Here is a 40,961-nt window from a genome sequence, read left to right as displayed (position 1 = left end):
AAACTAATTTTTGGGCACATCAGGAATTAGAAAATCCATTTGAAGTTGTTGATGCCTTTTTAGGATGTGAAAGTCTGGCTTTCTTCAAACAAACCTTAAGCGAAATAGTTTTTTACAGAAGCAAAGATGAAGTCTATCAAAAAGAATGTCCCGGCGATGTGTTCTTTACCTATACCGCTTTTCGCTCTTTTCTGAGGGCTTGTTCAGCTCTGCAACACAAAAGCAAAAAATGGAAGACTACCGAAATAGCTGCTGAAAAAAGGTCAATTCTCTCGCTGGCTTCTTTAACCGCAGAAGAATACGAAAATCCATTTATTGTATTTCAAAATGCTTTTACAGAACATTCCTTAGCCGACTTCGAATTTTTCCTTTGTGAAGTAATTCATCTAGCGTTACGTCCTACTATTGTAGAATTTGATTCTGATTTACTTACACCTTATATTCACGTAATCAAAATGCTCGATGCTAGTCAGCTTTTACTTGAAAGTCAAGTTGAAAAAATTAACGACTAATTATATTATTTTACAAGTGATACATTTTATACCTAACAGGTTTTGAAAACCTGTTAGGAAACGAAAACTATAATAACGTTATTCTTATCGTTAATTTTCCTGCAAGGTTTTCAAAACCTTGTAGGTATAGAATTAACCTCTTATATAACCATCAATAAATTTCTACGTAAACCTACAAGGTTGCGAAAGCCTTGCAGCGTTTTCTCTGCTAGCGCTAGCGGAGGATATATTCTATACCTAACAGGTCTTGGAGACCTGGAAGGAAATGTAATTGAGACGCGTTATCCTAACAGGTTTTCAAAACCTGTTAGGTATTAAAATTCACCCCAAGCATGAAAACGCTCATTATTTCCCTTTCCTTTCTTTCAGTTCCGGCTGTTTAAAATAGTTTGCTAATTCTAATGAATAAATCACGCTTGTAATTTTCCATTCGCCATTTTTCTTGATAAGATTTAAATACTTACAACCCCAGTTTGTCATTTTACCATCTGCCCAAAAACTATAATCCATTGTTACCGAAGCTACTGTACCATCGTTGGTAATTGTAACGTTGTCAAACTTATCTTCTGTTGTTTTATGACTAAACAAACCTCGCATGAATCTTTTATAGGATCCTGAAAAATAATTGCTTCCTGCTTTTTCCACTCCTTTTATCTCCTTTTCTTTTGCCTGCGTTCTATCTTTATAGGCCGCAGACCAAACGACATGATCTTCATTGAACAAAGCATAAAACGAAATGGAATCTTTTTCTATTACACTTCTCGAATATGTTGTAATAATGTCTTGAATCTGTTTGGTATTGTCTTTTTTCTGTTGTCCGTAAAACGGTAGGATTGCCAAAAATAAAATTGACATTATTGCTGTTTTTCTCATTACTGCTTATTTAAATAGATTACTGTTTTTTCTTCTCTTAGCCAAAATGCTACGCTTTTAGAATCTTATTCTGTATGATTTTATACTCAATCGTAAGTCCGTCATAACCATAAGCATCGGCTTTCATTTCCTCTATAGCGGTATAACTAACTGGATGAAGATTATCCAGTTTTGCTGCAAGTGTGGTATGCAAAGCTTCTATAAACCTTGCTTTGTCTTCTTTAAGATTGGTAGAATCTGAAATTTTAATAGTAAGATTGAAACTGTTCTTTCCTAACTCCGCCAAAGATTGCGAATTAATAAACCAGAGATAATCTGGAATAAAGGAAACTGTTACGACTGTAACTTCGGGCTTTTTGTTTAAAATGTCTTTGGTAAGATTACTAATGGTTTGGACTAGTTCTTTTGCTAAAGCAGGATTTTCTTTCCCGCTTATTTTTAAATGAATTGCTGGCATACTTCAATTTTTTATGGATTATTGAAGTACAAAATTCAATTTAAATAAAGACTTATTTATTGATGTATGTTAAGAGTTTTATGCGGCTTAATGATTCTGGTTTTATTCCTAAATAAGAAGCAATATGATATTGAGAAATCTGTTGTTCTATTCCCGGATATGTTTTGTAAAGCAGTTCAAGTCTTTCCGCAGCTGAATTTTTCAGAAAGGAAGTTTCTCTTCTGCATTTTCTAATAAAGAAAATATCAGATATGTACTTTGCCAATTTCAAAAAAGCAAAATCGTCTTCTATCAATTTATTAAATTGTTTTAACGTGATATACTGTATTTCGCTGTCAGCCAAAGCTTCGATATTGCAATTGGTTGGATTTTGCGTTAAGTAACTTGTGTAGGCAGTAACAAAATTATTTTCAAGATAAAAATCATTATTAAATTCAACTCCGTCATTTTGAACAAAAGATCTGAGTTTGCCTGAAGTTACTATTGCTATAAAATCACAAACAGCACCTTCCTGAATTAAAAACTGCTTTTTCTTTATTTCTTTAAAACGAATTTCCTTAGCAAACTTTTCGTAGTGGTGTTGCTCTAATCCTAATTTATCGATAAAAATAGCTTTAAGTGCTTCCATCTTAGTTTTGATTTTGATTTTCGTTGCTATTATTTCATTCAAATGTAAAAAGAATTCACCAAGATCAATTTCTTTTTTCAGGCTTTGTACAAAAGACTGATTTTATGGCATAAAAAAAGCCTTCCGATTGGAAGGCTTTTGTATAATTTAAAACGAATACTATTTTTTAGTATGTTTTGCATATTTAGTTTTGAATTTATCAATACGTCCTGCAGTATCGATAAGTTTAGATTTACCAGTATAAAAAGGGTGAGATGTTCTAGAAATCTCCATTTTTACAACTGGATACTCAACTCCGTCAACTTCAATTGTTTCTTTTGTATCTGCAGTAGATTTAGTGATAAAAACGTCATCATTTGACATGTCTTTAAATGCAACTAATCTGTAATTTTCTGGGTGGATTCCTTTTTTCATCTTTTCTTTTATTTATTGTTTAGAGCATTTTTTATTTTGAAGCTTTTTCATGGTTAGAAAAAGGTGTAAACAAACACTACTCTTTTTTGTTTAAAAATTTTAATTATTTTCAGGTTGCAAATTTACAATTCTTTTTTAATATACAAATGTTTGGGTCACTTTTTTTTTAGTTAAATTCAAAAAGCTTTTTTTCTGTCTGAATATATTGGGAATTGCTATATTTGTGGATTAATTTTAAAACATATAGAAAATATGATTAATGAAGTTATAAAAAAGAACGGAATTACATTTGGTGTAATGATTGGAGTTGCATCAGCTTTAATTACTGCCACAATATATGCAATTGATCTGAATCTGTTTACAGCATGGTGGATGGGACTTATCGGTTTGGTTATAAGTCTGACCTTAAGTATTATCCTGCTCGCTAAAACAAAGAAAGATTTAAACGGAATTTTTCCTTTTAAAGAAGCTTTTACTACTTATTTTATTGCAGCTGTAATTGGGATTCTGATCTCTACCCTTTTCAACATCTTTTTATTTAACGTTATTGATCCTGGTGCAAAAGACACTTTAAACGAATTAATCATAAAATATACAGCAACGATGATGCAAAAATTTGGATCTCCGGCTTCTGTTATTAATGAAACGATTGCAAAAATGAAACTAACGAATCCCTACTCTACTGTAGAATTACTTAAAGGATCTGTTTTTGCTATTGTTGTCAGCTCTATTTTCGGATTAATTTTCGCAGCATTTTTTAAAAGCAAAACTACACAAGAATAAAAAATAAATGAACCTATCTATACTTATACCACTTCTAAACGAAGAGGCATCATTAAAAGAACTCTACGACTGGATTATTAAGGTAATGCAATCGAACAATTACAGTTATGAAATCATTTTTGTAGATGATGGTAGTACAGATAATTCATGGGACATTATAGAAAGTTTTTCTAACGAAAACCCAAATGTAAAGGGGATTCGTTTCATGAAGAACTTTGGGAAATCACAAGCACTGCATGCTGGCTTCGCTAAAGCTAAAGGAGATGTGATCATTACGATGGATGCCGATTTACAAGACAGCCCTGACGAAATTCCGGGATTGTTTGAGATGATTACGGCTCAAAAGTTTGATCTGGTTTCGGGCTGGAAAAAGAAGCGTTACGATTCTGTCGTGGCAAAAAACCTTCCGTCGAAATTGTTTAACTGGGCGGCAAGAAAAACTTCAGGAGTAGAATTGAATGATTTTAACTGCGGACTTAAAGCTTATAAAAATACAGTTGTAAAAAACATTGAAGTATCGGGCGAAATGCACCGTTATATTCCGGTTTTGGCAAAAAATGCCGGTTTTAATAAAATAGGTGAAAAAGTAGTTATACACCAGGCACGTAAATATGGTGAGACAAAATTTGGAATGGAGCGTTTTATAAACGGTTTTCTGGATTTGATCACGATTTGGTTTTTATCCCGTTTTGGAAAAAGACCTATGCACTTATTTGGTGCGATTGGTTCTCTAATGTTTATTATCGGATTTTTATTGGCAGGTTATATCGGAATTTCTAAATTGTACCACATGTACAACGGAATGCGATACAGCTTAATAACGAGTAATCCGTGGTTTTTTATTGCTTTAACAAATATGATTTTAGGTACTCAATTGTTTCTTGCCGGTTTTCTGGGTGAGATTATTTTGAGAACTAAGAGCAATGAAGCGCGTTATAAGGTTGCCCGAGAGGTGAATTTTTAACTTGAAGTCCTAGCCCTGATGGGAATGGCATCCTTTTATGGCGGGGTTCGCCATAAAAGATATAATGGACAGCAGGAATAGCTCCTGAACAATCTGATCCTTTAATTTAAATACAAAACCAACAAATGATGAATATAGCACCTAATATTTTAACTGCTGTAAATGAATGGCTGACACCTACATTTGATAACGAAACGCAAGCTTTGGTTAAGGAACTAATGACGACTTCGCCAAAAGAACTGGAAGAAAGTTTTTATAAAAATCTGGAATTTGGAACGGGCGGAATGCGCGGTGTTATGGGCGTTGGAAGCAATAGAATCAACAAATATACGCTTGGAAAAAATACTCAGGGTCTTTCTGATTACCTGCACGAAGTTTTTCCGAATGAACCTTTGAAAGTTGTAATTGCTTACGATTGCAGGCACAACAGTGATACTTTAGCTAAAGTGGTTGCGGATGTTTTTTCTGCAAACGGAATTCACGTTTACTTATTTTCTGACTTACGACCTACTCCGGAATTATCATTTGCGCTTAAATATTTAGGTTGCCAATGCGGAATTGTACTTACTGCTTCGCACAATCCACCGGAATACAACGGTTACAAAGTATACTGGCAAGATGGTGGACAAATTGTTCCACCGGAAGATAAAGCAATCATCAATGTAATCGAAAATCTGGATTACGACAAAATAAAATTTAATGCTAACGAAAGCCTGATCGAATATATTGATACGGCTATCGATAAAGCTTTTATACAATCGTCTATAGAAAACGCAAGTTTTAATACGCCGGCTGAAGCTAAAGATGATTTACATATTGTTTTTACTTCATTACATGGTACTTCGATAAAATCAATTCCTGACACTTTATCTCAGGCCGGATATAAAAATGTACATATTGTTCCGGAACAGGCTGAACCAAACGGAGATTTTCCGACTGTAAAATCGCCAAATCCGGAAGAACCGGAAGCATTGACAATGGCATTGGCATTGGCAGACAAAACCAACTCTGATATTGTTGTGGGAACGGATCCTGATTGTGATCGTTTGGGTGTTGCTGTGAGAAACAATGATGGCAAAATGATTTTACTTAACGGAAATCAGACGATGGTTTTGATGACTGCTTTCTTATTGAAACAATGGAAAAAGGCGGGCAAAATTAATGGTAAACAGTTTGTAGGTTCTACGATTGTATCTACTCCAATGATGATGGAATTGGCCAGCAATTATGGTGTGGAGTGTAAAGTTGGTTTGACCGGTTTTAAATGGATTGCCAAAATGATTAAAGATTTTCCTGAGCTTGAGTTTATTGGCGGGGGAGAAGAAAGTTTTGGTTTTATGGTGGGTGACGCCGTGAGAGATAAAGATGCTGTTGCAGCTACTTTATTAATTTGTGAAGTGGCAGCTCAGGCTAAAGCAGCCGGAAGCAGCGTTTACAAAGAACTGTTACAATTGTATGTTGAAAATGGTTTTTATAAAGAATACTTAGTTTCATTAACCAAAAAAGGAATCGAAGGTTTAGAGGAAATTAATCAGATGATGATTGATTTACGTCAGAATCCTTTGAAAGAAATCAGCGGACAAAGGGTGATTATGGTTGAAGATTACCAATCATCGATAGCGCTGAATTTATTGACGGGAGAAGAATCGGCTATGGATATTCCGAAATCGAATGTGTTGATTTATTACACAGAAGACGGTTCTAAAATTTGCGCAAGACCAAGCGGAACTGAACCTAAGATTAAATTCTACATTAGTGTTAATGCAGCAATAGAATCGGTTTTAGATTTTGATGCAGCAGAAAGCTACTTAGACGAAAAAATACAGAACATTATTGCAGGAATGCAATTGAAATAATAAAAATGAGTAACGAGCTTGACATTATCATGTTTTAAGAAACTCATTACAAAAATTACAAGACTTTACAATTGTGCAGACGATGTCTGCACAATTGAGTTAGTCAAAAAACTCGAAAGAGCCATTGCTATAGCAGAAAATAACATCTATCACTAAATGAGTAATTTTAAAAAAATAATTCCTTTTATTTATCCATATAAGAAATATGCTTTCTTAAATGTCTTTTTTAATATTTTGTATGCGCTTTTCAGCACACTTTCTTTTGTTGCATTAATACCAATGCTTCAGGTCTTATTTGACAAGGCACAAGAGAGGAAAACAAAACCTGTATATGATGGTATTCTAAATCTTCAGAAATATGGGGAGGATTATTTAAGTTACTACATCACTACGACAAAAGGCGATCACGATCCGGGCTATATTTTAGCTATAATGGTGGCGATTATCATTTCGATCTTTTTACTAAAAAACTTAGCTGATTATTTAGCAATGTTTTTCATCACGTATTTAAGAAATGGTGTTTTAAAAGATATGCGAAATGCGTTGTACAAAAAAACATTAGAACTTCCTTTAGCCTTTTATTCTGAGAAAAGAAAAGGAGATGTTATTTCGAGAATTTCTGCTGATGTAAACGAGGTTCAAAACTCTTTTTTAGCCATATTGGAACTTATTGTAAAAGAACCGTTAACGATTATTTTTACGATAGCAACAATGTTAATGATCAGCACGAAACTAACTTTATTTGTTTTTATTTTTATTCCGATTTCGGGTTACATTATCTCTTTAATTGGAAAACAACTTAAAAAGCAATCCACAAAAGCACAGGAAGAACAAGGTACTTTTTTATCTACTATTGAAGAAACTATTGGTGGACTGAAAGTGGTAAAAGGATATAATTCTGAGAGTTATTTTAATACTGTTTTTCAAAATTCAACGGAACGTTTTTTCAGTTTATCAAATAAGATTGGGCATCGCCAAAACTTAGCTTCACCTGCAAGTGAATTTATGGGAATTACGGTTATTGCTATTTTATTGTGGTATGGAGGTCAAATGGTTTTGATTGACAAAACACTTAGCGGTCCTTCGTTTATTGCTTACATGGGATTAGCTTACAATATACTAACACCTGCAAAAGCTATTTCTAAGGCTTCTTACGGTGTTAAAAGAGGAAATGCAGCAGCAGAACGTGTTCTTGAAATTTTAGAGCAGGAAAATCCAATTGTATCTAAAACTGATGCCATTCATAAAACTGATTTTGATAATCATATCACTGTTCAAAATATTAATTTTAAGTATGAAGACGAAACGGTTTTAAAAGACTTTTCTCTTGAAATCAAAAAAGGTCAGACTGTTGCTCTTGTGGGACAATCCGGAAGTGGAAAAAGTACTATTGCCAATTTATTAACGCGTTTTTATGATGTTAATGACGGTACAATTTCTATTGATGGTGTTAACATCAAAGACATGAACCTGCAATCACTTCGCAACCTGATGGGATTGGTAACACAAGACAGTATTTTATTTAATGACACTATTAAGGCTAATATTTCTTTAGGAAAGCTAGATGCTACTGATGATGAAATCATCGAGGCTTTGAAAATTGCCAATGCTTATGAGTTCGTAAAAGAACTTCCTTTGGGAATCTATACTAATATTGGAGACAGCGGAAATAAATTATCGGGAGGACAAAAACAACGTTTGTCGATTGCGCGTGCTGTGCTTAAAAACCCTCCTATTATGATTCTGGACGAAGCTACGTCTGCATTGGATACGGAAAGCGAAAAATTTGTTCAGGTTGCTTTAGAGAACATGATGCAAAACAGAACTTCGATTGTAATCGCTCACCGCTTATCAACTATTCAGAAAGCAGATGTTATTGTCGTGATGCAAAAAGGAAGGATTGTAGAACAAGGAACTCACGATCAACTGATTGCTCACAATGGAACGTATAACAAATTGGTAACGATGCAATCTTTTGAATCGTAAATAAAAAAACATAGCTTAGCCACAGCTAGCAAGATTAACAGATTATTTTTTCTTTAACGGAATTAAAATCATAAATTTAATCTTGCTTGCTGTGGCTTTTTTATTTAGAAAAAATTCAAATCGATAACCAATGTATCTCAACAATCCGAACATTAAATTGCCTGATGACCCCGATACAATTGTTTGGAAATATTTAGATTTATCTAAATTCCTGGATTTATTATTGTCCAGAAAACTATTCATGTCCCGCTCTGATAAGTTCGAAGATCAGTACGAAGGCACTTTTAGCGAACCTACTTTTGAAGAGATTAAAAAACTTGCGGCAGACAATCCTGACTTTTTAAACTATTACAAGACGCATCGTGAAAAAGTTGCCGTAAGCAGTTGGCACATAAATGAATACGAATCTTTTGCTATGTGGCAGATATTCACGCAAAACAGCGAAGGATTGGCTATACAATCGACGATTGGCAGATTGCAGAAAGCATTAAACCCGGAAAATAACTTTGACCAGTATATTGGCGAGGTAAATTATATTGACTACAAGAAAGAATATATTCCGTTTGATGATTTTTTCTTTCCGTTTTTGTTTAAGAGAAAAAGCTTTCAATACGAACGCGAAGTACGCATTCTCACAGATACTTCTAAGAGCAACATCAAACTAAATGACGGTTTAAAAATTAATGTAGATCTGAATCAGTTAATCGAGAAAATATACATTCACCCAAAATCTGAAAACTGGTACAAAAAACTCGTAATAGAACTGGTCGAACGTCTCGATTTTGGTTTTGAAATTGAAAAGTCTGATTTGGAAAGTGATATTTTGATATAAGGTACTAAGGTTCTTAGATGCTAAGGTGCTGAGTTTTTTTTTCATAGATAAAAGAATTAAAATGATTTTTTATCATTTATAAAATAAATAAAGGCGTGTAAAAATTTAAAATTTCTACACGCCTTTAAATTCGTAGCAAAACCTTAGAGCCTTAGCACCTTAGTATCTTAAAACCTCTAAATAGGCTTATAACTTTTCACTTCCCATTTTTTAGACAAAAGGTCAATGTAATTATAATGTAAAACGTCATTTTTATCAAATTGTCCGTTTTGATTGGTGTCTTCTATTGTTCTGAAATACAAGCGGCTTTTAGATTCAATTAAACTCCAGTCTACTAATTCCTGAAAGTCTTCGGAGATTTTTGTAAAATTTTCTCCGCTAACATCGCTTAAATATAACGTCTTAATATCTCCGGTATCAATTTTACCATCTTTATTGGTATCAGAATCTGCCAAAGTATACACTATTATTTTATTGTGTGTTTTATCAGCAACTGGTTTTAAATAGGTCGCTGTTAAAATTAAAACAGGCTTCTCTGATAAAGGACGAATAGAATCTGAATCTGTTTTTTGGAATTTTAAATTCTGAAGGTAACCTGTAAGTTCGAATTCACTTAAATTTGAAATGGTAAAGCTTACGTCGTTTACACTTGAAGATCCGTAACGCCCTTTTGTTCCTTTTTCATAAACTCTCAAATCTCCCACCGGATGAATTAGATATCCTGTTCCTTCCATTTCGATCGGTAAATCAGCAACTTCAATTTGTGCAGAATCTGTTTTAGTAACGGTAGTTGCTCTACTTGAAGCATCATATATCACTTTTGGTTGTTTAACTTCATCTTTACAGCTCACTAATGTTCCGATGAAAGCTAAGGCTATATATTTTAACGACTTTTTCATGTATGCAAATTATATTAGAATATCAAATATACTATATTTGATTGTATTATCCATTTTTATTGAGTTTTACTAGAAAACATAAAAGAATAACCTTTAACTATATCTTATTCTAACTTTCCTTTAATCAGAGCGTTTTTTAAATCATATATTGTTAAATCTTTTTTCTTTTCTTTACCAAACAAGCTAGACAACCAAAGACTAATCTTATCTACTTCGGAATTAAAATGTTCATCAAAATTAAAAGAAGTTATATCCACATTAAACTCTTTTGAAAACTTCATTAAAAAATCTTCAGCTTCATCACCATAAATATCTAAGTCTTTTTCAATATAACAGTTAGGAGATACATCATTAAAAAAAACTCCAGTTTCTTCTTTCAAAAACTCATAAAATTTAGATTTATCCATCATATTTAATTTTAACTACCATTTACCTTCACTACCCCCTCCGCTAAATGAACCACCACCAAAACCGCCATAAAAGACACTTTTATCTTTCTCATTACATTCAGAATACTCAATTATTATTTCAATAATATCAATAGCTACCAATGTCCAACCAACATAAGGCACAACTCTACCTATTGCTCGACCTAAAACATTAGTTCCCAATATCCTTACAGGCATTTTTTGAGGAAAAGCTCTAGATAAATACTTAGATGCAATTGACGTTCCTGCAGCTGAACCTTTCATTACAAATCGCTTTTTTAAAATTGGTTGTCCTAACAATATTAAAGACGAACCTCCTACAGATTTATCAAAATTATGATCCTTAGAATTAATTTCCTTTTTTTCTATTACAATCTTATCTACATAAGTAATTGTGGATTTATCATACAAACCAATTTGAAAATCATTGATCTTTCTAAATTCTGAATTTAATATCCCTTTAAAAACATCATAAAAATTTTTATGAGTGGATAACTTCAACTTACTCTCTGCTCTCTTTCTTGATTTTTCAACTGAATCAATTATTTTTTTCTCTAAGAAATAGTCAATCATGGCTTATACTTTTATAATTATCAAATATAAGTCAATCATTATTTATAAAAAAAATACTACCTAAAAAACTGTAGTAAAATAATAAAGAAGTATTTCAATTTAATCATAACCTAGCATTCAACTTTACGTTAAAAACTCTTGATGTCATGTAATTAGGAATGGCGTATTGATTTTTAGAATACACATCACGTACCCAGGTATTGGTAATTGCATTTTGATTATTGAACAAATTAAAAATCTCTACCCCTAATGACAATTCTTTAAAATTCTTCAGCCAATTTGCTTTAGAGATTTTAGTATTACTGTCGATAAAAACTTTTGCAAACCCTATGTCTACCCTTCTGTAATCATTCAATCTGTTTTGATATAAATACGGGTCTGAATATGAAGGAGACCCTCCTGGTAAACCAGTATTATAAACTAAATTCAGATACAATTTAATACTTGGAATATTGGGCATGTAGTCCTGAAACAACATGGCGAATTTTAGGCGCTGATCTGTTGGTCTGGCGACAAATCCTTTATTCTCGTAGTTTTCTTCGGTTTTTAAATACCCAAAACTAACCCATGATTCTGCTCCGGGGACAAATTCTCCGTTTAATCTAAAATCAAAACCCTGAGCATAAGCTTTTGCATTATTATTGGCAGTATAACGAATTCGCACATTGTCTATGGAATAGGTATTTACATCTGTAAGGGACTTATAATACACTTCGGTAACCCATTTAAAAGGTCGGTTCCAGATTTTGAAATTATAGTCGTTACTCAAAACAATATGAACTGATTCTTGTGCTTTTACATCCGGATTTACAACGCCATTCAAATCTCTGAGTTCCCTATAGAAAGGCGGCTGATGATACAATCCTCCTGAAAGTCTGAAAATCATATCGGTATCCCAATCCGGTTTAAGAGCAAATTGCGCTCTCGGACTAAATACGGTTTGATTTTTACCTTCAACAGTTGCTCCGGAAACGCTCCAATTCTGAAAACGAACTCCTGCATTAAACCAAACCTGACTTGAACCTATTTCTGTTTTTTGATTCCATTGTGTATATCCTGAGAATCTATTTATGACATTAGAATTAGTCGCCCTAATGTTTTGATAAGGCAAAAGTACTCCTGTGTAAGGTACGTAAGGCTGATCATCGGCTGGCAAATTAATAATTGGCGGTCTTACAGAAAATCCTGCTGAATCGATCATTTCCCATTCTACTACACGATCCCGAATAGATTCTCTGGTATATTTTAACCCAAACTCTAGTTGACTATCGCTCCATTCTTTAAAACCTTTTACTTCTGCATTTGCAATTAAGGCATCGAGGTCGTTTCGGGCATTCGTAAGCTGAGATCCTATTCCGCGTGTAAAATCGATGTTTTCTGTATTATCTTCATCGTTTGTGCTGCTTAATCGATATTGTGCCAGAATATTAAAATGTTCTTGCTCTTGAGTATGAAATAATGAACCTATAAATTTTAAAGTAAAATCAGGTGCAATTTTATAAGTAGTTTTAAAAGCTCCAAAATAGGTATTGTATTCATCTATTTCATGTCCTTCATAATACACATTCAGCGTTAAAGGGTTATCTACTGTTCCAAATTTGGTTTCACGGGTTAAAGGCTGATACAAATATTTGTTTTGTGAAATATTCCCTAGAAAACTCATTTGCCACTTTTCTGAAATATCATAATTAATGTTGGTCTGAAAATCGACAAAAGTTGGGGTGTAATTGGTTTGCGTATCCTGACTGTTTACGAGTAAACTATTGTTTCGGTACCGAACGCCGCTTACTGCTGACCATTTTTTATTTTTAGAAACGGCATCAACAGAAACACTTCCTCCCAGCAAACTTGCTTCAAGAGATGCACCAAATTCGGTTGGCTTTCTGTACGTGATATCTAAAACAGATGATAATTTATCTCCAAATTTTGATTGGAATCCACCAGCTGAAAAATCAACATTTTGTACCAAATCGGTATTGGTAAAACTTAATCCTTCTTGTTGCCCTGAACGAATTAAAAACGGACGATATACTTCGATTTCATTTACGTAAACTAAATTTTCATCAAAATTACCGCCACGAACAGCATACTGAGAGCTTAATTCATTGTTTGAATTTACTCCCGGTAATGTTTTTAGAATATTTTCGATTCCTGCATTTGCGCCCGGAATTTTTTTGATTGTTGCAGCGTCAATAACTGTAATTCCCTGAACACGTTTTTTGCTACCTGATGAAACAAAAACTTCTCCCATTTGCTCCTCCGAATTGTTCATAACCGGATTAAATATAAAAACCTCATTGGGTTTTAAACTCACGGCAAGACTCATCATTTTTAAAGAAACATGCGTAAAAATTAAAGAGACTTTTCTATTTGATGGAATTTCAATTTCAAAAAAACCATCAGCATTTGATTGCGAAAAATTTCCTGAAGAAGTAATACTTACGTTAGAGACCGGTCGTTTTTCATCATCTAAAATTATCCCTTTGACATAAGCCTTTTGAGCAAATGAAATATAGCCAATACATAAAAAGAGAAAACTAAAAAATACCTTACTATGCTTCAAAAGATTTGATTTTATTTTTGTTGACTTCTAAAAAAGTGCGTTTCAAAGATAGCAGAATTACCCACATTATCTATCACTTCAATTCTTAAATCGTTTGCTCCTTCTGAAACAATTCCGTCGTCAAATTTATGCGTAATTTTCCTAGTTTTATTATCATATTCAAATAAAATCCAATTTCCGTTTAAATATCCGTTGTAGGACTTGATTCCTGACAATCCATCACCAATCGTAAATTGTATCGTTTTCATATCACTAATCCATTTATCCTGAATAGGTTTTGCTATTTTTATAGTTGGGGCAACAGTATCTAATGCCAAACCATATTGTCCCAAAACTCTGGATTTAGCGGTATAAACATCATTTTTTCTAACGGTTCCGTTATAACTTCTGTTATTTCCGCTGATTTTTGCAATGAAAACTTTATCACGAAGTGCTTCTGGATAACTCTCGTCTTTAATTGTAATGGTAAAATTGGAATGAACAGGAACGACATCATTATGAATGTAGATTCTATTATTTTTTACATCAAAATTCATATCAAAATCATCATAAAAAGTCCCGGCAGGAAAAAATACCGACATATTATCTTTTTCGAAGTTCGCATCTTTAGTTGCTTTGATGAAATATTTCGATGTAACCGGTTCTGCATTTACAATTGGCGTAGCGGTATCGAACTCTATTGGAACGGTAACAGAATTTAAATTCCCGAAATAATCTGAAACTTCAATTTTGTAAGTAGACGCTAAATTTTGTTCAACCGTTATAATTCCGTTTGCCGAATCTGTTTTTATAATACTTAACGGAAATGGCGTTTTCATAAAAAGCTGCTGTACACGCTGACCAGTTTTTTTATATTTTGGATAATCAATAAAAGCATTGATATATCTCATCTCATCAAACGAATAGGTATTGAACTGATAGTTATAATTTTGATTTCCGTTTAGAAAAGTAGATACATTAAAAACACCGTTTTTGTTATGCGAAATATCATCCAAATCAACCGCATTGATTCCGAAACCAATTTTTCCGTTTGCTTTGACTTTACTTGCTAAATAAGTTCCATCTTTTTGAAGCGCCAGATTAAGCAGCAAAGGTTGCTTTGACTGATTTACTGTTGTATTATTAAGCGGATAAACAAACACACTTGAAATCGTTGGCTTTTTGGTATCCTTTAAATTTTGGTCAAAGCCAAAAAATATAGGATTGATGACAAACTCTGTTTTAGAATCGCGAAACTCAAAATGCAAGTGAGGTCCTTGAGAAGATCCGGTGTTTCCTGAAAGGGCGATTATCTGACCTTTTGTAACGGGAAGTTCATTTGGTTTTAGAAATATTTCGATTTCAAACGAACGCTCTGAATAATGTGTTTTTTGAACAAGATCATTTATAGGTCCAACAACCTTTTGCAAATGCCCATAAACAGAAGTATACCCATTTGGATGCGTAATGTAAATGCATTTACCATTTCCGTAAGTTGAAATTTTGATTCTCGAAACATAACCATCTGCAACGGCATAAACGTTCAATCCTTCTCTCTGATTGGTTTTTAAATCAAATCCGGCATGAAAATGATTCGGTCTCAACTCACCAAAATTCCCGGAAAGCTGCATAGGAATATCCAGCGGCGGACGAAAATAATCTTTAGGATATTGAGTTTGAGCAACAATAAAATTACAGAAAAACAGGGTAAGTAATGACCATCTCATAAGCAACATTTTTGCTAAGGTAAAAAAATCTGATGCTAAAACCGAGTAAAAAGCCAAAAAATACAATTGACTGAATTTCATTTAATTGGTTATTTTTAATGTAAAAAAATCGATAAAAAATTGCATTAATAAAAAGGAATACTAACTTTGTAGGATTAAGTAATGAATAGGATTTATAATGAGTGTAATTGCCGAAATAATTGATACTCTTGAATATAAAGTAGAAAAGCTTTTTGAAAAATCAAAAGGCCTGGAACAAAATAATCAGGATTTAAGATTACAACTAGCCAAAGCTGCGCAAATTATCCAGAAGCAATCTGAAGAAATTGAGGCTTTGAAAAAGCAGTATGATACACTTAAAATAGCCAATTCGTTACTTGGCAGCGACAATAACAAGAGAGAGACAAAGCTTAAAATAAATTCATTAATTCGCGAAATAGATTACTGTATAGCACAACTATCAGACTAGAAACATGGACGGAAAGCTTAGAATTAAAATATCAATCGCAGATCGTGTTTACCCATTAACGGTTGAACCTGCGCAGGAAGAAGGACTTAGAAGTGCTTCTAAAAAAATTGATGCTATGATTAAGCAATTCGAAGAAAGTTACGCGGTACGCGATAAGCAAGATGTATTGGCCATGTGTGCCCTGCAATTTGCATCACAGGTTGAACAAAAACAAATTGATAACGCAATCGATGGAGAAGAAACCATTGAACGAATTAAAAGATTAAATTTGCTTTTAGATCAATATCTCGAAAATTAAACGTTCTTTACACGAAACTAAGATACTGCCTACATTAGTTCACAATTGGTAAACTCAACACTAACAATTTAGAATGAGCAAATCGTCGCTACTATAGTATGCCCTGCTTCGGCAAGGAAACTTGAACAGTGAGTTAGCTCAAAACTTGTCCTTACGAGTTTATTCAAGCAATTAATGTAGGCTTTTTTTTATATATAAATTTTAACAAACATGGACATCATAACGATCATCATTTCAGGTATAATAGGTATTGCCGCAGGTTTTGGAATAGCTAAAATTATCGAAAAAAGCAATATTTCTAATTTAATAAAAAACGCAAAAAAAGAAGCAGCTTCAATCTTGAAAGATGCAAATTTAGAGGCTGAGAACATTAAAAAAGATAAAATTCTTCAGGCTAAAGAGCGATTTATTGAATTAAAATCTGAACACGAGCAAGTTATTTTAGCCCGAGATAAAAAAGTAGCTGAAGTAGAAAAAAGAGTAAGAGACAAAGAATCACAAGTATCTAACGAACTTTCTAAAGCTAAAAAAGTAAATGACGACTTTGAATCTAAAACACAGGAATACAACAATAAAATTGAAGTTTTAGATAAAAAACAATCGGAAGTTGACAGATTACACAAAAGTCAGTTACAACAATTGGAAGTCATCTCAGGACTTTCTGCTGATGAAGCAAAGGAACAATTAGTAGAAGGCTTAAAAGCAGAAGCTAAAAGTAAAGCTATGTCTCATATTCAGGAAACTATTGAAGAGGCTAAACTTACTGCACAACAAGAAGCTAAAAAAATCATCATCAATACAATTCAAAGAGTTGGAACTGAAGAAGCAGTTGAGAATTGCGTTTCTGTTTTCAATATTGAATCCGATGATGTAAAAGGTAGAATTATTGGTCGTGAAGGTCGTAACATTAGAGCACTTGAAGCTGCAACCGGAGTAGAAATCATTGTTGATGATACACCGGAAGCTATTATCCTTTCTTGTTTTGATCCTGTTCGTAGAGAAATAGCGCGTTTGTCATTGCACAAATTGGTTACTGACGGACGTATTCACCCTGCAAGAATTGAAGAAGTTGTTGCTAAAACAGCGAAACAAATTGACGACGAAATTATCGAAGTTGGTAAACGTACGGTTATCGATTTAGGAATTCACGGATTACACCCTGAATTAATAAAAGTTGTTGGTAGAATGAAATACCGTTCTTCTTACGGACAAAACTTATTACAACACTCAAGAGAAGTTTCTAAACTTTGTGGTATCATGGCTGCCGAATTAGGCTTAAATGTAAAATTAGCTAAAAGAGCTGGTTTATTACACGATATTGGTAAAGTGCCGGATACTGAAAGTGACCTTCCTCACGCATTATTAGGTATGCAATGGGCGGAGAAATATGGTGAAAAAGAAGAAGTTTGCAACGCTATTGGAGCTCACCACGACGAGATCGAAATGAAATCATTATTATCTCCAATCGTTCAGGTTTGTGATGCTATCTCAGGAGCAAGACCAGGCGCAAGACGTCAGGTTCTGGATTCTTACATTCAACGTCTGAAAGATCTTGAAGAAGTGGCGTACAGCTTTAGCGGTGTGAAAAATGCTTACGCGATTCAGGCAGGTAGAGAATTACGTGTAATTGTAGAAAGCGAAAAAGTTTCTGATGATAATGCAGCAAACTTATCTTTCGAGATTTCTCAAAAAATTCAAACAGAAATGACTTATCCTGGTCAGGTTAAAATAACTGTAATTAGAGAAACAAGAGCAGTAAACATTGCGAAGTAATTTAATTTACGATATATAAATAATAAAGGCTGTCCTAAAAAGACAGCCTTTATTATTTTATACTAGTTTCAAGCTCTTTAAACATCGTTAAAAACAATTTTAAAACTTGTTCCTACTCCTACCTCACTTTCAACAGAAATCGAGCCTTTCATTGCCTCAATTTGATTTCGCGTAATATAAAGTCCAATTCCACGGGCTTCCTGATGTTTATGAAATGTTTTGTACATACCAAACAATAAATCTCCGTAAACAGCCAAATCAATTCCTAATCCATTATCTGTAATTTTCAACGCTTTAAATCCTTCCGGCTCAATTAAAAAATCAAAAACAATAATAGGATCTCTGTCAGGGTGTGCATATTTAATGGCATTTGTTGTAAAATTCAGCAAAACACTTTCTAAATAAGCAGGATTAAAATTGATCGTTAAATATTGCGGAACATTATTGACAATGGTAACTTTAGTTTGTTTATCGTACCCTTTGATGGTTGAAATGGTTTTTTCTATATATTCTCCTAATCGCAAAGGAACAACCGCGATATTGATGTTACTTTGTGTTGTGACAATCTGGGTTAAATTCGAAATGGTTTCATTAAGGTCATTAGAAACTGTTCGTAAATGCTCTAACATTTCATTAATGGTATGCTTGTCGACATCAGCATCTATAAAGTCCAAAATAGATTTTATATTTCCTGCCTGCGTGTTTAGGTTATGGGAAACAATATGTGAAAAATTCAGTAGTCGACTGTTTTGATCGCTGTACAGTTTCATTGTTTTTAAAAGCTCGAGTTCTTTTTCTTTTTGGAGCGAAACATCAGTATGTGTACCAATAACCCGCAAAGGTTTGCCGTTTTCATCCCGTTCAATTACTTTTCCACGATCTAAAATCCATTTGTAATTTCCGCTTGACGTCATGACACGGTGGTAATTTTCGTAGTATGGAATTCTATTCTCAAAATGCTCCTGTATATCTTCATAATACTTTGGCAAATCATCCGGATGTACAAGTTTATCCCAACGCTCGGGATCGTCAAAAATATCAGTCGATTCCAGTTCTAAAATTCGCAATGATAATGAGGAATAAAAAACACGATTGGTTACGATATCCCAATCCCAAATGCCGGCAGTAGAAGCTTCGAGCGCAAACTGAAATCGTTCTTCTGATAAGCGAAGTTTTTCTTCTTTGTCTTTTAAATCGGTAATATCTGTAATGTGCCCGAAGAAGCTCACACTTCCGTTGTTATCTATTTCGGTTTTAGAAGAAACCTTAAACCAGCGAAGTCCTTTTTTGGGCAAGATTCCTCTAAATTCAACTTCCCAAGGCTGAACTTCTTTTCTAGCCTTGACTAATGAATTAAAAAAAACGCTTTTATCTGAAGGAAAGACTCTATCGTAAACTATTAATTTATTCTTCTCATTGGCGAAATCTTCTTTTGAAAATTCAAAAATTTCAAATACAGAATCACTAACAAAAGGAAAATAGTAATTATTGTTTTTATCGATAACAAACTGAAAAATAAAATCCGGTATTTCTGCAAACAACTTTCTATAAAAATTATTTAGCTCTAAACAATCATCATTTTCATATAAATCAAAAACCATATTTTTTATTATTTATGTAAAAATGAATTACTACACGACATTCAATACAACGATAATTGCTTTTCATTATTACAAAATAGGGCGTAATATATTAAAAAATTAAATTGAACTAACTGATTTTCAATTTTTTACCTATTTCACTTTTTCCCTTCCTATTTTCTGGGATGAAAAGAATGCATAACTTCTTTGAGAAAGCTTCTGTCAAGATGCACATAAATCTCGGTAGTAGTAATTGACTCATGTCCCAACATTAATTGAATAGACCTTAGGTCGGCTCCATTTTCCAGTAAATGTGTTGCAAAAGAATGACGAAGGGTATGCGGGCTAATATTTTTATGCAATCCTATTTTTACTGCGAGATCTTTTATAATCGTAAAAATCATTGCTCGGGTAAGCTGATTTCCTCTTCTGTTTAAAAATAAGGTATCCTCGCAGCCCTTTTCAATATTCAGCGAAGTACGTATATTATTTTGGTAGATCAGAATGTACTTTTTTGTTAGATTTCCAATCGGAACGAAACGTTCTTTGTTTCCTTTTCCGGTAACTTTGACAAAACCTTCTTCAAAAAACAAATCAGAAATCTTTAACGAAACCAATTCGGATACTCGAAGACCACAACCGTATAATGTTTCCAGCATGGCACGATTTCGTTCTCCCTCGTTGGAACTTAAATCTATGGCCGCAATTAGCGAATCTATTTCGTCGATCGAAAGCGTATCTGGCAATTTTCTACCTGTCTTTGGTGATTCGATTAACTCTAACGGATTATCTACTCTGTAATCTTCAAATACCAAATAAGAAAAAAAACTTTTTAAACCGGATATAATTCTGGCCTGAGATCGCGGATTGACTTCTTTTGAAACGTGATAAATAAATTGCTGAATGGTTTCATCAGAAATTTTAACTGGGGAAACTTCTATCTGATTACTGTCTAAAAAAAGGCACAAGCGCTCGATATCAAAACTATAATTTTCGATCGTATTTTTAGACAAACCCCGTTCGATTCGCAAATACGATTGATAATCTTTTATATATCGGTTCCATTTCATAACTACAAAGTAAAACATTTTTATGTATAAAAAAACCTTCCGGATTAGGGAAGGTTCTTAAAATTAAATCTAATAAAAATTAGAATTTATATCCTAAAGATAATGCTAATACACCACTTCTTGTATCATCGTATCCACGACCATAAAAACCGTAATCACGATCTTTCTCGATACCTGTTAAACCAATAGTGTAACGAAGACCTAATGATAAATTATCAGTAAAATTATATCCAGCTCCTAAATTGAAACCAGCATCGATAGTTTTGTAATCACCGTTAACATTATCTCCATCATTTGTAGCAGATACCAAAAATCCTAATTGTGGACCAGCTTCTACAGTAAATTCTTTTGTAATGTAATATTTAGCTAATACAGGAATGTTAAAGTAGTTTAATCTGATATTATAATCTCTACGATCAAAACTATATTTAGCACCTTGAGCAGAGAACAAAAGTTCTGGCTGAATAACTAATTTGTCGATAACTTTGATTTCTGCAAAACCACCTAATTGAAAACCTACTAATGCATCTGTATTGTAATCTGCAGAAAAGTTAGAAATATTAAGACCACCTTTTACTCCAAATCTTGTTTTTTGAGCATTGGTAAATCCAAATGCCATAACTGCAATTGCAGCGAAAATAATTTTTTTCATTTTTTTTTAATTTGTATTTGGGTTGAAATTAAGGGTCAAATATAAGATGATAGTTTATAAAAAATAACTTGTATTTAAACAATTTTTGCACTAATTATCAGCTAAACTCATGTTAAACAAAACGTAAAACACTGTGTATTTGACACATAAAAGCAGAAAGTCTTAAAAATAAGCTAAAAATTAACGCCCAAAAAGCATACAATTACCTGAATACAGGTAGAAGAGTCTAATAACAATGTTTAAATTAACATTATTTAAGATATTACTTACTAAAAAGACAATTCTTTTTCAGTTGTATATTTTCTGAAATAAGTAAAAAGCAACCTTATTAATTCCTTGTCATCCAAGAAATTGAAAGCTCTGATTGACTATAGAGAGGGTGTTAACATAAATAATATGCGAATTTTATTAATTATTTTATAAAAAACATAAAACAATAAAATCTTAATTCTGTAGTTTTGAATTAAAATAAAATTAATCTAAAAAATAACATTTATGAAAAAGATACTTTTAGCAGCTGTTCTGTTCCTGGCAACATCAGCATCAATTCAGGCTCAATTATTAAAATTCGGGGTTAAAGCAGGGGTTAACTTTGCTAACCAAACAGGAGATGCAAGTTTTGGCGGAATTTCTGTAGACAAAGAAGGAATTACTAGTTACCATGTAGGTGCTCTTGCAGAAATCAAATTATTAGAAAAATTTGCTATTCAACCAGAGCTTTTGTACTCTACTCAGGGAGCTAGCTATAAAACTGCAGGTCAGGAATTTAAAAACGAATTAGGCTATTTATCTATTCCAGTAATGGCAAAAATCTATTTAACAAAATCATTTAGTGTAGAAGCAGGACCACAAGCTTCATTTTTGTTAAGTGAAAAAAATGACTTCGATGTTAAAAATGCTGAAACTTTCGACTTTGGTCTGAACTTTGGATTAGGGCTAAAAATTACTGAAAGCATCTTTGTACAGGGACGTTACGGAATTGGACTTACTGAAGCATCAAAAAATGCTGACGTTAAAAACTCTGTTTTCCAATTATCAGCTGGTTTCTTGTTCTAAAAAGAATATCACATAGTTTTACTAAAACCGTTCTATTATTTAGAACGGTTTTTTTATTTTTACCAATATTCTAAAATGCAGTGGTGGGCTATCCATATAGCGCAACACATTTAATAACTCAATTTATATTATGAAAATTTGCATCATCAACGGACCTAATTTGAATCTTTTAGGAAAAAGAGAACCGGAAGTATACGGCAGTCAGACTTTTGAAGATTATTTTGAAATCCTAAAAAACAAATTTTCAGATATAGAACTTTCGTACTACCAAAGTAACATCGAAGGTGAATTGATTGGAAAAATTCAGGAATGTGGTTTTACGTATGATGGAATTATCTTAAATGCAGGTGCTTACACGCATACTTCAATTGGTTTAGGTGATGCTATGAAAGCGGTTACAACTCCTGTGATCGAAGTGCATATTTCTAACACTTATGCACGCGAAAGTTTTAGACATCAGTCATATTTATCAGGAAATGCAAAAGGTGTTATTTTGGGCTTTGGCTTAAAAAGTTACGACTTAGCAATTCAATCTTTCTTGTAAGTCTATTTTTAACAAATTTTTAATAAGCTCGTTTTTAACTTGTTCTATTTTTGTGAGAGAAAAACTTTCATGAAAAACTATACGCTGCTTGCCTTTTTATTTTTTTCGATTTCAAATTTTGCCCAGATTAAGGGCACTATAACTGACCATAAAGGAAATCCGTTGCCTTTTGTTTCGGTATTTGAAGAGAACACGTATACCGGAACTACATCTAACGAACAAGGACATTATCAGCTCAATGTAAAAGAAGTTGGTAAGAACAAAATAACCTTTCAGTACCTTGGATTTAAAACTCAAAAAATAACAGTTTCAGCAGATTCAAAACTTATTACACTGGATGTAAAAATGCCGGAAGAGAGTTTTGATTTAAATGAAGTTGTTATTAATCCTAAGAACAATCCGGCGAACGCTATTATTAGAAGTGCTATCGCCAATAAAAAAGAAAATACAGAGAAGACTTCTCGATTTACAGCTGATTTCTACTCAAAAGGAATGTTTAAAGTTCGAGATTTACCTAAAAAATTCCTTGGACAAAAAGTAGACATAGGCGAAGACATGGCTTCTAACCTTGACTCTACCGGAACAGGTATTTTGTATTTATCTGAAACGGTTTCAAAAATTACTTTTGAGAAGCCTAATAAATTAAAAGAAAGAATTATTGCTTCTAAAATTTCCGGAAACAATAAAGGTTTTAGCTATAACACAGCCACTTTATCTACTTATGATTTTTATGACAATACGCTGGAATTTGGCGTAAACCTCATCTCTCCTATTGCTGATAATGCCTTCAGCTATTACAAATACAAATTAGAAGGCACTTTTTATGATGCTAACAATCACGAGATAAACAAAATTAAAGTGATTCCAAGGCGTGACAAAGAACCTGTTTTTGAAGGTTACATTTATATTGTCGATGATAGTTTTGCTATTTATGCGATCGATTTAGATATAAAAGGGTACCGCATCAAAAATGAATTTACAGAGATAATGAAGTTAAAACAAAGTTTTAATTACAATGCTGCAAATAAAATCTGGTCTAAAAACGCCCAAACATTGTCCTTCAATGCTGGTGCTTTTGGCGTAAAATTTTCCGGACAGTTTAATTATGTTTATTCTAATTATGAATTTAAAGACGCTTTCGAAAAGAAAACTTTTGGTAATGAAATTGTCTCTTTTGAAGCCGAATCCAATAAAAAAGATGATGCCTTTTGGAATGAAATAAGACCAATTCCGCTTACACTCGAAGAAAGTACCGATTATACTAAAAAAGACAGTTTACTCACTATTAGACAATCTCGAAAATATACGGATTCTATTGATGCTAAAAACAATGAGTTTAAAATTTCGTCTGTATTGGCCGGTTATGATTATAAAAATACTTTTAAAAAATACTCATTCAGTTATGAAGGTTTATTAAACGTACCTTCTTTTAGTTATAATACAGTTCAGGGATTTAATTTAGATACGGGTTTTTCTTTTAAAAAATGGAATGACGAAAAAGGAAAAAGCACTACCATAAGCACCACTTTTAATTATGGTTTCTCAGACCAGCGATTTCGTGCTGTTGGAGAGTTTAGTCATAAATTTAATAATATCAACTTCGCTACAATTGGTATTTCTGGGGGAACAAAAGTGGCGCAATTTAGTAGTGCGGAACCTATCAGCAAATTTGTAAATTCGATAAGTACTTTATTCTTTCGGGATAATTATATGAAATTGTACAACTTGGAATTTGCTCAAATTAATTATTCGCAAGACATCTTAAATGGCGTTAACTTGAACGGAAAAATCGCTTATGAACAACGAAAACCGCTTTCTAACACTACAAATTATTCTTTCTTCAAAAGAGAAGACAGCTTTTCATCTAACAATCCAATTGCTCCCGATGATTTTGAAACTCCAGCTTTCGATCCTCATCATTTGTTTAAAGCAGCTATAAATGCCCGAATTAATTTTGGAAATAAATACATTTCGAGACCGGACGGAAGATATAATTTTAAAGATGACAAATACCCAACCTTATTTCTGGCTTTTGAAAAAGGATTTGCTGCCAATGAGAAAAAATATGAATTTGAAAGAATTGGTGCGTCCTTACAATATGATTTAGCTTTGGGCAACAAAGGTGTTTTAGGAACCAACTTTAGAGCCGGTAAATTTTTTAATGCCGAAAATATTGCATTTATCGATTACAAACATTTTAACGGAAATCAAACGCACATCGGGCAAACCGATCGCTACCTGAATGTTTTTAACTTAATGCCATACTACGCAAACAGCACAAACGACAGTTACTTTGAAATGCACTTAGAACACAATGATATGGGATTTGTAATGAATAAAATTCCGTTACTAAACTTATTAAAATCAACGATGAATATTGGTTTTCATTCGCTGGCAATTCCGGACAGAAAACCGTACACTGAACTTACTATTGGTTTAGATAATCTCGGATTTGGAAAGTTCAAATTATTCCGATTAGATTATGTTCATTCTTATCAAGGCGGAGTACAACAAAATGGTGTAGTTCTGGGGTTGAAGATTTTGAATATATTAGATTAATTAGGAAGGTTCAAAGGGACAAAGGTTCAAAGGGACTGAGGCTCTGAGCCATGTCGTTAAGTCTCTTATAACTTAGCTGCTAAATCTTTAAAGCAGTTAAATATATCCTAGCATCTTTATCTCTTTTAACATCAAGAGAAAAAACCTTAGCACCTTTGAACCTTTGTCCCTTTGAACCTCAAAAAAAATCAATGATAATCATCTGGTTCTATATGAATTAGGACGTTACCTAATTGCGGAATCTTTTCTTTTAAAGTGTCTTGTAGTTTATGTGATAAATCATGTCCTTCTTTTACAGAAATTTTAGCCGAAACGATCGCATGCAGATCTACATGATAGCGCATTCCTGCTTTTCGGATGAAGCATTTTTCGGTACCAAGAATTCCGCTTACGGTTAATGATTTAACCCGAATTTCTTCGACAAGATCATCATTTAAATGTTCGTCCATGATTTCTCCTAAAGCGGGTCTGAAAATTTTGTAGCTGTTGTATAAGATAAAAAAAGCAGCAAAAAGTGCCGCCCAATCGTCTGCTGATTCATAACCGTCTCCCATAAAAAGGGCAATCGAAATTCCGATAAACGCTGCAACCGATGTAATAGCATCACTACGATGGTGCCAGGCATCTGCGGCTAAAACAGAACTATTGGTTTGTTTGCTGCGTTTCATTACCACACGAAAAGAATATTCTTTCCAGATAATTATGGCGCCTAAAACAATCAATGTCCAGGGTTTTGGTCCTTCATGTGGCGATTGAATGTTGGCAATACTTTCGTAACCAATAATGGTTGCTGACGTAATTAAAAAACCTACAACCAAAAAAGTAATAAGTGGTTCTGCACGACCATGTCCGTAAGGGTGATTTTCATCTGCAGGTTTATTAGAATATTTGATCCCGAATAGCACCAAACAAGACGAAAATATGTCTGTAGTTGATTCTATCGCATCTGCAATTAAGGCATATGAATTGCCAAAAAAACCTGCTAACCCTTTTAAAATGGCTAAGCAGGTGTTTCCGGCTATACTGAAATAGGTAGCTTTTATAGCTTGTTGTTCGTTTGTCATTTAGACTATTTTTTTTGCTACTCCTAAATATTCATCAGGAGCGGCAAATACTTTTTATGCTCTAACGATTTTTGCTCCAATTGCTCTTAAACGTTCGTCGATACGCTCGTATCCACGATCAATTTGTTCGATATTTTGTATTGTACTTGTTCCTTTTGCAGAAAGCGCTGCAATCAATAACGAAATACCTGCACGAATATCAGGAGACGACATTGTTGTTGCTTTTAACTGAGATTCGAAATTATGTCCCATAACCACAGCTCTGTGCGGATCACATAACATGATTTTTGCTCCCATATCGATTAATTTGTCTACGAAGAACAAACGGCTTTCGAACATTTTTTGGTGAATCAAAACATCTCCTTTTGCTTGTGTTGCTACAACCAAAACGATACTCAATAAATCAGGTGTAAATCCTGGCCAAGGTGCATCGGCAATTGTTAAAATAGAACCGTCGATATCTGTTTTTACTTCATATCCGTCTTTGTGAGCAGGAATGTAAATATCATCGTTGCGTTTTTCGATTGTAATACCAAGTTTTCTAAAGGTATTTGGAATCAATCCCAGGTTTTCCCAGCTTACGTTTTTGATTGTGATTTCGCTTTTTGTCATTGCAGCAAGACCAATCCAAGAACCAATTTCGATCATATCCGGAAGAATTCTGTGCTCACAACCTCCAAGGCTTTCAACACCTTCGATGGTTAATAAATTAGAACCAACTCCTGTAATCTTAGCTCCCATAGAGTTCAACATTTTACACAATTGTTGCAAGTAAGGCTCGCAAGCTGCGTTGTAAACTGTTGTTTGTCCTTTTGCTAAAACAGCTGCCATTACAATGTTTGCTGTTCCGGTAACAGACGCTTCGTCAAGTAACATATCTGTTCCTTTTAATCCTTCTTCAGGAGATTCTACTCCGTAAAAATGGTCTTCTCTGTTGTATCTGAATTTTGCTCCAAGGTTGATAAAACCTTCGAAATGTGTATCTAATCTACGACGTCCGATTTTGTCTCCTCCTGGTTTTGGAATATATCCTTTTCCGAAACGAGCCAAAAGCGGTCCAACAATCATAATAGAACCACGAAGCGCTCCACCTTCTTTTTTGAAAGCTTCGGTTTCTAAGTATCCAACATTTACTTCATCTGCCTGAAACGTAATCGAACCCGGTTCATTGCGTTGAATTTTTACCCCTAAATTACCCAACAATGTGATTAATTTATTGATATCAATAATATCGGGAATATTATTAATTCTTACTTTATCTCCCGTTAAAAGCACGGCACATAAAATTTGTAATGCCTCATTTTTTGCTCCTTGCGGAGTGATTTCTCCTTTTAAAGGAATGCCTCCTTCGATTTTAAAAATTCCCATATTTTTTTTGTAGGTTCTAAGGTTCTAAGTTACAAAGGTTCTAAGTTTTTTTTAAAAGGCTCTGATTTACTCAGACTCTAAGTTTCTTCGTATTCCTTTAAAGACTTAGAAACTTAGCACCTTAGTTGCTTAGCAACTTTTTATTTATAATTGTTTTTTTGAGATTTTGAATTTGCTTAAGTTACTAAAATTAAGAGCTAAAAAAAACTTAGCAACTTAGCATCTTAGGCACTTAGCAACTTTCGCTACTTCTGATTGTTATTTTTTTGAAAAGTCTTTGGTTTCCCTTGTCCTTTATTGTTTTTGTTGCTTTGAATTTTTGGCTGTCCGGCTGGTGCGATTTTATTTGACATACGTTTGTTTGTACGCAATAAATCAGTTGTGTTTAAAAGCTCTTCTGAACTTTGTAACAAATTGATCTTTCCTCCTGACAGTTCATATAAATGTTCAAAAATCACATCGTCTTTTACGGTGTCTTTGTTCCAGCTTAAATACGACTTTTTCATGTGATTGGCTATAACCAAAACCAATGCATTTTTCATTTCGCCGTCTTCCCATTTATTGGCAACATCGATCATGTATTTGATATTGTTACCGTAAAATCTGTATTTAGGAAAGTTTTGCGGATAATGCAAAACATCTGGTTTTAACTGCAAAACATCACGTGATGGAATTGGATATGGCGATGTTACATCTAATTTAAAATCAGACATGATAAAAAGCTGATCCCATAATTTATGCTGAAAATCAGGCACATCACGCAAATGCGGATTCAGACTTCCCATAACCTGAATGATATATTTCGCGGCTTTGTTGCGCGTTTCAACATCTTCGATTACAGTTGCCTGATCGATCAATTTTTGTAAATGACGACCATATTCCGGAATAAGTAAGCGCTGTCTTTCAGAATTGTATTCTAAATTGAAAACAACGTCGTTTGCGGCTTCTTTTTTATATTTTTCGATCATAATAATCTATAATGAAACTATACCTTCGATTGTAGATACTTCTTTGTATTTGCTAATCACTTCGTCAGCACTATTCATCGTTACATCTACAGAAACACTGGTAAATTTTCCTGTTTTTGATTTTGTTGTTTTGATTACCGCTCCCATGCTGTCAAAAGCTTTTTGAACTCGCTCAACATTATCGTCTACTGACGGTACTATAAATTTATACAAATATTCTGCAGGCCAAGTATTTGAGTTATCTAACTCTACCTTTAATCTTTCGTAAAATTCGGCGGTGTTTTTTTCTTTATCGTTCTCCATTCGTACTTAAAAATAAACGCAAATATACGTTTTTGATTTCAGACTTTTTAGATTTTTTCTTTCGAAAAAAGGTTCAAAGTTACAAAGTCGCAAAGGTGCATAGAAAAAAGCAATAGAAGATTATTTCTTTGTAAAATTTCCTCTTATATTTGAGAAAGCATTACGACAAAATTTGCTCGAAAAGTCGGGAAGACGCAACGTTTTTTAAGCTCATTAACTTTCTTTTCGACTCTGCGACTTTACGAGATTAAAACACTTTACAATGAAAAAAATCCTTTTACTTCTTATCACACTTATAATCAACAATACCCAAGCGCAAGAAGTTAAAACTCTTACTTATTTCCAAAATGACACGCTTAAACTAGATCTGGATTTATATTTACCAAAGAAGAAATCTGGAGAAAAAATACCGTTGATACTTTTTGCTTTTGGAGGAGGATTTTCCGGCGGAGACAAAATGCAGGAAAAAAACTTTGGAAAATTTATGTCTGAAAACGGATATGCGGTGGCGAGCATTTCATACAGCTTGTACATGAAAGGAAAGGATTTTGGATGCAAAGGTATTTTGACTGAAAAAATAAAAGCCATTCAGATTGGGGTGAGTGATATGTGGCAGGCGACTTCGTTTTTGATTAAGAATGCTGATAAATACAATCTTGATACTTCTAATTTTTTTGTTTCAGGAATTAGTGCGGGTGCTGAGATTGCTTTTCAAGCTTCGTTCTGGGATTATAAATTAATGAATCTATACGAAAATAATTTACCCAAAGATTTTAAATACAAAGGTCTTATTGGTGGTTCCGGAGCAATTATGGATATTAACTTAATTACAAAAGAAAACGCAATTCCGATGTTATTGGCTCACGGAAACAATGACGATACGGTTCCGTATAACGCGGGTTCGCATCGCTCCTGCCCTACGAATGCTTCAGGTTGGCTGATTTTATTTGGATCGTATGCAGTTTACAATCACATGAATGATTTACATAAAGACGTTGAATTAATTACTTCTTGCGGAAGCGGACATGAATTTTGCGGTTACATTTTTCATGAAGGACAACAATATGTTTTAGATTTTGTGAATAATGTTTTAAAAGGCAAAAAATTTCAATCGCATTTGATTATTCCCTCGGAGAAAAAAAATGCAGGTTCTGAGAAATATTTATTTTGTGAGTGATATCTATAAAAAATGATTTTGCAACCCTAACATACCTAAAAGGTTTTGGAAACACCTATGTCTTGAAGACCTGTTAGGAAATAAAAACTATAAAGAAAGATCTTCTAGAAATTAATTCTCCTGCAAGGTTTTCAAAACCTTGTAGGTATAGAATTAACCTCTCACTATAACCATCAATAAATCTCCATGTAAACCTACAAGGTTTTGAAAACCTTGCAGGTTAGAAACGACAAACAAATCCGTAGAAATCCGCGTTTCCTCTGCTCGCGCTAGCGGTGAACAAAGAAAAAATGCTTAAATATCTTTTTCTTTAAATTTTTCAATATTTCGCTATCGGGCATTTTATTCAAAGTTCCGTAGGAACGATCCATTTTGTAGCAACGGATTTTAATCCGTTGATTAAATAACGAGCGTAGCTAAAGTTCCATAGGAACGATCCATTTTAACCAGCTTTATCTAAGAATATGCATAAAATATCGGCCGATCCTATGGATCTTTTTTCTATTCTGTACAATAAAACCGGATTAAAATCCGGCTCTACAATATCAGCCGAGCCTATGGCTCTTTACAATGTTTTGAAAACCTTGCAGGAAAACGTTACGATTTTAAATCATTCCAAAAACAAAACCATGCCTCCTAAATAGCCCTGATGGGAGTGGAAATCCTTTTGCTTTTTTCTTTAAAAAGCAAAAGATTTGGAGCGGACAGCAGGAACATTTTATCCTAAAATTGCGAAATCATTCGGTTCTGATAAAATAATCTTTTTAAATACCAATAAGTTTAGGTAAATTTGCGCTTTATTTTAAGAAAGTGCAAAAACAAATCATAGTTTTAATTGGTGGCCCGGGAACGGGAAAATCTACTCTTATCAACGAATTGGTCGCTCGTGGCTACTGTTGTTACCCTGAAATTTCAAGACAAGTTACACTCGAAGCGCAACAAAGGGGCATCGATCAATTGTTTTTAGAACAACCTTTATTGTTTAGCGAAATGTTGCTGCAAGGGCGCATTAGACAATTTGAAGATGCTATTGAAGAACCTGCCGATGTCGTTTTTATAGATCGCGGAATTCCTGATGTTGTTGCTTATATGGATTATATTGGCGATGAATATCCGGAACACTTTACAAAAGCTTGTGAGGATTTTAAATATTCTAAAACTTTTATTTTACCGCCTTGGGAGGAAATTTACGAAAGCGATTCTGAGCGCTACGAGAATTTTGAACAGGCCGAAAAAATTCAAAAACATCTTATTGATACTTATAAGAAATACGGCTACGACTTAATTGAAGTGCCTAAAGATACGGTTGAAAACAGAATTCTTTATATCTTAGACCGAATTTAGTCTGGTTTTAAAGTTGCAAAACTAGAAACTGCTTTCTAAATTTTTTAACTTTAAAATCCGGACCAATGCCAGAAGCACAGGAAATTCTTTTAAAATACTGGAAACACAGCAGTTTTAGACCGTTGCAAAAGGAAATTATCGATTCTGTTTTGAACGGTCAGGATACTTTTGCCTTGCTTCCTACGGGCGGTGGAAAATCGATTTGTTTTCAGGTTCCGGCAATGATGAAAGATGGTATTTGTCTTGTAATTTCGCCTTTGATTGCTTTAATGAAAGATCAGGTCGCGAATTTGCAAAAACTTGATATCAAAGCGATTGCTCTTACGGGTGGCATCCATACTGACGAAATTATTGATCTTCTTGATAATTGTCAGTACGGAAATTATAAGTTTCTGTACCTTTCTCCAGAGCGATTGCAATCTGACTGGATTTTAGAGCGTATAAAAAATCTTCCTATTAGTTTAATTGCTATTGATGAAGCGCATTGTGTTTCGCAATGGGGACATGATTTTCGTCCGGCTTATTTGAAGATTTCAGAGTTAAAGAAATATTTTCTTAAAGTTCCGTTTCTGGCCTTGACCGCATCTGCAACTCCAAAAGTTATTGAGGACATTAAAACAGAAGTAGGCATGAAAGATCCTGCTTTTTTTCAGCAGTCTTTTGAGCGCAAAAATATTGCGTACATGGTTTTTGAAGTCGAAGACAAACTATATCGTGTGGAGCAGATTTTAAAGAAAAACCCACAACCTTCTATTATATACGTTCGAAACAGGAAGTCTTGCCTCAATATGGCTGCCCAATTGCAATCTTTGGGCTTTACAGCTACCTATTATCATGGTGGACTTACGTCAAAAGAAAAAGACAAAAACATGAACTTGTGGATGTCTGAACAAGCGCAGGTAATTATCGCGACGAATGCATTTGGAATGGGAATTGACAAAGGCAATGTAAAAACCGTTATTCACACTCAATTACCAGAAAATCTCGAAAACTATTATCAGGAATCCGGAAGAGCGGGACGAAATGGCGATAAAGCTTTTTCGGTTGTTTTGACAAATTCTGCAGACAGCAATCAGTCTGAGCAGCAATTTTTAAATATTCTGCCGGATAAAAAGTTCTTGAATAAAATGTATGTCAAACTTTGCAACTATTTTCAGATTGCTTACGGTGAAGGTCTGGATGATTCGTTTTCGTTTAAACTCAATCATTTTTGCCAGAAGTATGACTTCCCTACTTTAAAGACATACAATGCGTTGCAGTTTTTGAATCAGCAAGGTATTATTACGATGTCTCAGGAATTTTCTGAAAAGATTACAATGCAGTTTTTAATCGAATCAAAAGAGGTTATTCGGTATATGAGCTTAAATCCTAATGATGAAGAAATTATTCTTGCTATTGTTAGAACATATCCGGGAATTTATGAAATGAAAACGCCTTTTAATATTTCGGTAATTGCTAAAAAATCAAATCATACTGAAGAACAGATTGCTGCTGTTCTGGAAAAATTGTTAGCCAAAGAAATAATTGATTATAAGGCAAAAAACAACGACGCAACTATTTTGTTTAATGAGGTTCGGGAAGACGACCTAACCATTAACAGGGTTTCGAAATACCTGGAAAAACAAAATCAGCTTAAAAAAGATCAGCTTTTATCTGTATTGCATTACATCAAAGACCAAAAGACTTGTAAAAACCGATTGATTTTGGATTATTTTGGAGAGGAAACAACAGCCAATTGTGGGGTTTGTTCGTATTGCATTACGCAAAGAGGCAAAATCACTGAAGCCGATTCGATTCCGGACAAGATTTTGCACTTATTAAAATCAGCTTCTTTGACTTCGAGAGAAATTGAAACTACAACAAAATTAAATACGGGTGATGTAATTAATGCGCTTCAGGAATTACTGGAAAACAATTACATTACTGTTCAATCAAATAATAAATACACTTTAAAACTATAATGGAAAAATTGAGAATTATATTTATGGGAACTCCGGAATTCGCCGTTGGTATTCTGGACACCATTATCAAAAACAATTATGATGTTGTGGGCGTTATTACTGCAGCTGATAAACCTGCGGGACGTGGACAAAAAATAAAATATTCGGCAGTAAAAGAATATGCATTAGAAAACAACCTAACGCTATTGCAGCCTACTAATCTTAAAGATGAAGCTTTTCTTGCCGAGTTAAAAGCACTAAACGCTAATTTGCAAATTGTGGTTGCTTTTAGAATGCTTCCAAAAGTTGTTTGGGAAATGCCTGCTTTAGGAACGTTTAATCTTCACGCTTCGTTATTGCCTAATTATCGTGGAGCTGCTCCTATTAATTGGGCGATTATTAATGGGGAAACCAAAACGGGTGTTACGACTTTCTTTATCGACGATAAAATCGATACCGGTGCTATGATCTTAAAATCAGAGATTGCTATTGAACCGCAAGAAAATGCCGGACAATTGCATGACCGATTAATGCATTTAGGAAGTTCAACTGTTATTGAAACGTTGCAGGTTATCGAAAAAGGAAATGTAACGACAACTATTCAAGAAGATGATGCTGAAATTAAAACAGCTTACAAATTAAATAAAGAAAATTGTAAGATCGACTGGACAAAATCCGGTGAAGAAATAAATAACTTAATTCGAGGTCTTAGTCCTTACCCTGCTGCGTGGTGTTTTCTAAAAGACAAGGACGAAGAATTAAGCATTAAAATTTATGAAGCTAAACTGGTTCCAGAGGCGCATTCATTCGAGGTTGGAAGCCTGATAAGCAGCAAGAAAGAGATCAAAATTGCTATCAATAATGGTTTTGTTCAGCTTTTGAGTTTGCAATTACCCGGAAAAAAGAGAATGCAGGTGGCAGAATTACTAAATGGGATCACTTTTTTAGAAACCGCAAAAGTCTATTAACACCAATAAAACAGGGGTTTATACCTGTTTTTGACGTTTTTTCGTATAGTGTTATGAACAAAAAAAGCAAGTTATCAACAATTACTGCTAAATTTAGAGAAAACACTTGCAAGGAACGGATTTCCTACTAAATTTGTGTATTAACAATTTTTTTTAACCAACAATTAATAACTAAATTATTATGAACAAGTCAGAATTAATCGATGCTATCGCTGCTGATGCAGGTATTACAAAAGCTGCGGCAAAATTAGCTTTAGAATCATTTTTAGGGAATGTAGGGACAACTTTGAAAAAAGGCGGAAGAATTTCATTAGTAGGATTTGGATCTTGGTCAGTTTCTGCTAGAGCTGCAAGAGACGGTAGAAATCCACAAACAGGAAAAACTATTAAGATTGCTGCAAAAAATGTAGTAAAATTTAAAGCTGGCGCTGAATTAGAAGGTGCAGTGAACTAATTAAAAAAGTTCTCTAAACTCTTATAATATAATCAAAACCCTCCCGATGGAGGGTTTTTTTGTACGGTTTGACGATTTTTTTTGGGATTTTAAAAATTTTATGATTAAATTTAATAAAAATTGTAGCCGTATGATTTCAGAAAAATTAAAAAAAGGACACCTGCTTATTGCCGAGCCTTCTATAATTGGAGATTTATCATTTAATAGATCGGTAATTTTATTAGCAGACCATAACAAAGAAGGATCAATAGGTTTTATCATTAATAAACCATTAAAATATACTATTAATGATTTAATACCGGAAATTGATGCCTCTTTCAAGATATATAATGGAGGACCTGTTGAACAGGACAACCTATATTTCATTCATAATATCCCGGAATTAATCCCGAATAGTGTCGAGATTTCTAACGGAATATATTGGGGAGGTGATTTTGAATCGACCAAAGACTTAATAAACGAAGGTGCTATTACTAAAAATAATATTCGCTTTTTCTTAGGTTATACGGGTTGGGACGAGAATCAGCTTGAAAATGAAATGCAGGGTAACTCCTGGATTATTGCCGATAACAATTACAAAAACAAAATTATTGGAAAGTCAACCACTCATTTTTGGAAAGAGCAAATTATTGAGCTGGGAGGTGATTATGTTATTTGGTCCAATGCGCCTGAAAATCCATATCTGAATTAATTTTCAGATATAGATTCATTCAGCTTTTCTACCAATAGACTAGCTAAAGTACTTGTAAAATCTTTTTTTCGATATTTGCTTATCGACTGTATCCCTGTGATAACATTTGTTAGAAATAATTCGTCAGCTTTTTGAAGATCAAATGGCGAAATTATTTCTTCTGTTACTTCTATACCTTCTATTTTCTTAGCCAAAGCTAAAATTTGCTTGCGCATTATTCCGTTTAAGCAACCTTCTGAAACTGGTGGCGTAATTAGTTTTTTACCCACAACCATAAATAAGTTTCCTTGTAATGCCTCAACTACATTTTTACTATCATTTAACAAAATGCAATTTTGCAGACCGTTTTCGTGTGCAAAAATACTTCCTGTAACATTTATCATTTTATTCGTCGTTTTAATAGACGATAATAACTGTTTGGTAACGTAGAAGTCTTTATACAAATCGACTTCGTATTCGCCCGTATTTTGCGCATAGGATTTATTCTCTAATGCAATTGCCTGAATCAAATACGATACTTCATTTGTTTTTGGCAAATACAAACCTCCGTCATTTCTAAAAACAGTAATTCGGGCTCTAGCCGAAGCTGAAATTCCGTTTTCACGTACAACTTTCAGAATCTCCTCTTCAAAGAATTCCATTGTAAAATTCATTGGAATTTCCATACGTACTACACGCATCGATGCCATTAACCTAAAATAATGATCCTCAATAAATAATACTTTGCTGTTAACTATTTTTAGTGTTTCAAAAACCCCATCGCCATATAAAAATGCACGGTTTTGAGTTAATAGATTATCGTCTTGTGCTGCTATGTTTCCGTTAAAATTGATCATAAAAAAACCCTGAATTTTGTTCAGGGCAAATATAAGGCATAAAATAGACTTTTACTAAACTGATCCGATAAGATGTTTCAGGTCTGAGATCTGATTCTCCCACAATTGTTTAGCCTCGCCAATTTCTTCTTTTTCAGCAAAATCAACTACCATTAATGACACATCTTTAGTCAATTCATCGACAAGGATATGCAATTCAAAAAAGTATTCAGTATCCTTACTGCTTTCGTCTACCCATTTAAACTTCACTTTTTCGCCGGATTTTTTAGAAGCCAGACGTGCTTTTTCTTGTGAGTCATTCCAAATGAAAGTAAAAAATTCCCCTCTTGAATTCACATTGTCAGCAAACCATTCTGATAAACCTGACGGAGTTGATATATATTGATATAATAATTGTGGTGATGAATTTATAGGAAACTCTATTTCATAACGTATTTTCGGATCCATGAGCTGCGTTTAATTTTTTTGGAAATATAAGAATATCTGTCCAAAAACAATGCGTTTTTAAAAATATTTTTTTTTATTCATTTTATGCTTGCTAACTCTAAAATTATTTTTATATTTGCACCCGCAATGAGGAACTGATTCCTAGTGCAGTCTTGGCGAGGTAGCTCAGTTGGTTAGAGCGCAGGATTCATAACCCTGAGGTCACGGGTTCAACTCCCGTCCTCGCTACAAAAGGTCAACCCCTAATCATCAAATGGTTAGGGGTTTTTTATTGGAATTAAAATCGATATTTCTATCTAAAATGCAAAATTTCTTATTCAAAAGAATACGAAAACGCATAAGTTTTGAATTATAAAAAATAATATTCGACACCAAAAATCTACAACGCAAACGGTGACATATCGAAACGTTGCATGTTTATTTTTTATTTAGAAATCCTCAAACTGATAAACTAGAACGCCAAAGTAACTTTTATGCAGGTGCAAATAAGTTCTCAATTCTAAAAGAAAGAAAATAAGTTATTTCGGAGATCGTTTTAAAAAGGTAAAAGACAGCTTAAAACTAAGTAAAGATTACGGACTTTATAGTTTTAGACATACTTTTATAACAAAGCTATACAAGGAACTTGTAATAAACAGTACACCAAACGAAGCTAAAAGCAAACTAATGCTTATTACAGGACACTCCACTATGAGTGCATTAGAAAAATACTTACGTGATATTGATGCTGTTTTACCTGATGATTATTCTAAATATCTTAAATACAACATATAAAAAAACCATCCAAAATCAATGCTTTTGGACAGATTTTTTTTACTACAATTATTTTTTCTCAATAGCAGGCACATTAACCATTTTTAAAAACTTATAACTAATTAAAGAAGCACGATCATTACCGTTATCATTCCATACACATTCATCTGATTGCCAAAAGAAAACATGAAATATTGTTCCAGTTTCTGTCTCGAGCGTTTTGTTTCCTTTACTTTTACCAGTATACAGCCTTACATAATCACCTTCTTTAACATCCCAAGATGGGAAAACATAAATGTGACGAAACTCATTTGATACTTGTTCATTATCATCAAAAGTTCGATCAACAATAGCATATCCCTTTAGATTAAGATCACTTTTTGCTCTGAGCGAAACATACTCTTCATTTGGAGTACTACCATTTTTTACTCTAATTAAATTAAGACTCATATAAATATATTTAAAAATTACAGTTGAATGTATTATAAACAAATATCATTTTTTCAACAAAAGAAATAACCCGTATTTTTACTCGATTTAGTAATTGATCTAAAAAAAAGTAGATTTTTTTCAATCAGATCCGGAGCTGCAGCTTGACCAGGAATTAAAAAAAATCTACTTTTAAAATTTTTTAATATTTACAATATTATTTATCACCTACTAGTAATATATCTATATTATCTTTAATCCTCTCTTTTTGTATTTTTTTACTTCTTAAACCATTTTTCATGAATACTTCTAATTGTGGGTGTACGAATTTTTCTTTAGTATAGTCAGGATAATCAAATTCAAACAAATCATTATTATCATTATTATAGTCTTCTATATCTTCATATTCTTGTTCTTGAAAATCTAATTTAGATACATTTTTAAAGTTCTCAAAGACACTCTCATCAACTCCCCAAATAGAATATTTACTTGATTTAGGATTTAATTTCCTAATTTTTTGTGTCTTTAAATCAAGTTTGTATATTTTAAATTTTTTACTTTTTATCAAATTGAACCATAAGTTAGACGAGCCTGCTTTGGTTTGAATCTTATCGGAGATTAGTGGTAAATCTAAATAACACAAACAGTACTCATATAATTTAGTGCCATATCCTTTTTGTTGAATTACTGAATGAGATTTATTAACTTTATAGTAATCTACATTAAAGATTTTAACTATTTCCAACCTAACAACAGATAACAATTCAGCGTCTAAATTAGTAAGTTTAATATAGGTAAAATTTACATCTACCGCTATATGTATAATTAAAGTATTATCATGCAGATCAATTTTTTTTGTATCTAAAACTTCATTAAAGACTAAATAATCATAGAAATAATTATCCAATAATGTAGCAGTATCTACTTCTCTTGGTGAAACTAGATTAGGCAAATTTTCTTAATTGTTTATTACAGGGGGAACTTGAATTTTATTTTCAATCGTATATTTAATCAACCAAGCATTATCTCCTCCAGCATCATTCCAAACACATTTATCTGACTGCCAATAAATCCAATGAAATTTTAAGCCACCAACACTCGATGTCTTATTTTTACCTACACCTGTAGTTACTGCAACCCAATCCCCTTTTTCAACAATAACATCAGGAAAGAAAAAAACATGACGAAATTCATTTGAAACTTTTTCTTCAGAATCAAAAGTTTTATCAACTAAAGCATATCCTTTTAAATTTGTATTTGAAGTTACTTCTATCCATACAACTTCCTTGTCAGGAGTTTTTCCGTTTTTTACACTATCTAATTTAAGACTCATATTATTACATTTTAAAATTACCTTTAAAGCAAATATCCTTTTTTCAAAAAAAGAAACAACCCGTATTTTTACTCGTTTTAATAATTTATCTAAAAAAAAGTAGATTTTTTTCAATCAGATCCGGAGCTGCAGCTTGACCAGGAATTAAAAAAAAATCTACTATTTTAAAAAAACAATTTAAAATTATCTAACTTTTCATACATTTGAATTTAACTAGAAATCAAATTTTATGAGTAGAATTTACCATTTATCTTATGATGCAATTAATGTTGAAAAACATTTTGGAAAAGATAATTATAAAGAAGCTAGAAGATACATCCTATGTGTTTTAGCAAATACAGGATTCAAAAATATATCCTCTTATTGTGAATCTACATTTTTAATTGAATACAATACCGAGCAACATAAATTATTTAATTATTTACAAATAAATCTTAAACAATATTTTCATTATTCAATCTCAATGATGGCTGTCGATAAATTTGGAAAAGAAATTGCAAGTCATAATCCAAAATCAATTCTTAACCTACGACTCGTAGTAGAAAAGCACGATCTTTCGTGTGATAAAATAAAAAAAGACATCACACCTTATTAATAACCAAAAAAATACCGTTGCAAAATTGCAACGGTATTTTCAACTAAATAAATAAACTAAAAACTAAAAAAACTTATTTCTGACCTCCACAGTCATATTAAACAAGGTGCATGTAATCGAAAACCCACCATCTACAGCCTTAAGTGTTGCAAAATCAAACGGCACATAAGTTCCCAAATCATTATTACTATTTACCAGTAAATAAATCTCATTGGTTCTGGCATCCTGATAAATTCTAAGCAAGTGATATCTCCCGCCTGAGTAGTTAAATGCCGAAGTAACTTTTATGTACATTCCGTTTAATTGAAATGTATTGGCCATTGGAAACGGTCTTATCTCTGTGGCATCTTGTTGCATTATCCCTTGTCCTGAATCATTATCAAAGTGATTAATATTCCATGGATTCATAATGTTTGTATTAGAAATAGAAAATACACTCTGAACAACAAAAGGCAATCTAACAGCAGATGTAAAACCGTAAACATTTCCTCTATACTGAGGGCTATCGTAAACCTTGAAATATTTATTTTGTTTGGGTAAAGGAAAATTAGTTATAGCCACTTTTTGTACTACAGACAAATCTTTATCAAAGAAGAAATACTCTGAAAGATTATTCAGCAAACTATCCATAGAACTATTGTCGATCACTGGCTTACAGAATTCGCCCCACACTCCCTGATAATTAAAAACTAAAGGATTTATATTGTATGCCGTTTCTGATTGTATCATAAACATATCAGGACGGTTTAAATTGTCCCGTCCTGAAATAGCGATACAAAAAAAAAGATTTGGGAATTTCTTGATAGTTTAAAAAAT

At 33.2% G+C, this 40,961-nt stretch carries 42 protein-coding genes and 1 tRNA gene; 21 read left to right on the top strand and 22 right to left on the bottom strand.

Annotated features, from left to right (window positions below; genetic code table 11):
* Positions 1-512: hypothetical protein (locus B0A66_RS22995; protein ID WP_089051741.1), on the top strand; the 512-nt coding region annotated here is incomplete at its 5' end.
* A gap of 345 nt (positions 513-857) precedes the next feature.
* Here the strand turns inward: B0A66_RS22995 and B0A66_RS20630 are convergent.
* The 4 genes from B0A66_RS20630 to B0A66_RS20615 all read right to left on the bottom strand — a co-directional run bounded on the left by B0A66_RS20630 (position 858) and on the right by B0A66_RS20615 (position 2,884).
* Positions 858-1,385 carry a Cif family virulence factor gene (locus B0A66_RS20630; protein WP_089051740.1) on the bottom strand — a complete coding sequence of 176 codons (528 nt, stop codon included), beginning with the start codon at positions 1,383-1,385 and terminating at the stop codon, positions 858-860.
* 49 nt (positions 1,386-1,434) lie between these two features.
* Positions 1,435-1,842: a tautomerase family protein gene (locus tag B0A66_RS20625; protein WP_089051739.1), complete on the bottom strand. Its 408-nt coding sequence runs from the start codon at positions 1,840-1,842 to the stop codon at positions 1,435-1,437.
* 52 nt (positions 1,843-1,894) lie between these two features.
* Complete coding sequence (locus tag B0A66_RS20620; protein WP_089051744.1) at positions 1,895-2,470, bottom strand: Crp/Fnr family transcriptional regulator; 576 nt, start codon at positions 2,468-2,470, stop codon at positions 1,895-1,897.
* A gap of 159 nt (positions 2,471-2,629) precedes the next feature.
* Complete coding sequence (locus B0A66_RS20615) at positions 2,630-2,884, bottom strand: type B 50S ribosomal protein L31 (RefSeq protein ID WP_089051738.1); 255 nt, start codon at positions 2,882-2,884, stop codon at positions 2,630-2,632.
* A gap of 252 nt (positions 2,885-3,136) precedes the next feature.
* Between B0A66_RS20615 and B0A66_RS20610 the strand changes: the two genes are divergently transcribed.
* The 5 genes from B0A66_RS20610 to B0A66_RS20590 all read left to right on the top strand — a co-directional run bounded on the left by B0A66_RS20610 (position 3,137) and on the right by B0A66_RS20590 (position 9,305).
* Positions 3,137-3,667: a DUF4199 domain-containing protein gene (locus tag B0A66_RS20610; protein ID WP_089051737.1), complete on the top strand. Its 531-nt coding sequence runs from the start codon at positions 3,137-3,139 to the stop codon at positions 3,665-3,667.
* 7 nt (positions 3,668-3,674) lie between these two features.
* Positions 3,675-4,631: a glycosyltransferase family 2 protein gene (locus tag B0A66_RS20605; RefSeq protein ID WP_089051736.1), complete on the top strand. Its 957-nt coding sequence runs from the start codon at positions 3,675-3,677 to the stop codon at positions 4,629-4,631.
* A gap of 128 nt (positions 4,632-4,759) precedes the next feature.
* Complete coding sequence (locus tag B0A66_RS20600; protein WP_089051735.1) at positions 4,760-6,487, top strand: phospho-sugar mutase; 1,728 nt, start codon at positions 4,760-4,762, stop codon at positions 6,485-6,487.
* A 156-nt stretch (positions 6,488-6,643) separates the two neighbouring features.
* Positions 6,644-8,473, top strand: coding sequence for an ABC transporter ATP-binding protein (locus B0A66_RS20595; protein ID WP_089051734.1), 1,830 nt, complete (start codon positions 6,644-6,646; stop codon positions 8,471-8,473).
* A gap of 130 nt (positions 8,474-8,603) precedes the next feature.
* Entirely contained in the window at positions 8,604-9,305 is a 702-nt protein-coding gene (locus tag B0A66_RS20590) for a DUF2971 domain-containing protein (protein WP_089051733.1), read from the top strand.
* Between the two features lie 176 nt (positions 9,306-9,481).
* Here the strand turns inward: B0A66_RS20590 and B0A66_RS20585 are convergent, their stop codons facing one another.
* The 5 genes from B0A66_RS20585 to B0A66_RS20565 all read right to left on the bottom strand — a co-directional run bounded on the left by B0A66_RS20585 (position 9,482) and on the right by B0A66_RS20565 (position 15,474).
* A complete protein-coding gene (locus tag B0A66_RS20585; protein WP_089051732.1) occupies positions 9,482-10,204 on the bottom strand; it encodes a CREC-EF hand family protein in 723 nt (240 codons plus the stop codon).
* A gap of 104 nt (positions 10,205-10,308) precedes the next feature.
* The gene (locus B0A66_RS20580) at positions 10,309-10,611 is read right to left on the bottom strand and encodes a DUF1493 family protein (protein WP_165766667.1); all 303 of its coding nucleotides are present in this window, start codon (positions 10,609-10,611) and stop codon (positions 10,309-10,311) included.
* 15 nt (positions 10,612-10,626) lie between these two features.
* Positions 10,627-11,205: a hypothetical protein gene (locus B0A66_RS20575; protein ID WP_089051730.1), complete on the bottom strand. Its 579-nt coding sequence runs from the start codon at positions 11,203-11,205 to the stop codon at positions 10,627-10,629.
* A gap of 103 nt (positions 11,206-11,308) precedes the next feature.
* Positions 11,309-13,768: a TonB-dependent receptor gene (locus B0A66_RS20570; protein ID WP_089051729.1), complete on the bottom strand. Its 2,460-nt coding sequence runs from the start codon at positions 13,766-13,768 to the stop codon at positions 11,309-11,311.
* Positions 13,769-13,779: 11 nt separating this feature from the next.
* Complete coding sequence (locus tag B0A66_RS20565) at positions 13,780-15,474, bottom strand: M23 family metallopeptidase (protein WP_089051743.1); 1,695 nt, start codon at positions 15,472-15,474, stop codon at positions 13,780-13,782.
* A 178-nt stretch (positions 15,475-15,652) separates the two neighbouring features.
* On the opposite strand from B0A66_RS20565, the gene B0A66_RS20560 reads away from it, so the two are divergent.
* The 3 genes from B0A66_RS20560 (at position 15,653) to rny (ending at position 18,014) form a co-directional block, all read left to right on the top strand.
* Complete coding sequence (locus B0A66_RS20560) at positions 15,653-15,943, top strand: hypothetical protein (protein WP_089051728.1); 291 nt, start codon at positions 15,653-15,655, stop codon at positions 15,941-15,943.
* Between the two features lie 4 nt (positions 15,944-15,947).
* The gene (locus B0A66_RS20555; protein ID WP_057124075.1) at positions 15,948-16,241 is read left to right on the top strand and encodes a cell division protein ZapA; all 294 of its coding nucleotides are present in this window, start codon (positions 15,948-15,950) and stop codon (positions 16,239-16,241) included.
* Positions 16,242-16,451: 210 nt separating this feature from the next.
* Positions 16,452-18,014 carry a ribonuclease Y gene (gene rny, locus B0A66_RS20550; protein WP_089051727.1) on the top strand — a complete coding sequence of 521 codons (1,563 nt, stop codon included), beginning with the start codon at positions 16,452-16,454 and terminating at the stop codon, positions 18,012-18,014.
* A gap of 77 nt (positions 18,015-18,091) precedes the next feature.
* Here the strand turns inward: rny and B0A66_RS20545 are convergent, their stop codons facing one another.
* From B0A66_RS20545 to B0A66_RS20535, 3 genes are all read right to left on the bottom strand, one after another.
* Complete coding sequence (locus tag B0A66_RS20545) at positions 18,092-19,615, bottom strand: sensor histidine kinase (RefSeq protein ID WP_089051726.1); 1,524 nt, start codon at positions 19,613-19,615, stop codon at positions 18,092-18,094.
* A gap of 152 nt (positions 19,616-19,767) precedes the next feature.
* Entirely contained in the window at positions 19,768-20,664 is an 897-nt protein-coding gene (xerD, locus tag B0A66_RS20540) for a site-specific tyrosine recombinase XerD (RefSeq protein WP_089051725.1), read from the bottom strand.
* 79 nt (positions 20,665-20,743) lie between these two features.
* Positions 20,744-21,316 carry a porin family protein gene (locus B0A66_RS20535; RefSeq protein ID WP_089051724.1) on the bottom strand — a complete coding sequence of 191 codons (573 nt, stop codon included), beginning with the start codon at positions 21,314-21,316 and terminating at the stop codon, positions 20,744-20,746.
* Positions 21,317-21,811: 495 nt separating this feature from the next.
* On the opposite strand from B0A66_RS20535, the gene B0A66_RS20530 reads away from it, so the two are divergent.
* The 3 genes from B0A66_RS20530 (at position 21,812) to B0A66_RS20520 (ending at position 25,475) form a co-directional block, all read left to right on the top strand.
* Positions 21,812-22,372, top strand: a complete 561-nt coding sequence (locus tag B0A66_RS20530) for a porin family protein (protein WP_089051723.1) — start codon at positions 21,812-21,814, stop codon at positions 22,370-22,372.
* A 130-nt stretch (positions 22,373-22,502) separates the two neighbouring features.
* Positions 22,503-22,916, top strand: a complete 414-nt coding sequence (aroQ, locus tag B0A66_RS20525; RefSeq protein ID WP_089051722.1) for a type II 3-dehydroquinate dehydratase — start codon at positions 22,503-22,505, stop codon at positions 22,914-22,916.
* Positions 22,917-22,985: 69 nt separating this feature from the next.
* Positions 22,986-25,475 (top strand): DUF5686 and carboxypeptidase regulatory-like domain-containing protein, encoded by a 2,490-nt coding sequence (locus B0A66_RS20520; protein ID WP_089051721.1) that lies wholly within the window; start codon positions 22,986-22,988, stop codon positions 25,473-25,475.
* Positions 25,476-25,663: 188 nt separating this feature from the next.
* Here the strand turns inward: B0A66_RS20520 and B0A66_RS20515 are convergent, their stop codons facing one another.
* The 4 genes from B0A66_RS20515 to B0A66_RS20500 form a co-directional block, all read right to left on the bottom strand.
* Positions 25,664-26,539: a cation diffusion facilitator family transporter gene (locus tag B0A66_RS20515; RefSeq protein WP_089051720.1), complete on the bottom strand. Its 876-nt coding sequence runs from the start codon at positions 26,537-26,539 to the stop codon at positions 25,664-25,666.
* A gap of 54 nt (positions 26,540-26,593) precedes the next feature.
* On the bottom strand, positions 26,594-27,907 hold the full coding sequence (gene murA, locus B0A66_RS20510; RefSeq protein ID WP_089051719.1) for a UDP-N-acetylglucosamine 1-carboxyvinyltransferase: 1,314 nt from the start codon (positions 27,905-27,907) through the stop codon (positions 26,594-26,596).
* A gap of 245 nt (positions 27,908-28,152) precedes the next feature.
* Positions 28,153-28,875, bottom strand: a complete 723-nt coding sequence (locus tag B0A66_RS20505; RefSeq protein ID WP_089051718.1) for a DUF4290 domain-containing protein — start codon at positions 28,873-28,875, stop codon at positions 28,153-28,155.
* A gap of 6 nt (positions 28,876-28,881) precedes the next feature.
* On the bottom strand, positions 28,882-29,178 hold the full coding sequence (locus tag B0A66_RS20500; protein WP_089051717.1) for a DUF493 family protein: 297 nt from the start codon (positions 29,176-29,178) through the stop codon (positions 28,882-28,884).
* Positions 29,179-29,440: 262 nt separating this feature from the next.
* On the opposite strand from B0A66_RS20500, the gene B0A66_RS20495 reads away from it, so the two are divergent.
* The 7 genes from B0A66_RS20495 (at position 29,441) to B0A66_RS20465 (ending at position 35,752) form a co-directional block, all read left to right on the top strand.
* Entirely contained in the window at positions 29,441-30,355 is a 915-nt protein-coding gene (locus B0A66_RS20495; protein WP_089051716.1) for an alpha/beta hydrolase fold domain-containing protein, read from the top strand.
* A gap of 464 nt (positions 30,356-30,819) precedes the next feature.
* On the top strand, positions 30,820-30,999 hold the full coding sequence (locus B0A66_RS20490; RefSeq protein ID WP_089051715.1) for a hypothetical protein: 180 nt from the start codon (positions 30,820-30,822) through the stop codon (positions 30,997-30,999).
* 166 nt (positions 31,000-31,165) lie between these two features.
* On the top strand, positions 31,166-31,699 hold the full coding sequence (locus B0A66_RS20485; RefSeq protein WP_089051714.1) for an AAA family ATPase: 534 nt from the start codon (positions 31,166-31,168) through the stop codon (positions 31,697-31,699).
* A gap of 65 nt (positions 31,700-31,764) precedes the next feature.
* Positions 31,765-33,660: a RecQ family ATP-dependent DNA helicase gene (locus tag B0A66_RS20480; protein WP_089051713.1), complete on the top strand. Its 1,896-nt coding sequence runs from the start codon at positions 31,765-31,767 to the stop codon at positions 33,658-33,660.
* Entirely contained in the window at positions 33,660-34,607 is a 948-nt protein-coding gene (gene fmt / locus B0A66_RS20475; RefSeq protein WP_089051712.1) for a methionyl-tRNA formyltransferase, read from the top strand. Before B0A66_RS20480 ends, fmt begins: the two co-directional genes overlap by 1 nt.
* Positions 34,608-34,788: 181 nt before the next feature.
* Positions 34,789-35,061 carry an HU family DNA-binding protein gene (locus B0A66_RS20470; RefSeq protein WP_012022249.1) on the top strand — a complete coding sequence of 91 codons (273 nt, stop codon included), beginning with the start codon at positions 34,789-34,791 and terminating at the stop codon, positions 35,059-35,061.
* A gap of 130 nt (positions 35,062-35,191) precedes the next feature.
* Entirely contained in the window at positions 35,192-35,752 is a 561-nt protein-coding gene (locus B0A66_RS20465) for a YqgE/AlgH family protein (protein WP_089051742.1), read from the top strand.
* Here the strand turns inward: B0A66_RS20465 and B0A66_RS20460 are convergent.
* Positions 35,749-36,588, bottom strand: coding sequence for an aminotransferase class IV (locus tag B0A66_RS20460; RefSeq protein ID WP_089051711.1), 840 nt, complete (start codon positions 36,586-36,588; stop codon positions 35,749-35,751). The genes B0A66_RS20465 and B0A66_RS20460 overlap by 4 nt on opposite strands.
* 54 nt (positions 36,589-36,642) lie before the next feature.
* Positions 36,643-37,035 carry an START-like domain-containing protein gene (locus B0A66_RS20455; RefSeq protein WP_012022252.1) on the bottom strand — a complete coding sequence of 131 codons (393 nt, stop codon included), beginning with the start codon at positions 37,033-37,035 and terminating at the stop codon, positions 36,643-36,645.
* Between the two features lie 154 nt (positions 37,036-37,189).
* Between B0A66_RS20455 and B0A66_RS20450 the strand changes: the two genes are divergently transcribed.
* A tRNA-Met gene (locus tag B0A66_RS20450) sits at positions 37,190-37,263 on the top strand.
* A gap of 594 nt (positions 37,264-37,857) precedes the next feature.
* Here the strand turns inward: B0A66_RS20450 and B0A66_RS20440 are convergent.
* From B0A66_RS20440 to B0A66_RS20430, 3 genes are all read right to left on the bottom strand, one after another.
* On the bottom strand, positions 37,858-38,238 hold the full coding sequence (locus B0A66_RS20440) for a hypothetical protein (protein WP_089051710.1): 381 nt from the start codon (positions 38,236-38,238) through the stop codon (positions 37,858-37,860).
* Positions 38,239-38,434: 196 nt separating this feature from the next.
* The gene (locus tag B0A66_RS20435; RefSeq protein ID WP_089051709.1) at positions 38,435-39,169 is read right to left on the bottom strand and encodes a hypothetical protein; all 735 of its coding nucleotides are present in this window, start codon (positions 39,167-39,169) and stop codon (positions 38,435-38,437) included.
* Positions 39,170-39,175: 6 nt separating this feature from the next.
* Positions 39,176-39,550, bottom strand: coding sequence for a hypothetical protein (locus tag B0A66_RS20430; protein WP_123868274.1), 375 nt, complete (start codon positions 39,548-39,550; stop codon positions 39,176-39,178).
* 229 nt (positions 39,551-39,779) lie between these two features.
* Between B0A66_RS20430 and B0A66_RS20425 the strand changes: the two genes are divergently transcribed.
* Positions 39,780-40,145: a hypothetical protein gene (locus B0A66_RS20425; protein WP_089051707.1), complete on the top strand. Its 366-nt coding sequence runs from the start codon at positions 39,780-39,782 to the stop codon at positions 40,143-40,145.
* Between the two features lie 63 nt (positions 40,146-40,208).
* Here the strand turns inward: B0A66_RS20425 and B0A66_RS20420 are convergent, their stop codons facing one another.
* Positions 40,209-40,880 carry a hypothetical protein gene (locus B0A66_RS20420; RefSeq protein ID WP_123868273.1) on the bottom strand — a complete coding sequence of 224 codons (672 nt, stop codon included), beginning with the start codon at positions 40,878-40,880 and terminating at the stop codon, positions 40,209-40,211.
* Positions 40,881-40,961: the final 81 nt, after the last annotated feature.

This window comes from Flavobacterium hercynium, assembly GCF_002217285.1.
Lineage (GTDB): Bacteria > Bacteroidota > Bacteroidia > Flavobacteriales > Flavobacteriaceae > Flavobacterium > Flavobacterium hercynium.
The sequence above is the reverse complement of the archived record's forward strand: the minus strand, read 5'-3'. Positions and strand labels throughout refer to the sequence as shown.

Excerpts from the sequence above, each read along its gene's own strand:
- B0A66_RS20630 (WP_089051740.1), bottom strand. The coding sequence starts at position 1,385 with ATGAGAAAAACAGCAATAATGTCAATTTTATTTTTGGCAATCCTACCG.
- B0A66_RS20625 (WP_089051739.1), bottom strand. The coding sequence starts at position 1,842 with ATGCCAGCAATTCATTTAAAAATAAGCGGGAAAGAAAATCCTGCTTTA.
- B0A66_RS20620 (WP_089051744.1), bottom strand. The coding sequence starts at position 2,470 with ATGGAAGCACTTAAAGCTATTTTTATCGATAAATTAGGATTAGAGCAA.
- B0A66_RS20615 (WP_089051738.1), bottom strand. The coding sequence starts at position 2,884 with ATGAAAAAAGGAATCCACCCAGAAAATTACAGATTAGTTGCATTTAAA.
- B0A66_RS20610 (WP_089051737.1), top strand. The coding sequence starts at position 3,137 with ATGATTAATGAAGTTATAAAAAAGAACGGAATTACATTTGGTGTAATG.
- B0A66_RS20605 (WP_089051736.1), top strand. The coding sequence starts at position 3,675 with ATGAACCTATCTATACTTATACCACTTCTAAACGAAGAGGCATCATTA.
- B0A66_RS20600 (WP_089051735.1), top strand. The coding sequence starts at position 4,760 with ATGAATATAGCACCTAATATTTTAACTGCTGTAAATGAATGGCTGACA.
- B0A66_RS20595 (WP_089051734.1), top strand. The coding sequence starts at position 6,644 with ATGAGTAATTTTAAAAAAATAATTCCTTTTATTTATCCATATAAGAAA.
- B0A66_RS20590 (WP_089051733.1), top strand. The coding sequence starts at position 8,604 with ATGTATCTCAACAATCCGAACATTAAATTGCCTGATGACCCCGATACA.
- B0A66_RS20585 (WP_089051732.1), bottom strand. The coding sequence starts at position 10,204 with ATGAAAAAGTCGTTAAAATATATAGCCTTAGCTTTCATCGGAACATTA.
- B0A66_RS20580 (WP_165766667.1), bottom strand. The coding sequence starts at position 10,611 with ATGGATAAATCTAAATTTTATGAGTTTTTGAAAGAAGAAACTGGAGTT.
- B0A66_RS20575 (WP_089051730.1), bottom strand. The coding sequence starts at position 11,205 with ATGATTGACTATTTCTTAGAGAAAAAAATAATTGATTCAGTTGAAAAA.
- B0A66_RS20565 (WP_089051743.1), bottom strand. The coding sequence starts at position 15,474 with ATGAGATGGTCATTACTTACCCTGTTTTTCTGTAATTTTATTGTTGCT.
- B0A66_RS20560 (WP_089051728.1), top strand. The coding sequence starts at position 15,653 with ATGAGTGTAATTGCCGAAATAATTGATACTCTTGAATATAAAGTAGAA.
- B0A66_RS20555 (WP_057124075.1), top strand. The coding sequence starts at position 15,948 with ATGGACGGAAAGCTTAGAATTAAAATATCAATCGCAGATCGTGTTTAC.
- rny (WP_089051727.1), top strand. The coding sequence starts at position 16,452 with ATGGACATCATAACGATCATCATTTCAGGTATAATAGGTATTGCCGCA.
- B0A66_RS20545 (WP_089051726.1), bottom strand. The coding sequence starts at position 19,615 with ATGGTTTTTGATTTATATGAAAATGATGATTGTTTAGAGCTAAATAAT.
- xerD (WP_089051725.1), bottom strand. The coding sequence starts at position 20,664 with ATGAAATGGAACCGATATATAAAAGATTATCAATCGTATTTGCGAATC.
- B0A66_RS20535 (WP_089051724.1), bottom strand. The coding sequence starts at position 21,316 with ATGAAAAAAATTATTTTCGCTGCAATTGCAGTTATGGCATTTGGATTT.
- B0A66_RS20530 (WP_089051723.1), top strand. The coding sequence starts at position 21,812 with ATGAAAAAGATACTTTTAGCAGCTGTTCTGTTCCTGGCAACATCAGCA.
- aroQ (WP_089051722.1), top strand. The coding sequence starts at position 22,503 with ATGAAAATTTGCATCATCAACGGACCTAATTTGAATCTTTTAGGAAAA.
- B0A66_RS20520 (WP_089051721.1), top strand. The coding sequence starts at position 22,986 with ATGAAAAACTATACGCTGCTTGCCTTTTTATTTTTTTCGATTTCAAAT.
- B0A66_RS20515 (WP_089051720.1), bottom strand. The coding sequence starts at position 26,539 with ATGACAAACGAACAACAAGCTATAAAAGCTACCTATTTCAGTATAGCC.
- murA (WP_089051719.1), bottom strand. The coding sequence starts at position 27,907 with ATGGGAATTTTTAAAATCGAAGGAGGCATTCCTTTAAAAGGAGAAATC.
- B0A66_RS20505 (WP_089051718.1), bottom strand. The coding sequence starts at position 28,875 with ATGATCGAAAAATATAAAAAAGAAGCCGCAAACGACGTTGTTTTCAAT.
- B0A66_RS20500 (WP_089051717.1), bottom strand. The coding sequence starts at position 29,178 with ATGGAGAACGATAAAGAAAAAAACACCGCCGAATTTTACGAAAGATTA.
- B0A66_RS20495 (WP_089051716.1), top strand. The coding sequence starts at position 29,441 with ATGAAAAAAATCCTTTTACTTCTTATCACACTTATAATCAACAATACC.
- B0A66_RS20490 (WP_089051715.1), top strand. The coding sequence starts at position 30,820 with ATGCATAAAATATCGGCCGATCCTATGGATCTTTTTTCTATTCTGTAC.
- B0A66_RS20480 (WP_089051713.1), top strand. The coding sequence starts at position 31,765 with ATGCCAGAAGCACAGGAAATTCTTTTAAAATACTGGAAACACAGCAGT.
- fmt (WP_089051712.1), top strand. The coding sequence starts at position 33,660 with ATGGAAAAATTGAGAATTATATTTATGGGAACTCCGGAATTCGCCGTT.
- B0A66_RS20470 (WP_012022249.1), top strand. The coding sequence starts at position 34,789 with ATGAACAAGTCAGAATTAATCGATGCTATCGCTGCTGATGCAGGTATT.
- B0A66_RS20465 (WP_089051742.1), top strand. The coding sequence starts at position 35,192 with ATGATTTCAGAAAAATTAAAAAAAGGACACCTGCTTATTGCCGAGCCT.
- B0A66_RS20460 (WP_089051711.1), bottom strand. The coding sequence starts at position 36,588 with ATGATCAATTTTAACGGAAACATAGCAGCACAAGACGATAATCTATTA.
- B0A66_RS20455 (WP_012022252.1), bottom strand. The coding sequence starts at position 37,035 with ATGGATCCGAAAATACGTTATGAAATAGAGTTTCCTATAAATTCATCA.
- B0A66_RS20440 (WP_089051710.1), bottom strand. The coding sequence starts at position 38,238 with ATGAGTCTTAATTTAATTAGAGTAAAAAATGGTAGTACTCCAAATGAA.
- B0A66_RS20430 (WP_123868274.1), bottom strand. The coding sequence starts at position 39,550 with ATGAGTCTTAAATTAGATAGTGTAAAAAACGGAAAAACTCCTGACAAG.
- B0A66_RS20425 (WP_089051707.1), top strand. The coding sequence starts at position 39,780 with ATGAGTAGAATTTACCATTTATCTTATGATGCAATTAATGTTGAAAAA.
- B0A66_RS20420 (WP_123868273.1), bottom strand. The coding sequence starts at position 40,880 with ATGTTTATGATACAATCAGAAACGGCATACAATATAAATCCTTTAGTT.